Source organism: Trinickia camelliae (genome assembly GCF_053525655.1).
Genome location: NZ_JBCHAA010000008.1, coordinates 169979 through 227649 on the forward strand (window position 1 = coordinate 169979; position 57671 = coordinate 227649).

General features: G+C 64.3%; 46 protein-coding genes (2 of these 46 running past the window's edge). 25 read left to right on the top strand and 21 right to left on the bottom strand.

What is annotated here, in order from left to right:
• The 4 genes from AAHK20_RS15640 to hyi all read right to left on the bottom strand — a co-directional run.
• Nucleotides 1–65: the 5' portion of an NAD-dependent epimerase/dehydratase family protein gene (locus tag AAHK20_RS15640; protein WP_449182382.1), read on the bottom strand. 748 nt of this gene lie to the left of the window's left edge; only the first 65 of its 813 coding nucleotides appear in the window; the start codon lies at nucleotides 63–65; the stop codon falls past the left edge of the window.
• 35 nt (nucleotides 66–100) lie between these two features.
• Nucleotides 101–1357: an MFS transporter gene (locus AAHK20_RS15645; protein ID WP_449182488.1), complete on the bottom strand. Its 1257-nt coding sequence runs from the start codon at nucleotides 1355–1357 to the stop codon at nucleotides 101–103.
• Nucleotides 1358–1535: 178 nt separating this feature from the next.
• Nucleotides 1536–2429 (bottom strand): 2-hydroxy-3-oxopropionate reductase, encoded by an 894-nt coding sequence (glxR, locus tag AAHK20_RS15650; protein WP_449182383.1) that lies wholly within the window; start codon nucleotides 2427–2429, stop codon nucleotides 1536–1538.
• Nucleotides 2430–2470: 41 nt separating this feature from the next.
• Nucleotides 2471–3259, bottom strand: coding sequence for a hydroxypyruvate isomerase (gene hyi / locus AAHK20_RS15655; protein ID WP_449182384.1), 789 nt, complete (start codon nucleotides 3257–3259; stop codon nucleotides 2471–2473).
• A 256-nt stretch (nucleotides 3260–3515) separates the two neighbouring features.
• Between hyi and AAHK20_RS15660 the strand changes: the two genes are divergently transcribed.
• The 4 genes from AAHK20_RS15660 to araD all read left to right on the top strand — a co-directional run bounded on the left by AAHK20_RS15660 (nucleotide 3516) and on the right by araD (nucleotide 8948).
• Nucleotides 3516–4463 (top strand): SMP-30/gluconolactonase/LRE family protein, encoded by a 948-nt coding sequence (locus tag AAHK20_RS15660; RefSeq protein ID WP_449182385.1) that lies wholly within the window; start codon nucleotides 3516–3518, stop codon nucleotides 4461–4463.
• Nucleotides 4464–4627: 164 nt separating this feature from the next.
• Nucleotides 4628–5569: a dihydrodipicolinate synthase family protein gene (locus AAHK20_RS15665; protein ID WP_449182386.1), complete on the top strand. Its 942-nt coding sequence runs from the start codon at nucleotides 4628–4630 to the stop codon at nucleotides 5567–5569.
• A 24-nt stretch (nucleotides 5570–5593) separates the two neighbouring features.
• The gene (locus tag AAHK20_RS15670) at nucleotides 5594–7174 is read left to right on the top strand and encodes an aldehyde dehydrogenase (NADP(+)) (protein ID WP_449182387.1); all 1581 of its coding nucleotides are present in this window, start codon (nucleotides 5594–5596) and stop codon (nucleotides 7172–7174) included.
• A gap of 13 nt (nucleotides 7175–7187) precedes the next feature.
• Complete coding sequence (araD, locus tag AAHK20_RS15675; protein WP_449182489.1) at nucleotides 7188–8948, top strand: L-arabinonate dehydratase; 1761 nt, start codon at nucleotides 7188–7190, stop codon at nucleotides 8946–8948.
• Between the two features lie 120 nt (nucleotides 8949–9068).
• On the opposite strand, the gene AAHK20_RS15680 is transcribed toward araD, so the two are convergent.
• Nucleotides 9069–11651, bottom strand: coding sequence for a penicillin-binding protein 1A (locus AAHK20_RS15680; RefSeq protein ID WP_449182388.1), 2583 nt, complete (start codon nucleotides 11649–11651; stop codon nucleotides 9069–9071).
• A 343-nt stretch (nucleotides 11652–11994) separates the two neighbouring features.
• Between AAHK20_RS15680 and AAHK20_RS15685 the strand changes: the two genes are divergently transcribed.
• Complete coding sequence (locus AAHK20_RS15685; RefSeq protein ID WP_449182389.1) at nucleotides 11995–14082, top strand: YadA family autotransporter adhesin; 2088 nt, start codon at nucleotides 11995–11997, stop codon at nucleotides 14080–14082.
• A 134-nt stretch (nucleotides 14083–14216) separates the two neighbouring features.
• On the opposite strand, the gene AAHK20_RS15690 is transcribed toward AAHK20_RS15685, so the two are convergent.
• From AAHK20_RS15690 to AAHK20_RS15705, 4 genes are all read right to left on the bottom strand, one after another.
• Nucleotides 14217–14987 carry an SDR family oxidoreductase gene (locus AAHK20_RS15690; protein ID WP_449182390.1) on the bottom strand — a complete coding sequence of 257 codons (771 nt, stop codon included), beginning with the start codon at nucleotides 14985–14987 and terminating at the stop codon, nucleotides 14217–14219.
• 34 nt (nucleotides 14988–15021) lie between these two features.
• The gene (locus AAHK20_RS15695) at nucleotides 15022–15993 is read right to left on the bottom strand and encodes a zinc-binding alcohol dehydrogenase family protein (RefSeq protein ID WP_449182391.1); all 972 of its coding nucleotides are present in this window, start codon (nucleotides 15991–15993) and stop codon (nucleotides 15022–15024) included.
• A 57-nt stretch (nucleotides 15994–16050) separates the two neighbouring features.
• Nucleotides 16051–16905, bottom strand: coding sequence for an alpha/beta fold hydrolase (locus AAHK20_RS15700; RefSeq protein ID WP_449182392.1), 855 nt, complete (start codon nucleotides 16903–16905; stop codon nucleotides 16051–16053).
• Between the two features lie 99 nt (nucleotides 16906–17004).
• The gene (locus AAHK20_RS15705) at nucleotides 17005–17700 is read right to left on the bottom strand and encodes an alpha/beta fold hydrolase (protein ID WP_449182393.1); all 696 of its coding nucleotides are present in this window, start codon (nucleotides 17698–17700) and stop codon (nucleotides 17005–17007) included.
• Between the two features lie 171 nt (nucleotides 17701–17871).
• Between AAHK20_RS15705 and AAHK20_RS15710 the strand changes: the two genes are divergently transcribed.
• The 3 genes from AAHK20_RS15710 to AAHK20_RS15720 all read left to right on the top strand — a co-directional run bounded on the left by AAHK20_RS15710 (nucleotide 17872) and on the right by AAHK20_RS15720 (nucleotide 21981).
• Nucleotides 17872–18504 carry a CGNR zinc finger domain-containing protein gene (locus tag AAHK20_RS15710; RefSeq protein ID WP_449182490.1) on the top strand — a complete coding sequence of 211 codons (633 nt, stop codon included), beginning with the start codon at nucleotides 17872–17874 and terminating at the stop codon, nucleotides 18502–18504.
• Nucleotides 18505–18705: 201 nt separating this feature from the next.
• Nucleotides 18706–19458 (top strand): isochorismatase family protein, encoded by a 753-nt coding sequence (locus tag AAHK20_RS15715; RefSeq protein WP_449182394.1) that lies wholly within the window; start codon nucleotides 18706–18708, stop codon nucleotides 19456–19458.
• 585 nt (nucleotides 19459–20043) lie between these two features.
• Nucleotides 20044–21981, top strand: a complete 1938-nt coding sequence (locus AAHK20_RS15720; protein ID WP_449182395.1) for a S53 family peptidase — start codon at nucleotides 20044–20046, stop codon at nucleotides 21979–21981.
• 95 nt (nucleotides 21982–22076) lie between these two features.
• Here the strand turns inward: AAHK20_RS15720 and AAHK20_RS15725 are convergent, their stop codons facing one another.
• Nucleotides 22077–22991: a LysR substrate-binding domain-containing protein gene (locus AAHK20_RS15725; protein WP_449182396.1), complete on the bottom strand. Its 915-nt coding sequence runs from the start codon at nucleotides 22989–22991 to the stop codon at nucleotides 22077–22079.
• A 169-nt stretch (nucleotides 22992–23160) separates the two neighbouring features.
• On the opposite strand from AAHK20_RS15725, the gene AAHK20_RS15730 reads away from it, so the two are divergent.
• From AAHK20_RS15730 to AAHK20_RS15765, 8 genes are all read left to right on the top strand, one after another.
• Nucleotides 23161–24189 carry a DUF1338 domain-containing protein gene (locus tag AAHK20_RS15730; protein ID WP_449182397.1) on the top strand — a complete coding sequence of 343 codons (1029 nt, stop codon included), beginning with the start codon at nucleotides 23161–23163 and terminating at the stop codon, nucleotides 24187–24189.
• A 5-nt stretch (nucleotides 24190–24194) separates the two neighbouring features.
• Entirely contained in the window at nucleotides 24195–27188 is a 2994-nt protein-coding gene (locus AAHK20_RS15735; protein ID WP_449182398.1) for an FAD-linked oxidase C-terminal domain-containing protein, read from the top strand.
• Between the two features lie 94 nt (nucleotides 27189–27282).
• Nucleotides 27283–28446 carry a branched-chain amino acid ABC transporter substrate-binding protein gene (locus AAHK20_RS15740; protein WP_449182491.1) on the top strand — a complete coding sequence of 388 codons (1164 nt, stop codon included), beginning with the start codon at nucleotides 27283–27285 and terminating at the stop codon, nucleotides 28444–28446.
• Nucleotides 28447–28535: 89 nt separating this feature from the next.
• Nucleotides 28536–30035, top strand: a complete 1500-nt coding sequence (amaB, locus tag AAHK20_RS15745) for an L-piperidine-6-carboxylate dehydrogenase (RefSeq protein ID WP_449182399.1) — start codon at nucleotides 28536–28538, stop codon at nucleotides 30033–30035.
• Between the two features lie 30 nt (nucleotides 30036–30065).
• On the top strand, nucleotides 30066–31238 hold the full coding sequence (locus tag AAHK20_RS15750; protein WP_449182400.1) for an NAD(P)/FAD-dependent oxidoreductase: 1173 nt from the start codon (nucleotides 30066–30068) through the stop codon (nucleotides 31236–31238).
• An 18-nt stretch (nucleotides 31239–31256) separates the two neighbouring features.
• The gene (locus AAHK20_RS15755; RefSeq protein ID WP_449182401.1) at nucleotides 31257–32477 is read left to right on the top strand and encodes an aminotransferase-like domain-containing protein; all 1221 of its coding nucleotides are present in this window, start codon (nucleotides 31257–31259) and stop codon (nucleotides 32475–32477) included.
• A 110-nt stretch (nucleotides 32478–32587) separates the two neighbouring features.
• Entirely contained in the window at nucleotides 32588–33409 is an 822-nt protein-coding gene (locus AAHK20_RS15760) for a prohibitin family protein (protein WP_449182402.1), read from the top strand.
• A gap of 10 nt (nucleotides 33410–33419) precedes the next feature.
• A complete protein-coding gene (locus tag AAHK20_RS15765; protein WP_449182403.1) occupies nucleotides 33420–33755 on the top strand; it encodes a YbjQ family protein in 336 nt (111 codons plus the stop codon).
• Here the strand turns inward: AAHK20_RS15765 and AAHK20_RS15770 are convergent.
• Nucleotides 33752–34651 (bottom strand): LysR family transcriptional regulator, encoded by a 900-nt coding sequence (locus AAHK20_RS15770; RefSeq protein WP_449182404.1) that lies wholly within the window; start codon nucleotides 34649–34651, stop codon nucleotides 33752–33754. The genes AAHK20_RS15765 and AAHK20_RS15770 overlap by 4 nt on opposite strands.
• Before the next feature lie 88 nt (nucleotides 34652–34739).
• Nucleotides 34740–35444: a cysteine hydrolase family protein gene (locus tag AAHK20_RS15775; RefSeq protein ID WP_449182405.1), complete on the bottom strand. Its 705-nt coding sequence runs from the start codon at nucleotides 35442–35444 to the stop codon at nucleotides 34740–34742.
• Nucleotides 35445–35757: 313 nt separating this feature from the next.
• Between AAHK20_RS15775 and katG the strand changes: the two genes are divergently transcribed.
• Entirely contained in the window at nucleotides 35758–37959 is a 2202-nt protein-coding gene (gene katG, locus AAHK20_RS15780) for a catalase/peroxidase HPI (protein ID WP_449182406.1), read from the top strand.
• Between the two features lie 81 nt (nucleotides 37960–38040).
• On the opposite strand, the gene AAHK20_RS15785 is transcribed toward katG, so the two are convergent.
• From AAHK20_RS15785 to AAHK20_RS15820, 8 genes are all read right to left on the bottom strand, one after another.
• Entirely contained in the window at nucleotides 38041–39504 is a 1464-nt protein-coding gene (locus tag AAHK20_RS15785) for a mechanosensitive ion channel domain-containing protein (RefSeq protein ID WP_449182407.1), read from the bottom strand.
• Nucleotides 39505–39507: 3 nt separating this feature from the next.
• Nucleotides 39508–40965 (bottom strand): efflux transporter outer membrane subunit, encoded by a 1458-nt coding sequence (locus AAHK20_RS15790; protein WP_449182408.1) that lies wholly within the window; start codon nucleotides 40963–40965, stop codon nucleotides 39508–39510.
• A 35-nt stretch (nucleotides 40966–41000) separates the two neighbouring features.
• Complete coding sequence (locus AAHK20_RS15795) at nucleotides 41001–42071, bottom strand: HlyD family secretion protein (RefSeq protein ID WP_449182409.1); 1071 nt, start codon at nucleotides 42069–42071, stop codon at nucleotides 41001–41003.
• 3 nt (nucleotides 42072–42074) lie between these two features.
• A complete protein-coding gene (locus AAHK20_RS15800; RefSeq protein ID WP_449182410.1) occupies nucleotides 42075–43691 on the bottom strand; it encodes a DHA2 family efflux MFS transporter permease subunit in 1617 nt (538 codons plus the stop codon).
• Between the two features lie 87 nt (nucleotides 43692–43778).
• Entirely contained in the window at nucleotides 43779–44432 is a 654-nt protein-coding gene (locus AAHK20_RS15805) for a hydrolase (RefSeq protein WP_449182411.1), read from the bottom strand.
• 47 nt (nucleotides 44433–44479) lie between these two features.
• Nucleotides 44480–45130 carry an HD domain-containing protein gene (locus AAHK20_RS15810; RefSeq protein WP_449182412.1) on the bottom strand — a complete coding sequence of 217 codons (651 nt, stop codon included), beginning with the start codon at nucleotides 45128–45130 and terminating at the stop codon, nucleotides 44480–44482.
• Between the two features lie 11 nt (nucleotides 45131–45141).
• Nucleotides 45142–45549 (bottom strand): DoxX family protein, encoded by a 408-nt coding sequence (locus tag AAHK20_RS15815; RefSeq protein WP_449182492.1) that lies wholly within the window; start codon nucleotides 45547–45549, stop codon nucleotides 45142–45144.
• Nucleotides 45550–45571: 22 nt separating this feature from the next.
• Nucleotides 45572–47458: an amidohydrolase gene (locus AAHK20_RS15820; protein ID WP_449182413.1), complete on the bottom strand. Its 1887-nt coding sequence runs from the start codon at nucleotides 47456–47458 to the stop codon at nucleotides 45572–45574.
• A gap of 303 nt (nucleotides 47459–47761) precedes the next feature.
• Between AAHK20_RS15820 and AAHK20_RS15825 the strand changes: the two genes are divergently transcribed.
• The 4 genes from AAHK20_RS15825 (at nucleotide 47762) to AAHK20_RS15840 (ending at nucleotide 52063) form a co-directional block, all read left to right on the top strand.
• On the top strand, nucleotides 47762–48046 hold the full coding sequence (locus AAHK20_RS15825) for a DUF1427 family protein (RefSeq protein ID WP_449182414.1): 285 nt from the start codon (nucleotides 47762–47764) through the stop codon (nucleotides 48044–48046).
• A gap of 23 nt (nucleotides 48047–48069) precedes the next feature.
• A complete protein-coding gene (locus tag AAHK20_RS15830; protein ID WP_449182415.1) occupies nucleotides 48070–48804 on the top strand; it encodes a YoaK family protein in 735 nt (244 codons plus the stop codon).
• A 29-nt stretch (nucleotides 48805–48833) separates the two neighbouring features.
• Nucleotides 48834–49301 (top strand): DUF3331 domain-containing protein, encoded by a 468-nt coding sequence (locus AAHK20_RS15835; RefSeq protein ID WP_449182416.1) that lies wholly within the window; start codon nucleotides 48834–48836, stop codon nucleotides 49299–49301.
• A 206-nt stretch (nucleotides 49302–49507) separates the two neighbouring features.
• Nucleotides 49508–52063 carry an ATP-binding protein gene (locus tag AAHK20_RS15840; RefSeq protein WP_449182417.1) on the top strand — a complete coding sequence of 852 codons (2556 nt, stop codon included), beginning with the start codon at nucleotides 49508–49510 and terminating at the stop codon, nucleotides 52061–52063.
• A 49-nt stretch (nucleotides 52064–52112) separates the two neighbouring features.
• Here the strand turns inward: AAHK20_RS15840 and AAHK20_RS15845 are convergent, their stop codons facing one another.
• Nucleotides 52113–53021, bottom strand: coding sequence for a LysR family transcriptional regulator (locus AAHK20_RS15845; RefSeq protein ID WP_449182418.1), 909 nt, complete (start codon nucleotides 53019–53021; stop codon nucleotides 52113–52115).
• A 220-nt stretch (nucleotides 53022–53241) separates the two neighbouring features.
• Here AAHK20_RS15845 and AAHK20_RS15850 point away from each other — a divergent pair, with 220 nt between their 5' ends.
• From AAHK20_RS15850 to AAHK20_RS15865, 4 genes are all read left to right on the top strand, one after another.
• On the top strand, nucleotides 53242–54966 hold the full coding sequence (locus AAHK20_RS15850) for an FAD-dependent oxidoreductase (protein WP_449182419.1): 1725 nt from the start codon (nucleotides 53242–53244) through the stop codon (nucleotides 54964–54966).
• Nucleotides 54967–55069: 103 nt separating this feature from the next.
• Nucleotides 55070–56020, top strand: coding sequence for an MBL fold metallo-hydrolase (locus AAHK20_RS15855; protein ID WP_449182493.1), 951 nt, complete (start codon nucleotides 55070–55072; stop codon nucleotides 56018–56020).
• A gap of 170 nt (nucleotides 56021–56190) precedes the next feature.
• Entirely contained in the window at nucleotides 56191–57186 is a 996-nt protein-coding gene (locus AAHK20_RS15860; protein ID WP_449182420.1) for an alpha/beta fold hydrolase, read from the top strand.
• A 174-nt stretch (nucleotides 57187–57360) separates the two neighbouring features.
• On the top strand, nucleotides 57361–57671 hold the start of the coding sequence (locus tag AAHK20_RS15865) for a VOC family protein (protein ID WP_449182494.1). Its footprint extends 547 nt past the window's final position; only the first 311 of its 858 coding nucleotides appear in the window; it begins with the start codon at nucleotides 57361–57363; its stop codon lies off the right edge, out of view.

Sequence of the window (57671 nt, forward strand, 5' to 3'; positions counted from 1 at the left end):
AGCAGCGCTTGGCGCAACACGCGGCCAAGCTGGCCTGCCGCGCCGCTCAATGCAATTTTTTTCATGTGCGAATCCTTGACGGGGAGTCTGAGAGAGAGGGTCAATGGCTCGACGCGGGGAGGGCGTCGAGCACGTCGTGTGCACCCCGCGGCGGTTCGTCCAGCGCGATGAGCCGCCACGCGACGATGGCGCCGATCACGTCGAACAGCATCAGGCAGACGAACAGCGGGTTGTAGCCGATCGTGCTCGCAAGCGCGCCCACGATCAACGAGAAAATCGTCGCGCCGAGATAGCCCAGCATGCCGGAAAGCCCGGTGGCGGTGGCGACTTCGTGCTGGCCGAACACATCCGAGGCAAGCGTGAAGAGCGAACCGGAGATCGTCTGGTGCGCGAAGGTGCCGACGCAGAACAACGCGATCGCCGCATAGGGGCTCGCCGCGAGACCGACGCATGCCGGTCCGATCATCAAGACCGCACCGGTCGCGATCACGAGCTTGCGCGAGGCGATCAGCGAGACGTTGAAGCGGCGCATGAAGAACGGCGCGAGGTAGCCGCCGACGAGGCAGCCGAGGTCCGCCGCGAGGAACGGCATCCACGCGAACAGCGCGACTTCCTTCAGGTTCATGTGGCGGACCATGACCATGTACAGCGGAATCCACGCGCCGAAGGTCTGCCATGCCGGTTCGGCGAGCATGCGGGCGATGCCGATGCCCCAGAAGCGGCGCGTCTTGAGCACGGCCTTCCAAGAGGGGCGCTTACCGTGCGCGTTGCGCTTCGCGTTCTCCTGGCCGCTGAGGATGTAGTCGCGTTCCGTGCCGCTCAGCTTCGGGTGCTGGTCAGGCGAGCGGAAGAACACGAGCCACAGCACGACCCAAACGAGCGCGGTGCCGCCCGTCACGACGAACGCCATCTGCCAGTTGTACTTGAGGATGCAGAACACGACGAGCGGCGGGGCCAGCATTGCGCCGATCGACGTGCCCGTATTGAGCCAGCCCGTCGCCACCGAGCGCTCCTTGGCCGGGAACCATTGGCTGATCGTCTTCATGCCGGCCGGAAAAATCGCGGCTTCGCTCATGCCGAGCATGCCGCGAAACACGGCGAGCAGCGGCCAGCTCGTCGCGAGACCGTGCAGCATGTTCGACACGGCCCAGGCCAGCGCGAAGATCGCGAAACCAATCTTGAGGCCGAGGAAATCGAGGATGAAGCCGGCGACCGGTTGCGCGAGCGCATAGGCCGCTTGGAATGCGGTAACGACGTAGGCGTATTGCTGCGTCGACATATGGAGCTTGTCGATCAGCGTCGGCGCGGCGACGGAGAGCGAACTGCGGGCGAGATAGTTGAAGATGGTGCCGAGCATGAGCAGCCCGACTATCCACCACCGCAAACCTTTGATCGGACGGGGATTCACTGATTGTCTCCTGCGCATGGCGTGCAGGTTCCTTTGCGCGCCATGCGTTTGTGTCTTTGACTTTTAAGCGCGGCTCGGCCGGTTACTCCGGCTTCTTATGCCGCGCGCCGTGACGGCGTTCCGCTCGTCAAGCCTTGGGGGTGTCGGTCGTGTAATTCGCCATCAACTCGAGCGCGCGAACGATCGCCGAGTGATCCCACGCCTTGCCGCCCTGCGCCGCACACGCATTGAAAAGCTGCTGCGTGCCGGCGGTATTGGGCAAGGCCATGCCAAGGCTGCGCGCGCAATCGAGCGCGAGATTGAGGTCCTTCTGGTGCAGCTCGATGCGAAAGCCCGGATCGAAAGTGCGCTTGATCATGCGTTCGCCGTGCACCTCGAGCACGCGCGACGATGCAAAGCCGCCCATCAGCGCTTCGCGCACCTTGGCCGGATCGGCGCCCGCCTTGGCGGCGAACAGCAGCGCCTCGCCAACCGCCTCGATGTTGAGCGCGACGATGATCTGATTGGCGACCTTGGCGGTCTGACCGTCGCCGTTGCCGCCGACCAGCGTGATGTTCTTGCCCATCAGCTCGAAGAGCGGCTTGGCGCGCTCGAACGCGGCTTGCGGGCCGCCCACCATGATCGTGAGCGTCGCCGCCTTCGCGCCGACCTCGCCGCCCGACACCGGCGCGTCGAGATAGTCGCAGCCCAGCGCGTTGATCTTCTTCGCGAACGCTTGTGTCTCGATCGGCGAGATCGAGCTCATGTCGATCACGAGCTTGCCGGGCGTGAGGCCCGCGGCGACGCCGTTTTCGCCGAAAAGGGCGTCAGCGACGTTGGGCGTGTCGGGCACCATCGTGATGACGATGTCGGCGGCCTGGGCGACCGCCTTCGCGCTGTCGCAAGCGGTCGCGCCGGCCGCCACCAGCTCGGCGGGGACCGTGCGGCGCGTGTAGGCGAACAGCTGATGCCCGCCTTTTTGCAGGTTCAGTGCCATCGGGGTGCCCATGATCCCGAGCCCGATAAAGCCGATCTTGCTCATGCTAAGAATCCTTGTGACCTCCAGTCACCGTGAAGTGCCGCTCACGCGGCCGGTTGAAGATAGTCCGCAGCCCAGCCGAGGCCGGCGGCGGTCGTCGACGCAGGCTTGTACTCGCAACCCACCCAGCCGCCGTAGCCGATGCGGTCGAGGTGGGCAAACAGGAACGGATAGTTGATCTCGCCGGTTCCGGGTTCGTTGCGGCCTGGGTTGTCGGCAAGCTGGATGTGCGCGATGCGGGGCAGGTGCTTGGCGATGGTCGCGGCCAGCTCGCCCTCCATGCGCTGCATGTGATAGATGTCGTATTGCAGGTAGACGTTGTCGCTGCCGCTCGCGGCGATCAGATCGAGCGCCTGCTGTGTGCCGCAAACATAGAAGCCGGGGATGTCATAGGTGTTGATCGGCTCGATCAGCAGGCGGATGCCGGCGGCGGCCAGTTCGGACGCGGCGAACTTGACGTTGGCCACGAAGGTGTCGCGAATTGTGTCCGCCGCGACGCCGGCCGGAGCGATGCCCGCGAGCACGTTCAATTGCTTGCAGCCGAGCGCCCGAGCGTACTCGATTGCTTTTCCGACCCCGTCCTGGAATTCGCCCACCCGATCCGGCAGGCACGCAATGCCGCGCTCGCCGCCCGCCCAGTCGCCTGCGGGCAAGTTGTGAAGGACTTGTGTCAAGCCGTGCTGGCCCAGCAGATCGCCTAGCTGGGATTTGTCGTATGCGTAGGGAAAGAGGTATTCGACGCCTTTGAAGCCGGCACGGGCGGCCGCTGCGAAGCGGTCCGGAAAGTCGGCCTCGCCGAACAGCATCGTGAGGTTCGCGCAGAATTTCGTCATGGGATGTCTCGCTGCAAACGTGCCGCCAGCCGGGTAGGGCAGATGGGCTGCCGTCCCGCTCGCGATGTAAGGCATCATCGCTTTCTGTCGGGAAAGTTGTCAAGCAAGTGTGATAAAAATTGGGGCTTTCCCTGATGTGAGCACAACCCGCTCGCTTGACCTGACCAATGTTGTATAGCAACAATGAAAACGGTCGGCGCGATCTGACATCGCGTCGATCGTTTTTGTCTTAAGGACCCGTTGGGAGGAGAACTGGATGGCAATGGAAGCAGCGGCAAGCGCGGGCCCGAGCCTGCGCGCCGAGCGTGTGGAAGCCGCGGGCGCGACGCCCGCGCTGGTCGGCGAGAGCCCCGTGTGGCATGCGCAGCAGCAAGCGCTTTACTGGGTCGACATCCCGCGGCAAAAGATCATCCGCATGCAACCGGATGCGGGCACGCGGACCGAATGGGTGTTGCCGGAACGCGTCGCGTGTTTTGCGTTCGGCGCCGCCGGCGGATTGATCGCGGGTCTGGAAACGGGGCTCTTTTCGGTGACGCTTCCGGAAGGCGGCGCGGCTGATGGCAGCCAAGCGGCTGAGGTGAGAAAGCTGGCCGCGCCCGAGTTCGCGCTGCCCAACATGCGCTTCAACGATGGGCGCTGCGATCGCGAGGGGCGCTTCTGGGCCGGCACGATGTTTCAGGACACCACGGCGGCGCGGCCCGTCGGCGGTCTGTTCCGGTTCGACACGTCGGGCAGGCTGTCCGCGCCGGTCGTCGATGCGCTGATCGTCCAGAACGGGCTCGCGTGGTCGCCTGACGGCCGCACGATGTATCTATCGGACTCGCACACCTCGAAGCGCGTGATCTGGGCATTCGACTACGACGGCGAAACGGGCGAGCCGAGCCGCCGCCGTGTGTTCGCCGATTTGCACGACTACGTGGGCCGCCCCGACGGCGCGGCGATCGACGTGCACGGCTGCTACTGGATCTGCGCCAACGACGCCGGCCGCGTGCTGCGCTTCACGCCGCAGGGCAAGCTCGACCGGCAGATCGAATTGCCGGCCATGAAACCCGCGATGTGCGCGTTCGGCGGCCGCGATCTCGACACGTTGTTCATCACGTCGATCCGGCCGGATCAAGGCGCAACTGAGCACGACGGGCATGTGTTCGCGGTCCGTCCTGGCGTGTCGGGGTGTGCGGAGACGGCATACGGCGGGGTGCTTTGAAGGCGGGCGAAGCGTCGGCATGACTTGCGCACCACGGCGCGCTTCGCCTTGAACGGATGTATCGAATGGATTTGTTCGGCAAGTCGACCAATGTTGTTTGACAACATTTCAAGGGCGGTGCTACCTTTGAGCCTGTCCGAAAACACAATCCGGTACGAGACCTCATGAATGTGTCCCCAATCGTCGAGAGCGAGTTCGCCTCGACCGTCATGGCGGTGCCGCCTCTTGCGCGCCGCGCTGACCTGTCGCTCGACGTCGCCGAGAATCAAAAGCTGATCCGCCATATCGAGCGCGGCGGCGTGCGTACGCTGCTCTACGGCGGCAACGCGAACTTCTACCACGTCGCGGTGAGCGAGTATCGCGAGTTGCTTGACATGCTGGCGGAGAGCGCCGGGCCCGAAACCCGGGTGATTCCGTCGATCGGCCCCGACTTCGGCAAGATGCTCGATCAAGCGCGCATCCTCTCCCAAACCGCGTATCGCACGGCCATGGTGCTGCCGCTCGCGGGCTTCACGACGCCCGAAGGCGTCGAGGCGGGGCTCAAGCGAATCGCGGACACCGCGGGCATTCCGCTCACGCTTTACGTCAAGAGCGAGAGCTACGTCGACATCGATACGCTCGCGCGCCTCGTCGATGGCGGCACGCTGGCCGCCGTGAAGTACGCGATCGTGCGCGAGAACCCGGCGGACGATCCTTATCTGCGCCGTCTGCTGCAGAGCGTGAACCCGGCGCGCGTCGTGTCGGGGATGGGCGAGCGTCCGGCGCTGACTCACCTGCGCGACTTCGGCCTCGCGGCGTGGACGACGGGTTCCGGCTGCATTGCGCCGCGCTCGGTCGCCGAGTTGCTGCGCGCGGCGCGCGAAGGGCGCGACGCCGACGCCCAGCGCCTCTACGACGCCTTCATGCCGCTCGAAACGCTGCGCGACGAGATTTCGCTGATCCGCGTCCTGCACGACGCCGTGACGTTCTCGGGCCTCGCCGACATGGGCGCGATGCTGCCGCTGCTCAGCACGACGCCGCAAGAGCATCACGCGGCGGTCCGCGCGGCGGCGCAGGCGTTGTTAGACTTCGAGCGGAGCGTCGTGGCGGAAAGTTGCGACGCCTGACATCGACTAAAAGAAGGGGACGCGATGCAAATTACAGGTGAAATGTTGTTAGGCGCTTCGGCGGTACGAGGCGCGCAAGGGACGCTGCGCGCGTTCGATCCGGCGCGCAATCAGGAGATCGAGCCCGTGTTCGGCGCGGGCGGCGCAGCGGATGTCGCGCGTGCCTGTGAGCTGGCGGCGCACGCGTTCGATGCGTTTCGCGCGGCCCCGCTCGAAGCGCGCGCGCGTCTGCTCGAATCGATTGCCGACAATATCCTGGCGTTGGGCGATGCGCTGATCGAGCGCGCCCATATCGAATCGGCCTTGCCGAAGGCGCGTCTCGAAGGCGAGCGCGGCCGCACGGTCGGACAGTTGAAGCTCTTTGGGTCGCTCGTGCGCGACGGCCGCTGGTGCGGCGCGGTGCTCGATTCGGCGTTGCCGGAGCGCAAGCCTCTGCCGCGCTCCGATCTGCGTGCGCAGAAGATCGGTTTCGGCCCGGTTGCGGTGTTCGGCGCGAGCAATTTCCCGCTCGCGTTTTCTGTCGCGGGCGGCGATACGGCCTCGGCGCTCGCGGCGGGGTGTCCGGTGGTCGTGAAGGCGCATCCGGCTCACTTGGGCACATCGGAGCTGGTCGGCCGGGCCATCCAGAAGGCCGTCGCCGACAGCGGTTTGCCCGAGGGCGTGTTCTCGCTCTTGATCGGCGCGGGTAACGAAGTGGGCGAGGCGCTCGTCGCGCATCCGGCGATCAAGGCAGTCGGCTTCACGGGTTCGCGCCGCGGCGGTCTTGCCTTGGTCGGCATCGCCGCACGCCGCAAGGAGCCGATTCCGGTCTATGCGGAGATGAGCAGCGTCAATCCGGTGTTCCTGCTCCCGGCCGCATTGGCCGCGCGAGGCGAGGCGATCGCTCAAGGGTTCGTCGATTCGCTCACGCTCGGCGTCGGCCAGTTCTGCACCAATCCCGGCTTGTTGATCGCACTCGAAAGCGCCGAGCTCGACCGCTTCGTCGACGCGGCGGCACGCGGCCTCACGCAGAAAACCGCACAGACGATGTTGACCGCGGGCATCGCTGCCGCCTACCAGGACGGGATCGACGCGCGCGCGGAAACGGCCGACGTGACGCGCGTAGCCGACGGCGCGTCAAGCGACGCGCACTGCGCAGCACGCGCCGCGCTCTTTCGCACGACTGCCGCGCAATTCCTCGCGAACGAGCATTTGCAGGACGAGATTTTCGGGCCCTCGTCGTTGATCGTCGCGTGCCGCGACGTGGACGAGTTGTCGCGCGTCGCCGAGCATCTGGAAGGGCAGTTGACCGCCACGCTCCAGATCGATCGCGAGGACTACGCGCTCGCGCAGCGCCTCTTGCCGACGCTCGAACGCAAGGCGGGGCGCATCCTCGCGAATGGTTTTCCGACCGGCGTCGAGGTGTCGTACGCGATGGTCCACGGCGGCCCGTTCCCCGCGACCTCCGACGCCCGCACGACTTCGGTCGGCTCGATGGCGATCGAGCGATTTTTGCGGCCTGTCTGCTATCAGGACTTGCCGGCGGAGCTGCTGCCCGAAGCGCTGCGCGACGACAACCCGCTGGGCCTCTGGCGTCTGCGCGACGGGGAACTCGAGCGCCGCTGAATTTTCTGGAGCAATCGAAGTGAGCACGAAGAGAAAGACACCCGAGGAACTGCGCAGCCATCGCTGGTATGGCGTCAACGACCTGCGCTCGTTCGGCCATCGTTCGCGCACCGCGCAGATGGGCTACAGCCGCGAGGAGTTTGCGGGCAAGCCGGTGATCGCGATCCTCAATACGTGGAGCGAGATCAATCCGTGCCACACGCACTTCAAGCAGCGCGTGGAAGAGGTCAAGCGCGGCATCTGGCAGGCGGGCGGCTTCCCGATCGAGCTGCCGGTGCAGACGCTCTCCGAACCGTTCCAGAAACCGACCACGATGCTCTATCGCAACTTCCTCGCGATGGAAGTCGAGGAGACGCTGCGCTCGTATCCGGCCGATGGCGTCGTGCTGATGGGCGGCTGCGACAAGACCACCCCGGCGCTGCTGATGGGCGCGATCTCGATGGACTTGCCGGCGATCTTCCTGCCGGCCGGCCCGATGCTCAACGGCAACTGGAACGGCCGCACGCTCGGCTCCGGTTCCGACACCTGGAAGTACTGGGCGGACCTGCGCGCGGGCAACATCACCGAGGACGACTGGAAGGGCGTGGAAGGCGGCATCGCGCGCTCGCCGGGCCACTGCATGACGATGGGCACCGCCTCGACGATGACGAGCGCCGCCGAAGCGCTCGGCTTCACCTTGCCGGGTTTCGCCTCGATTCCGGCCGCCGATTCGCGCCACGCGCAGATGTCCGCGAAAACGGGGATGCGCATCGTCGAGATGGTGTGGGAAGACTTGAAGCCATCCGACCTCATCACGGCAGGCTCAGTCGATAACGCGGTGACGACGTGCCTTGCTCTGTCGGGCTCGACCAACGCGATCGTGCACATGATCGCGCTCGCGCGCCGCGCGGGCATCGACCTCACGCTCGGCCGCTACGACAACATCTCGCGCCGCACGCCGGTGCTCGCGAATATCCGTCCGACCGGCAAATACCTGATGGAAGACTTCTACTACGCGGGCGGCTTGCGCGCGATGTTGAAGGAGCTGGGCGATCTGATCGACGGTACGCAGCGCACGGTGAACGGCAAGACGCTCGCCGAAAACATCGCCGATGCGGAAATCTTCAACGACGAAGTGATCCTGCGCCGCAACGCGCCGCTGATGCCGGATACGGGGCTGGCCGTCCTGCGCGGCAATCTCGCGCCGGATGGCGCGGTGATCAAGCCGGGCGCGGCCGAGGCTCGGCTGCATGTGCACACCGGTCGCGCCGTGGTGTTCAAGGACTACAACGATATGTCGGCGCGCATCGACGACGAAGCGCTCGACGTCGACGAAAACAGCGTGATCGTGCTGCAGCACGCGGGGCCGATCGGCGCGCCGGGCATGCCGGAGTGGGGGCAGTTGCCGATTCCGAAGAAGCTGCTGCAAAAGGGCGTGCGCGACATGCTGCGCATTTCAGACGCGCGCATGAGCGGTACGAGCTACGGCGCGTGCGTGCTGCACGTGGCGCCCGAATCGTTCATCGGCGGGCCGCTGGCGCTCGTCAAGGACGGCGATCTGATCGAGCTCGACGTGCCGGCCCGCAAGCTGAACGTGCTGATCTCCGACGAGGAACTCGCGCGCCGCAAGGCCGCGTGGGTGGCCCCGGCGCCGCGCTTCACGCGCGGCTACGGCGCGATGCACCAGATCCACGTGATGCAGGCCGACAAGGGCTGCGACTTCGATTTCCTGCAGCGCGAAGGAGCGGGCCAATGCGGCGCCGGCGGTCAAGCCGGGGAGCCGGAAATTCATTGATTCGGAAGTGTGTCCGCTTGGGCGAGGGAATCCCAAGCGGACGCGATAGCGCAGTAACCGGCTGCAGCGACGGACAGGCCCACGGGCAGGTCGAGCGTCAGATCAGGGTCGTTCCGGAATCTAGTGGTCTTGCGGATTGGCCTGGACGGGTGTCTGTGCAGGTTCACCCGGCGTCGCGTGTGATGTGTCCTCGGGCGTATCGGGTGTCGGCGTAGGCGTCGACCCCGGCTCTTCAACGGGGAGCGCGCCAGGAGCCTGAGCGGCAGCGCTGGCCGCCTCGGACGGAGACGGAAGAATCGGCGGCAGCGCGGCGGGCCCGCCCGAAGCCGCGACGCCTGAAGCCGGAACCGATGCAGGCTCGGCGGTTTCGGCTACGACGGGCGCCGGATTCGTCCGCTGCGGCGAACGCCGGACGGGCGGCGCTTCCGGCTTCGGCTTCGCGCCGAACAGGGCGTCGATCCAGGCACGCAGCTTGTCGCGGAACTGATCGAATGCGCTTGGCTGCGGTTCCGTCATGAACTTCGCGCGCGGATCGACGATCCGTGCGCGCAACGCCCGCTGGAAGAAATCGCCGACGATCGGCAACGCGCTGTGCGCGCCTTGCCCCCAGTAGTCGCTGCCGAGCGTCACGCGGCCGTCGTCGAAGCCGACCCAGGCGCCGGCGACCAGTTGCGGGTCCATCAGGATGAACCACCCGTCCGCATTGTCTTGGGTCGTTCCGGTCTTGCCCGCGACGTCCGCGCGGATGCCGAACCGCGTGCGGATGGCCGAGCCGGTGCCGCGATCGACGACGCTTCGCATGACGTCGATGAGCGTTTGCGTGGCGGCAACCGGCAACGCCCGTTCCGGCGACGCAGGCTCGAACTCGGCCAGCACGTTGCCGTTGTGATCTTCGATGCGGGTGACCATGCGCGGCTCGAGATAGGCGCCATCGTTCGCGATGGTGGCGTAGCCCGAGACCATTTCCTTGAGCGTGACCGGGCTCGTGCCCAGCGCCAGCGACGGCACCGGATTGAGCTCGCTGTCGCGCACCCCCATGGCGCGCGCCACGCGCACGACCTTGGACGGTCCGACGCTTTCCATCAATTGCGCGGTGATGCGGTTGCGCGAGAACGCGAGCGCATCGCGCAGTGTCATCGGGCGGCCGCTCGGCGGCACGTCGTCGTTCGGACGCCAGATTTCGCCACCCGTCAGCGTGATCGCCACCGGTTGATCGATGAAGGTGTCGTCCGGTTTGGCGCCGTCCGCGAAGGCGGCGCCGTAGACGAACGGCTTGAAGGTCGAGCCGGGCTGGCGGCGCGCCTGCTGCACGTGGTCGTAGGGCTCGTCGCCGAAATCGCGGCTGCCGACCCACGCCTTGATTTGTCCATTGCGCGGGTCGATCGCGATGAAGCCCGCCTGCACGTCGTTCTTGTCCTTGCACAGCTTGCGCATGAAGCCGCTGTCGGCGCTCAGCTGCTTGAGCGCCGCCTCGTCGCCTTGTCCCGCGTCTTTCGCCGCGCGATATTCGGGCGTTTCGCGCATGAACGTCTTGAACAGATCGTTGCCCGGCGCACAGCCGGTGCGCGAATTCCACGCCCCGTTCGCGATCGATTGCAGCTGGTTGCCTTGCGAGCTGACCGCCTGGGTCGCCATCGCCTGCAGGCGCGAGTCGATCGTGGTGCGGACCACGAGACCGTCGGAGTAGATGTTGTAGTCGTTGCGATCGGCCCAGGCGATCAGCCACTTGCGCAATTGCTGCGCGAAGTGAGGCGCGGGGCCCGGCGGCTCGACCTGCCGTTCGAAATCGAGGCGCAGCGGCTTCTTTTGCAGCACCGCATACGCGGCGGGCGTGAGCTTGCCGTACTTGACCATTTGCGCGAGCACGGTATTGCGCCGCTGCAACGCGCGCTCGGGGTTCAGCACCGGGTTGTAGTAGCTGTTGCCCTTGAGCATGCCGGTGAGCGTCGCGCTTTCGAGGATGTCGAGCTGGTCGGCCGATTTGCCGAAATAGGTGCGCGCGGCCATCTCGACGCCGTATGCGTTGTAGAGAAACGGCACCGTGTTCAGGTACGTTTCGAGAATCTGTTGCTTGCTGTACACCGCTTCGATCTTGAACGCGGTGATCGCTTCCTTGAGCTTGCGGGTGAGGGTCGGGGCGCGGCCGATCTCGTCGGGATAGAGATTGCGGGCAAGCTGTTGCGTGACGGTCGAGCCGCCCTGGCGATCGCCCGAGAACGTATGCAGCGCCGCCGACGCCGTGCGGCGAAAGTCGATGCCGTGATGCTCGTAGAAACGGTGGTCCTCGGTCGAGATCAGCGCATCCACCATATGCGGCGAGATTTGCGCGAGCGTCACCCAGTCGCGGTTGCTCGGCTTGAATTCGGCGAGCAGCTTGCCGTCTGCCGACATGATCTGCGCGGGCTCATCGACGCGCGCCTTGCGGATGTCCCCGATGCTCGGCGTGAACGGGATCAAGAGCAGCACGTATAGGACGAAGGCCGCGGGGACGGCGGCGATGGCGAGCGCCACGCCGCGCCGCGTGGGGTGGCGCAGGTGGAACAGCGCCGCGGCCAGCGCGCGTTTGAGGAGCGCGCAGCCGGTTGCGGCAAGCGGCTGCAGCCGTGCCGATCCGCTTACGACAGCGGTTGCGATAACGGGTTTGATGCGGGCGAGCCAGGTCGATATATGGCTGCGAACAAGTGAAACGAATCGGCGGCTCACGCGGGCACGGGGTCGGCTGGGAAAGCGTGCATCGTACCAAAACGCGGCGCTGGCGCCGTCCGCCATTCGGGATTCGGCTAAGCAGCGCCGCCACGGCGTTCGCCCAGCGCCTCGCGATCATTTCTTATCGCGCGATATCACGATGGCTGTCTGATTTGTACTATCCGCCAATAGGATTGTTCCTAGTTCCCAGAAAATATATCGTCGCTTTCTGATGTTGAGAGCAGGTCACCACGCCGCCTTCTTAGTTAGCCGCATGTAAGGTGAGATCTCTAGAGAGCGACAATCAATCGCCAAATTCAACGATAAGGATGCCGAATGGATAGAAAAACGAGGAACGGATATGAACAAGGTCTATGGAGTCGTCCGGCATGCCGTGGTCCAAGCTTGGCATGCACTCGCCAATACGGCGCAAGCGCACGGCAAGCGCACTAGAAAATCCGCCGGATTCGCGGCGGTGCTGATCTCGGCGGCAACGGCCGGATCGTCGTTCGCCGGTGAAGCCTGCCAGCCGGAGGACGACAACGAAAACGGCATTTGCGCAGCCGCAGCTTCGCCCGACACGGCCGTGCGTTCAGCGAGCTTGGGCGCCACGCTCGACGACACCTACGTCAAGGTCAACCATGGCGGGCCCGCCGCGACGGCATCCGGAACCAACGCCATCGCCATCGGCAACAACGCGCGGGCGAGTACGGGCGCGGGCAACGTGGCTATCGGCGACAGCGCCTGGGTCAACAACACCGGCGAAGGCGTCATCGTGATCGGACGGAACGCCGTCGTCGGCAGCTCCAAATCCAATCCTGGCGTTACCGGCGAAGGCACGGTTTTGATCGGCGACGGCGCTTATAGCTTCGGCGACGCCAACCTCGTCGCGGGCTACGGCGCTTTCGCGCACAGCGGCGACAGCATCGTGCTTGGCGGCAATGCGATGGCATCGGGAGAGGGCGCGACGGTCGTGGGTTACGACACAACCGTCAGCGCCGCATCGGCCGTCGCGGTTGGCGCGTACGTCTCCCTGTCGTCGCCGAATACCGTGGCAATCGGTACCGGTGCGGCGATCGGCATCAATTCGGCCAACTCGACTGCGATCGGCAACGGGGCCACGGTCAGCGGCGGCACAAATGCGGTTGCGCTCGGCAGCGGCTCCCTCGCGACGCAGAGCAATACGGTATCGGTCGGCAAGGTGGGCGGTGAACGCCGTATCGTCAACGTCAACGACGGCGTGAACGCAACCGATGCGGTCAACGTCCGTCAATTGAAGCTGACCAACGATGCCGTGACCCAGAACACAGTCAACATCGCCGCGAATTCCGCGTCCATCGATGCGCTGGGCAATCGCGTGACGGTGAACGAAGGCGACATCAGCAACCTCCAGTCGATCATGGCCGGACTCGAGAGCGGCTCACTGGGGCTCGTTCAGCAAGACCCGGTAAGCGGCAGCATCACGGTGGCTCAGGGAACGGGCGGGAGCACGGTCAGCTTCGCCGGGACCGGCGGCGCACGCAGGCTGACCAACGTCGCGAACGGCACCGACGATTCGGACGCCGTGACGCTCGCGCAATTGAAGGCGACGGGGCTCGTCGACCCCACGGGCAAAGCGCTGGGCGCGGTCGTGTACGACGATCTGACGCTCGCGAGCGTGACGCTCGGGGGCGTCGGCGGCACGGTGCTCGACAACGTTGCGCCGGGTCTCATTGCGGCAAACAGCATGCAGGCCGTCAACGGCGGGCAGTTCTACACGTTGCAACAGAACGTCGACGGGTGGATGGCGGCGGTGGGCGACCAGATGAGCCACATGGACAGTCGCGTCACCCTCCTCGAACAAAACCCGGCGGCGACCGGCGGCTCCGACGCGACGAACAACGCCGCCGTGACGCCTGCCGACGATTGGGGCAATGCGTCGGGCGCCAACAGCATGGCGGCGGGGCAAACCTCGTCGGCAACGGGCAGCAACAGCACCGCGGCCGGGCAGGGCGCATCCGCGTCGGGCAGCAACGCGACGGCAATCGGACAGGGCTCGTCGGCAACGGGCGCCAATTCGGTTGCGCTGGGCGCGGGGTCGGTGGCCGATCGGGCGCAAGCCGTCTCGGTGGGCTCGGCGGGCAACGAGCGTCAGATCACCAACGTGGCGCCCGGCACGGCGGCAACCGACGCAGTCAACCTGCAGCAGATGAACAACAGCATCAGCAGCGCCCGCAAAGATGCCTTCGGCGGCACCGCGGCCGCAATGGCCGTCGCAGGCCTGCCGCAACCGACGGCTCCCGGCAAGAGCATGGTCTCGGTCGCGGGCTCGGGATACGGCGGGCAGGCGGGCATGGCAATCGGGGTGTCGCACGTGACGCGAGATAACAAGTGGGTGATCAAAGCCTCCGGCAACACCAGCAGCCGAGGCGAATATGGCGTGGTCGCCGGCGGGGGATATCAGTGGTAGGGATAGGCGTTCGCCGGGCGCTGCAGCCGCGTTGAAGCGGATGCAGTGCTTCAATCCGACGCTGCGGCGGTAGCGTCAAACGATTCGCCGGTGTCGCAGCACGCCGCCAATGCATGCATGCGCCGGCCTGCCAGTCAGATCGATTTGACTTCCCCGCCGTCCATTCTCAACGTCGAGCCCGTCATCCAGCGCGCCGCCGGCGACACGACGAACGCCATCAGCTCGGCAATCTCCTCCGGCGTGCCGTAGCGCGCGATACCCGCCTCAGCCGGAAACTTGGCCGTCGCTTCCTCGACGCTCATGTTGTGCAGCGGCGCCCAATGCTCGAGATACGAGCGACGCCGCCCGGTCATCACTGGACCCGGCAGCACGCTGTTGACCTGCACGCCGTCGGCGATGCCGCGATCCGAGAAGGCTTTCGCAAGCGCCACGATCGCCGCGTTGATCGTCCCGACCGCGGCATACGGCGCCTTGGGGAAGAGCGCCGAATTGCCCGACATCAGCACGACCGATCCCGAGCTCGCTTTCAACGACGGCCACGCCGCGATGGTCAGCCGCCGCGCGCCGTGCAGCTTCAGCGCGAGGCCGCGGTCCCATTGCTCGTCGGTCATTTCGAGCACGTCGATCTGCGGCACCGCGCCCGCGATGTTGAGCAAGGCATCGATCCGTCCGAATGCGGCGAGCGTCTGAGCGACGACCTGCTGAGCCGCTGCGGGCTCGGCAAGATCGAGATCGATGACGAGCGTTGCCGCGCCCGCTTTTTCGACTTCGGCGGCGGTCTCTTCCAGGTTCTCGCGGTTGCGCGCGACGAGCACGATCGAATCGAAATCGCGCGCGAGCCGGATGGCGGTCGAGCGGCCGATGCCTTGGCTCGCGCCCGTCACGATGGCGACTTTGGTGGACATATTTCGTCTCCTGATTGCGACAGTAAATGCGGTGTCAGTGCACCACGACCATCTTGCCGCCGGCCTCGTTCGCTTCCATCACACGATGCGCTTCGTGAATTTCATCGAAGCGGAACACGCGCGACGGCTTAGCGTCGAGCCGGCCGGCGGCGACGTCCTCGGCGATTTTTTGCAGCGGCACATCCGACAGCGCAAAACCGGGGGTGCCGAACACGAAGCTGGCGAAGAACGTCAGATGCACCCCGCTCGGCATTTGCGCCAGCGGGTTGAAATCGGCGATCGGCGCGAGGCCGCCGAGCCAGCCCGCCAGACAAGCCCGGCCGCCACGCCGCAACATCGCCAGCGAGTCGAGAACCGTGCTATTGCCGACAAGATCGAGCACCGCGTCGATCTGTTTCGCCTCGGCGATGCGCTTCGAAAGATCCGGCCCTTCGAGCTCGACGCGCGACGCGCCTATCTCTTTGAGCTTCGCAAAGCGCGCTGAAGTGCGCGTCGTTGCGATCACCTTGGCGCCCGCATTCACGGCGAGTTTCACGGCGGCCTGTCCAAACGACGACGTCGCGCCGCGGATGACCACCGTTTGCCCCGCTTTGATCTCGAGATTGCGGAACAGGCACGTCCACGCTGTGGCGTAGGTTTCCGGAATCGCCGCAAGCTCCGCCCACGGCAAATCGGACTCGATCAGCGCCACATTCTCGACGCGCGCCCTGGTGTATTCCGCGTAACTGCCGTTGACGGTCCGCCCGAGGCCGCCCATCAAAGCCGCCACTTTCGCGCCCACCGGAAACTCTCCGCCGGGGCACGATTTCACGATGCCCACGCATTCGATGCCGCTGACGCGGGCCGCTTCGGCCCACTCGCCGCGCCGCATATGCAGCTCGGCATGGTTGAGGCCGAACGCCTTGATTTCGATGACCACGTGACCTTCCAGTGGCTCGGGTTCCGGCAGTTCCGTATAGACGAGGCTATCGATACCGCCGAACTTGTCGAGCACGATTGCACGCATGACTACTCTCCTGCTAATTGATGACAGTGATTACGATGCTGATCGTCGATACGCCGGTCAGCGAATGAGGAAATCCGAAATGGCCGCAGCGATTTCCGCCGCGTGTGTTTCGAGCGCGAAATGGCCGGTATCGAAGAACCGCACGACGGCGTCCGGCATGTCGCGCTTGAATGCCTCCGCGCCTGGGGGCAGGAAGAACGGATCGTTCTTGCCCCATACGGCCAGGAACGGCGGCCGGTGCGTGCGGAAATAGTCCTGAAACGCGGGGTACAGCGCGACGTTGCTTCGATAGTCGCGGAACAGGTCTAGCTGAACTTCGTCCGCGCCTGGGCGGTTCAGATAGAACGCATCGAGCGAGTAGCCGTCGGGCGATACAGACGCCGTATCGGGCACGCCGTGCGTGTATTGCCACACGGTCGTTTCGAGCGTAAGCAGCGCGCGAAGCGCTTCACGATTGGCTGGGGTCGCGTCTTTCCAATACGCGCGGATGGGATTCCAGCCGTCGCTCAACCCCTCTTCATACGCGTTGCCGTTCTGCGAAATGATCGCGGTGATCCGTTCGGGATGCTTGAGCGCAAGGCGGAAACCGGTCGGCGCGCCGTAGTCGAAGACGTAGACCGCGAAGCGATCGAAACCGATCACTTCCGTGAAGCGGTCGATGACGTTGGCGAGGTTGTCGAACGTGTACGCAAAGGTGTCGCGGCTCGGCATGTCGGACTGGCCGAAGCCGGGCAGATCCGGCGCGACGATATGGAAGCGGTCGGCGAGCTTCGGGATCAGGTCGCGGAACATGTGGCTCGAGCTTGGAAACCCGTGCAGGAGCAGGAGCTTAGGTGCTCCGGTACGGCCGGCTTCACGATAGAACACCTTGAAACCGTCGACGTCGGCATGGCGATAAGCAGTGGCAGTCATGGCATCTCTCCAGAGGGAAAAGCGTTGGGAGCTAGATAAATGCGGCGCGCGATTCTCGGCATCGCGGGCCGCGTGTCATTCGCAAAAGGTCGCGAAAAATTAGCGAGAAGAAATCGACCGGATCGCTTCGACGATGACCCCGGTGACCGCGTCGGGAGCCGTGACCATCGGCGTGTGATCGGCTTGGTATGAGCGCACCTGCGCATGCATGCGCTGTGCCGTGAAGTGTTGAGTCGCGGGGTTGATCATGCGGTCCTGCTCCGCCACCAGGAACCAGCTCGGACGATCCCTCCACAGCGGACGTCCAACCGCTTCGCCGATGCACGCCGCCGCAATGGGGCGCTGCACAGCGGCCAGCACCGCCAGCTCTTGCGGCGTTGCGTTTTGAGCGAAGGCGGCTGGGAACGCTTCCTGCGGCAGCCATGCCCGTCCGTGGTGATCTGGCGCGAGTTGCGGTGCTTGGGGATGCGCCTCACCGCGATGGAACACGTCGGCCACCGTTTCTCCCTCGTCAGGCGCAAGCGCGGCGACATAAACCAGCGCCTCGACATTCGAAGCGCGCGTCGCTCCGATCACGGCGCCCGCATACGCATGGCCGACGAGCACCACCGGCCCGTCGATTCGCTCGAGCGTTCGATCAAGCGCCGTGACGTCGTCCCCCAACGACGTGAGCGGCAGCGGAGCCGCGACGGCACGGATGCCCTGTTCATCGAGACGCTCGATCACCTTGCTCCAGCTCGATCCGTCCGCCCATGCGCCATGCACAAGTACCGCGGTCACGTTGCCCAAAACCATGTCTCGCTCCTTTACAGAAAGTGGAGGTTGCGTGTGACGCGTCGTTGCTAGCGCTGCGTCGAGTAACCCGTTTGATGTTGTTTTAAAGGTTACTTATGTGGCGCGTAACTTGTCAAGTGCATTTTTAGGGGTTACAGTGATGTCATCGATATTTCACATTTGTCACCACCCATGGACTACCGCCAGATCCCCGCGATATTTGTGGCCGATGCGCCGGGCCTCGATTTCCTGAACTCGATTGCGACGCCCGTCGATGAAGAAGTCGACTGGATCAGCGATGGCGAAGGCTTGCTCGCCTGGTTGGAGCAGGCGGGGATGGTGCCGGTCGAAGCGCTCGCGGCAATGCGCGCGCAATCCGAGCCGGCCGAGCTCGACGCCGTCGCTGAGCAGGCGCGCGCGCTGCGCGAATGGTTCAGAGGATTTGTGCGGAAGAGAAAGGGCCAGCCGTTGGCGGCCGGTGATTTGCGTGAGCTGGCGCCGTTGAATCAGCTGCTCGAGCGGGACGAGCGATACGGAGAAATCGTCGCTGCAGACACGGACGCGGAATCGACCTTCGAACTCCGCGCGAATCGGCGCTGGAAGTCGCCAGAGTCATTGTTGATGCCGATCGCAGAGGCGCTCGCGAGACTCGTGTGCGACGAGGACTTCACCCACGTGAAAGCCTGCGAAGGTCCGCGCTGCACGTTGATGTTTGCCGATCACACGCGCGGCCACGCGCGCCGCTGGTGCAGCATGGCGATTTGCGGCAATCGCGCGAAGGTTGCGGCTCACCGCCAGCGTCTCAAGGAACGGGCGGCCAACTGAGTTCGACTTACGGCGCCGCAACCGGCACAAAGCAGTAGACCCCGTTCGGATCGAGCACGGGGATCCTCTTTCGCTCAAAGTCTCACAGACGAGACGATGAGTTCCATTTGGACGGATTGTTTATCCGTCGTCCCAAAAATATAGTGACTCCAAGCCCGAGACGTTGATCAACCGACAGCGTGGCCGGGCAGGGAGCCACTCATGGATCGCCGCCAGTTTCTAAACCATACGAATGCCACGCTCGCCGCGACCGTGTTGGCTGCCGCGAGCATCACCGGCGCCACGCGCGCCGCTGCCGCCACCCAATCCTCCCATGGAGACAACACCATGAACTCGATTTCGCCCCGCTTCCTTGAACGCCTGACTCGCGACAACGCCGTCCTGCTGCTCGTCGATCATCAGATCGGCCTCTACAGCGGTGTGCGCGACATCGATACGCTCCAGCTCAAGCACAACGTCGTCGGGCTCGCCAAGGCCGCCGTTGCGCTCAAGGTGCCGGTGATCGTGACCACCACGACGGAAAAAATGTGGGGGCCGTTGATCCCCGAACTGGCCGAAGCGCTGCCTGGCGTCCGGCACATCGAGCGAACCACGGTGAACGCCTGGGACGACAAACGTGTGGTCGAAGCGATCAAAGCCACCGGCCGCAAGAAGCTCATCGTCACCGGCATTTCCACGGACGTCTGTCTCGCGTTTCCGGCCATCTCGGCGATCGCGGACGGCTATTCGAGCTACGCGGTCATCGACGCCTCGGGCGGATTCAGCCAGACACAGGTCGATATGGGCGTGCTCCGTATGCAGCAGGCGGGGGTGATTCCGGTCGGCTACTCGAACGTCGCCGTCGAGATGCTCGCCGACAATGCCGCGCCCGAGGCGCAAGCCGTCTACGCCGCATTGGGTATCCCGTTCGCAGGCCTGGTCTATGGCTTGAAGCAATACTTCTCGCACGGCTAATTTCTGTTTGGCCGCTTCAATGCGGCCAACATTCGACAGACCGATTTTTATCGTGAATTTTTAATGCATTTCGCGTATTCGGCAAATACTTATAACCAAAAAATACAAATCACTTTCTAATCGATAATAAATTTGACGCCCGGCTTTTGGTCTGCTACTTTCCTCAGCACAATTGATTCAGGGCTGGTTGTCGCATTAGTGGATTAATAAACCAATTGCCGGTTTTCATTGATCGACGCATCAATGAATCAAGCTTCGCGTCATCGAAGGCCGGCTTAAAAGGAGGCGGATCGGTCGTGATCGAAGCCTTGTCCCTACATTTGGCACCACTCTCTCCACCCAGACGAAGAGCGGGCGAGCAGGCATGCACGCGCGCCCATCGGCACAGCATTTTCGCTCAGAAAAGCTAAATCCGTATTCTAAATAATAAATAAGCAAATCAAAATCTTCACTGATGAGGAGGGAATCGTGTCGCCATAAATAATTTAAAATAAATCCAGATTTTGATTGTGCTTTTCTCCATCGATTTCCCACAAGGACTGTCTGATCGAATGGAGTTTCCTCAATAATAGTGGAGCCTCTCTAATGTCAAAGAACAAGTATGCCGGCCACCTGATTTCCAAGCGCTTTTCTCTGGCTGTGCTTCCCCTGGCGATCGCGGCAGAACAACTGCCGCTGACCGCTCAGGCGGCGTCCGCCTGGACGGTAACGCGCACCAACGCGTTCCTGCTGTCCGGCGCGCCGAGCACGGCCGCCGCGCAAACCGACGCCACAAGCGTCGCGGCGCCGACCGGCTATGCGCTCAACCTCAACGGCACGCCTGCGCTGACCAATACGGCGGTGACGCCGCTCGAGTTGAGTCAGCCGCTGCATATCACCGTCGTGCTGAAGGGACGCAATGACGAGCAGCTCGATGAGTTCCTGCGCGAGCTCAACGAGCCGGGTAGTGCGAACTTCCACCACTATCTGACCTCGGCGCAGTTCAAGCAGCGCTTCGCGCCGACCGATGCGCAGGTGCAAGCCGTCGTCTCCCACCTGCGTGCCAACGGCTTCAGCAACATTACGGTCTCGGCGAACAACAAGCTCGTGTCGGCCGACGGCAACGCCAACAACGTGCAGGGCGCGTTCAACGCGACGCTCAAGCGCTTCACTTACCGCGGCAAAGCCGTGTACGGCAACGACTCGCTCGCGCAGGTGCCGAGCGAACTCGGCGGCGTCGTGGATGCCGTGCTCGGCCTGCAAAACGCCGAACGGCCGCACCGCCTGATTCACCGCCTGTTGCCGGCCAACGCGCTGATCGATCACACGACAACGCAGGCCACCACCGGCCAACAGGTCGCTCACAAGCCGACCGACTTCGCGCAGATATACGGCGCGAGCAGCTTGCCGGCCGCGACCAACACGACGGTGGGCATCATCACCTGGGGGGACATGACGCAAACCATCTCGGACCTGAACCAGTTCACACAAAGCGCGGGGCTGGCCACGGTGAACACGGCGGTCGTGCCCGGCGGCAGCGGCACGCTAGCCAATGATGGCGATCCGGCCGAATGGGACCTCGACAGCCAGGACATCATCGGCGTATCGGGCGGCGTGAAGCAGCTGATCTTCTATGCGGCGATCAACGGCGACAGCAGCGACAGCGGCCTGACCGACGCCACCTTGACGCAGGCCTACAACACGGCGACGACCGACAACGTGGCGAAAGTCATCAACGTCTCGCTTGGCGAAGACGAAGGCTCGGCCAGCGCGGACGGCTCGCTCGCCGCCAACGACGCGGTGTTCAAGCAAGCCGCGGCGCAAGGCCAGATCTTCTCGATCGCGGCAGGCGATGCCGGTGTCTATCAGTGGTCGTACTCGCCGCAAGGCGCGCCGGGCTACATCGGCAATTACAACAGCACGGGCACGAGGATCACGACCAAGATCACCATGTCGAAATATGGCGTGTCCTCGCCGGCGAGTTCGCCGTATGTGGTGGCGGTCGGCGGCACGACGCTGGCGACGACGGGCACGACCGCCTGGGCGGGCGAGACGGTCTGGAACGAGGGGGCCGCTTACGCCGATCTCGACGCGAACGGCAACCCTGTCGACAACGCGGCGCGCATCTGGGCGACGGGCGGCGGCGTCAGCGCATACGAAACGGCGCCATCCTGGCAAACGGCCGCGCTGGGCTCGTCGATCACGAAGCGGGTCTTGCCGGACGTGGCGTTCGATGCGGCATCGTCGACGGGCGCACTGATCGTCATCGACGGCCAGGCGAACCAGCAGGTGGGCGGCACGAGCCTCGCGTCGCCGATCTTCGTCGGCGGCTTCGCACGTGTCGAATCGGCGCATAACAACAGCATCGGCCTGCCGACGTCCGGTTTCTATCAAACGTTCCCGGGCAATACGACGCTTCTGCACGACGTGACGTCCGGCAGCAACAACGGCTACAGCACCTATGGCTATAAGCCGGGGACTGGCTGGGACTACGACACGGGCTTCGGCAGCCTGCAATTCTCGAAGCTGAGCGGCACGTACTAAGCGAGTGGCCTTGGGCGTGGTTCACGGAATTTCGTCATGCCGCTTTGCGCGTGAGCCGAAAGTGAATCACGCCCTTTTTCACACCGTTTCAGCATTCAGTCTTTCATGGCGTTATAAGCGCTGGCCTGTTCCAGCAGCCACTCCCTGAAGCATTCCAGCGGCTTGCCGTGGCTCAGTTCCGTCGGGTAGACGAGGTAATAGGCGGAGTCCGCCTCCGTGGCGGCAGTGGCGGCGTCGAACGGGATGACGATGCCGAGCTGCTTCAACTGCCCCTCGACGAAGAACTTCGGCACCAGCGCAATGCCGAGTCCTGCAGCGGCAGCAGCAATGAGCATCGTATGCAACTCGTAGCGCACGCCTTGCATCGTCGCGTGATCTTCGACGCCAAGGTTGGCGAACCATTGGGGCCAGCCGTCGGGCCGCGTGGTGGAGTGCAGGAGCGGGTAGCTCAGCAAGTCGTGCGCCTTCTTGACGGGCTTGCTCAAGAGCGAGGGCGAGCAAATCGGCACCACCTCTTCGCCGAATAGATAGTCGGACGAGGTGCCGGGCCAGGTCGGCTTGCCGTAATGAATCGCGGCTTCGAAGTGCGATTCCTCGAACGAGAACATATCGGTGCGCACGCCCATGTTCACGCGCACATCGGGGTTGGTGTCGTTGAAATCCTTGAGCCTCGGAATCAGCCACTGCGAGGCAAAAGTCGGCAGCACCGCAAGCTCCAGATAGCCGCCGCCGCTGCCGTGGGCGATGATCGACAGCGTGTCACGATCGAGATTCTCCAAAGCCCGGCGCACTTGCGTCCCATACAGCCGGCCGGCTCGCGTGAGCACGACGCGCTGCTTGACGCGCACGAACAGCCGCACGCCAAGGTTCGCCTCGAGCGTCGCGATCTGCCGGGAAACGGCGCTCTCCGTGAGAAACAATTCCTTGGCGGCATGCGTGAAGCTCTCGTGCCGGGCCGCCGCCTCGAACGCCATCAGCGCGCCCATGTTCGGAATCTTGAACTTGCGCATGTCTGTTCCAAAAAGTCATCAAGTAACAATTTTATCTCGCTTTACACGGCCTGGAGCCGTTTGAATAATGCGTCTCACGAAAGGCTGACGGCTCTCCCGGGCGTCGGCCAATGACCGATTGACCGCCTTCGAGACGCCTTCGAAGCGATCAAGCCATGTGAGAAAAACGATGCGCAATTCGAACGTTGAACGCCTGTTGCAGAAACAGCTTGGCCCCGAAAAAACCGACTTTTTGTTTTCGACACTGAATTTCCCGCTCCTGCTGCAAGACTGGGAGGACGGCATCGTCACGCGCGCCGAACTCGCCCAAGCCATGAACATGGCGTTGTTCGAGGGGCTGCTCGAGCGCTCGCCGAACGGACGCACTTACACGAACGATGCGATCGCCAAGGGCGATTCGGTGTATTTCGACCACGGCGCGTTGCGCACCGTCCGGTGGGCCAGCAATGGCGCCTTGCCGCCCGGCGAAGCGGCGTTCACGCGCATCCTGCGCCCGCTCGGGTTCCGGCTGAACGGCCGCTATCCGCTGGACAAGTTGGGCATGACGGGCCGTGCCTACGCGCATGAAGACGCGCCTGACGAAATCGCACAGTTCTTCGTCAGCGAACTTCACCCCGAGCGATTCTCGAAAGAATTCCAGCAGGCCGTGACGAACGTGGTCAGCTCGTCGAAGGACCCGCTGACGCCCGCGGCCGTGTCTCACCTGTGGGAACTGGAGCGCGAAGGATCGCTGCCGATCGAGGCGGCCTACGAGTTGCTGCCGGTCATCGTGGGTGCGTTTGCGCGCCAGCACGACGTGCCGAGCGAAGCGGATTACGAAGCGCTGCTCGCAGAGTCCGCGGAAATGGCCTGGATTTCGACCGAAGGCAATGCGTTCAATCACGCGACCGATCGTGTCGAAGATGTCTTCAAGCTCTCGGACGAGGAAAAGGCCAAAGGGCGGCCGATGAAGCCCGAAGTCGAACGTTCGCGCTCGGGGCGTGTGTTTCAGACCGCTTACCGTGCCGACTCCGTTGCACGCGACTTCAAGTCTCATGACGGGAAGACCGTAACGCGCCAAGTGCCCGGTTCGTTCTACGAGTTCATTACGCGCAAGCGCACCTTTGACCAGGCCACACGCAGCTGGGTCCTCGATTTGCGCTTCGATGCGGGCAATGCCCAGGGCATCTTCAAGATGACTGCCAACGCAGCCAAGTAACCACAGTGAAAACCGCCGTACCGTTCGAAGCCAGCCAGAGCCTGCTGAGGGACGTCGAAGCCGAACTGCGCGCCGCCGTGCGCGGCGAAGTTCGCTTCGACGCCGGATCGAAAGCGTTGTACGCCTCCGACGCGTCGAACTATCGACAGATTCCGCTGGGCGTGGTCGTTCCCGCCGACGTGGACGACATCGTCGCCGCACTGGACGCCTGCCGGCGCAAGGACGTCCCGTTTCTGACGCGTGGCGGTGGCACCTCGCAAAACGGGCAGTGCGTGAATGTGGCGGTGGTGGCGGACGCAAGCAAGTACGTGAACCGGGTGATTCACGTCGACCCGGAAAACCGGACCGCCATCGTCGAGCCGGGCGTCATTTGCGACACGTTGCGCGACGCGGCGGAAGTCCACGGGCTGACCTTTGCGCCAGACCCGGCGACGCATAGCCGATGCACGCTCGGCGGCATGATCGCCAACAACTCATGCGGCGCGCACTCGGTGATGGCGGGAAAAACGGTCGAGAACGTCGAGGCGCTAGAGATCGCCACGTACGATGGCGCGCGCTTCTGGGTCGGGCCGACTACCGAGCAGGAACTCGAAGCGATCATCGCTGCAGGGGGACGGAAAGGGGAGATTTACGGCAAGCTACGTGACCTGCGCGATCGCTATGCCGAGCACATCCGCCAAGAGTTTCCGCAGATCAAACGACGGGTCTCGGGATTCAACCTGGACCAGCTTCTGCCTGAGAACGGCTTTAACGTAGCCCGCGCGCTCGTTGGCACTGAAGGAACCTGCGCCGTCACGCTGCACGCCAAGGTGCGGCTCGTGCATAGCCCGTCGTGCCGCGTGCTGCTCGTTCTCGGCTTCAAGGATATCTACACGGCCGCCGACGCCGTCCCGCACTTCAACCGCTTTTCGCCGATCGCCATCGAAGGGCTCGACCGCGGCATCATTCGCGGCTTGCAGGCGCGCGGTCTCAAGAGAGACGAGATCGCGTTGTTGCCTGACGGCGACGCATGGGTCGTGCTGGAGTTCGGCGCTGATTCTGTCGCCGAAGCGCTTGCGCAGGCGCATGAGGCTGACGCGCACTTCAAGTCCGGCGCAGGCGGCGCCGACATCGCCGGCTTCGTCGTCGAGGACAAGCTCAAGCAACAGAAGATCTGGTCGATCCGCGAGACGGGGGCCTCCGCCGTCGCGCTTTCCGTCGACCCGTCGAAGCCCGATCCGATCGTCGGATGGGAAGACGCGGCCGTGGACCCGCTGCGGCTCGGCGACTATCTGCGCGAGTTCCAGGCGCTCGTCGACCGCTTCGGCTACGAGACCTGCCTTTACGGCCATTTCGGCGACGGTTGCGTGCACGCGCGCATCACGTTCGACATTCGCACGGCGGAAGGCGTCCTGAAGTGGCGCGGCTTTTTGCGCGAGGCGGCGCAGCTCGTCGTCGATTTCGGCGGCTCGCTATCGGGTGAGCACGGCGACGGTCAGGCGAAAGCCGAATTTCTTCCAATCATGTACAGCGCCGAGATCATGCGCGCGATGGAAGAATTCAAAGCGATCTGGGACCCGGCGAATCGCTTGAATCCCGGCAAGGTCGTCCATGCCTACCGCGCTGACGAAAACTTGCGCATGGGGCCCGCGTACCAACCCGTGAAGCTCACGAGCAAGCTGACGTTTGCGAGCCCGGAAGGCGACGGGCTGCAGCGCGCGGTCGAGCGTTGCATCGGCATGGGCAAGTGCCGCTCGCTCGATGGCGGCACGATGTGTCCGAGCTTTCGGGCGACGCGCGAGGAAACGTTCTCCACGCGCGGCCGCGCGCATCTCTTCTGGGAGATGCTGCAAGGCGAAGTCATTAAGGATGGCTGGAACAGCACCGAGGTGAAGGACGCGCTCGACACGTGCCTGGCTTGCAAAGGCTGCAAGTCGGATTGCCCGACGCACACCGATATGGCGTCGTACAAGGCCGAGTTCCTGTCGCATTACTACGAAAACCATCGCCGGCCGCGGCAGGCGATGTTCATGGGGAGAATCGGGCAATGGGCGCCGATCGCGAGTCGTTTTCCATGGTTGATGAATTTTATGAATTCAGCCCGGCCGTTGGCGCATATCAGCAAGCGGATCGCGGGCGTCGCGCCGCAGCGGCACCTGCCGGTCTTTGCGCCGCGAACGTTCAAAGCCATAGCGAAGCAACGCGCGAGGGCGAAAGCGTTGCCGCTGACGTTGCCGACAAAGAAGCCAACTCGCAAGGTCATCCTTTGGGTTGATACGTTCAACGATCACTTCTCGCCGGAGATCGCGACCGCCGCGCTCGACGTGCTGACGCGGATCGGCTTCGACGTGGTCTTGCCGCGCAAGCGTCTGTGTTGCGGCAGACCGTTGTACGACTACGGCCTGCTCGACGAAGCGCGCGCATTGCTCGAGAGCATCGTGCACGAGCTGTCCGACGACATTCAAGCGGGCGTGCCCGTCGTTGGATTGGAGCCCGGGTGTTTGTCGGTCTTCAAGGATGAATTGCTCAAGCAGTTGCCCGATGACGAGATGGCGCGGAGGCTCTCCGAGCAGACGTTCCTCTTCTCCGATTTCGTCGCGCGTGCGGATTTCGAATGGCCCCAGCTCGATGCCGATGTCGTCGTACACGGGCACTGCCACCAGAAGTCGCTCTTCGGCATGAAAGGGGAGACGGCGCTGCTCGACAAGCTCGGTGTGCGCTGGAAGCTGCTCGATACGGGATGCTGCGGTATGGCCGGCTCGTTCGGATTCAACGCCGACCACTACGCGCTATCGATGAAGATCGCGGAAGACAAGCTGCTGCCGCTCGTGCGTAGCGCTTCGGCCGAAACGATCGTGGTCACCAACGGCTTCAGCTGCCGCGAGCAGATTCAGCAGGGCGCGGGCAGACAGCCGATTCACGTCGCGCAATTGGTGCTGCAGGCGCTTTCGCAGCAGATAGTCAATGAGGGCGATCAACACGCAGCCGCAATCGCCCGTGCCGTCGAGCTTGATGAATAAACCGCATCACCTCGTGCATAGATATCGTTTGATAGACCCAATTTGGCTATCAACAATCGACGCACCTCTCCTTCATCGTTCAAAGGAACTCGTCATGGTCTCGCGTCTTTGCACTTCTCCCCGCGCTGCTGCCGTTGCTGCCACTGTCGCTGCGTCGCTGATGCTGGCCACGGGGGTAGCGGGTGCGCAAGAAATCGTCGTCAAGGTCGGGGTGGCCGCGCCGTTGACCGGCGGCGGCGCCGCCTACGGCAAAGATTTGCAGAACGGCGTGCAGATGGCGGTGGACGAGGCGAACGCAGCGCATCCCACCGTCGGCGGCAAGCCCGTCAAATTCGTGGTGGAAGCGCAGGACGACCAGAGCGATCCGCGCGTCGGCGTTCAGGCCGCACAGCGCCTCGTCGACGACAAAGTCGCATTCGTGATCGGCCATTTCAATTCGGGCACGACGCTGCCCGCGTCGCAGATTTACGCCAAGGCCGGCATTGCGATGATCACGCCGTCGGCGACCAACCCCGCGATTACGCAGGCGGGGCTCAAGACGGTCTATCGCGTCATCGCCACGGATGCGCAGAACGCCGGCAATGCGGGCGCTTACGCGGCGACGGTCACGAAGGCGAAGCGCATCGCCATCATCGACGACCGCACGGCGTTCGGCCAAGGTGAAGCCGACGAATTCGAAAAGGCCGTCAAGGCCAACGGCGGCACGATCGTCGATCGTCAATTCACGAACGACAAGGCCGTGGACTTCAGCTCGCAGCTCACGGCGATCAAGAGCAACAACCCCGATCTGGTGTTCTTCGGCGGCCTTGACGCGCAAGCGGCCATGCTCGTCAAGCGGATGCGCCAACTCGGCATCAAGGCGCAGTTCCTCGCCGGCGGCGGCGTGATGGACGCCAACTTCATCAAGCTCGCGGGCGATGCGGCCAACGGCGCATCGGTGTGGGAATACGGTCAGCCGCTGGCTTCGCTGCCGAAGGGCAACGCGTTCGAAGCCAAGTTCAAGCAGAAGTTCGGCACCGACATTCTCGCGTACGCGCCGTTCGCCTATGACGCGGCGTGGATCGCCATCAAGGCGGTCGAGAGCGCGAACTCCGCGGCGCCGGCCGATATCAACGCCGCGCTCAAGACGACGTCTTATGACGGCATTACCGGCAAGATTGCGTTCACCCAGACGGGGGATCTCAAGAATCCGAGTTCCACCCTGTATCAAGTGAAGAACGACGCATGGGTGGCGGTGACGACGAAGAGCGGCGACTAACACTGCTAACCAACACAGCAAACTAAGCCACACGACTTCGCGACCGCAAGGCCCGCATTTCGAATTGGAAATATCGTAGAGGACTATCCGTGAAAGCATCGAACATACTCTCTGAACTCGGCATTTCTCATCTCGCCGAGACCGGTGACATCGCCGTTCATTCGCCCATCAACGGCGACCTCATCGGCCGCGTGGCGAGCCATTCGATTGCCGATGTCGATGCCGCGCTCGCGAAAGCGCAAGCCGCCTATAAGGCGTGGCGCAACGTGCCGGCGCCGCGCCGGGGAGAGCTGGTGCGCGTGCTGGGCAACAAGCTGCGCGAGAAGAAGCACGCGCTCGGCAGCATCATCACGCTCGAAACCGGCAAGATCCTTCAAGAGGGTCTGGGCGAAGTGCAGGAAATGATCGACATCTGCGACTTCGCGGTGGGCCTGTCTCGTCAGCTGTATGGTCTGACCATTGCATCGGAGCGCCCGGGTCACCGCATGGCGGAATCGTGGCATCCGATGGGTGTCTGCACCGTGATCTCCGCATTCAACTTTCCGGCAGCCGTGTGGTCGTGGAACGCGGCGCTCGCGCTCGTTTGCGGCAACGCGGTCGTGTGGAAGCCCTCGGAGAAGACGCCGCTGACGGCGTTGGCAGTCAACAAGATTCTGCAAGACGCTTTAAAGGAGTTCGGCGACGCGCCCGAAGGGCTCACGGCCCTCATCAACGGCGGACGCGATGTCGGCGCCAAGCTGGTCTCCGATCCGCGTTCGAATATCGTGAGCGCAACCGGCAGCACGGAAATGGGCCGGGCAGTGGGCATCGAAGTCGCGCGCCGCTTCGGCCGCTCGCTTCTCGAACTGGGCGGCAACAACGCAGGCATCGTGTCCAATACGGCGGACATGGAACTGGCGCTGCGCGGCATCCTGTTTTCCGCTGTCGGCACGGCGGGCCAGCGCTGCACGTCGCTGCGCCGCCTGTTCGTCCACGAAAGCGTCTACGATAAGACTGTCGAGCGCCTGAAAACGCTCTATGGCAAAGTCACCATCGGCAACCCGCTGGAACAGGGGACGCTGATGGGTCCGCTGATCGACGAGGCATCGTTTAACCGCATGCAGGCGGCGCTCGCGCAAGCCAAGAGCGAAGGCGGTACGGTGTTCGGCGGCGAGCGTCACACGGTGGCCGGCAACGAGAAGGGCTTCTACGTCCGTCCCGCGATCGTCGAAATGCCGTCGCAAACGGCGGTGGTGCTCAAGGAGACGTTTGCGCCGATTCTTTACGTCTTGAAGTACCAGGAACTCGGCGACGCCATCGACGCCAACAACGCCGCCGCGCATGGGCTCTCGTCGTGCATCTTCACGACCGACATGCGTGAGAGCGAGCGATTCCAGTCGGCGTCGGGCAGCGATTGCGGCATTGCCAACGTCAATATCGGCCCGAGCGGCGCCGAAATCGGCGGGGCATTCGGCGGCGAGAAGGAAACCGGCGGCGGCCGCGAGTCGGGTTCGGATGCGTGGAAAGTCTACATGCGCCGCGCGACGAACACGGTCAACTACTCGTCGGCATTGCCGCTCGCGCAAGGTATCGACTTCAACGTCGAGTAATCAACGTATCCAACGTATCTGGAGCCAGTCGTGAGTTCTCAAGTCGTTATCGTTGGCGGCGGGGTCATCGGCAGTTCGATCGCTTACTTTCTGCGCGCGTCGGACCCGACCGTGTCGGTGACGGTCATCGAGCGTGACCCGAGCTATGCGAAGTCGTCGTCGGCGCTATCGGCCGCTTCGATCCGGCAGCAGTTTTCCACGCCGCTGTCGATCCAGATGTCGCTTTACGGCATCGAATTTCTCCGCAATATCGGCGCGCTTCTCGAAGTCGACGGCAATCGGCCGTCGATCGAATTGCACGAGGGCGGCTATCTGTTTCTCGCGACGCCGGCAGGGGAGGCCACGCTGCGCGAGAACCACGCATTGCAGAGGAGCCTCGGCGCCGATATCGACCTGATGCCGCAGGACGCGTTGAAGCACAAGTTTCCGTGGCTGAACGTCGACGATCTCGTCTCCGGTGCGTACGGCGTGAGCGGCGAGGGCTGGTTCGACGGCTATGGTCTCGTGCAAGCGCTGCGCAAGAAGGCTCAGTCGCTCGGCGCGCGCTATGTGCCCGCGGAGGTGACGGGGCTCGCGCGTGATGGCCGCAAAGTCACGCACGTCATGGCGAGCAACGGCGAGCGGTATGCCTGCGATACGCTCGTAAATGCGGCCGGGGCTTGGGCGCGCAAGATTTCGGAGATGATGGGCATCGACATCCCTGTCTTTGCGCGACGCCGCAGCATCTTCAACGTGTCGTCGCCGGCGCGCCTGGCGGATTGCCCGCTGCTGATCGACCCCACGGGCGTCTATTTCCGCCCGGAGGGCAAGACCTACATCACGGGCACGTCGCCGAGCCCGGACAACGACCCGGACGACCTGCCGCTCGACGAAGTCGATCACGATCTCTTCGACGAGGTCATCTGGCCGACGCTCGCGCATCGCGTGCCCGAATTCGAAGCGCTGCGTGTCGAGAACTGCTGGTCCGGCTACTACGAGTACAACGTGTTCGACCAAAACGCGATCATCGGCTATCACCCGGACATCGAGAACTGCGTGTTTGCGAACGGCTATAGCGGCCACGGGCTCCAGCAGGGGCCGGCAACGGGGCGCGGCGTGAGCGAGTTGATTTTGCGTGGACGCTATACGTCGCTGGACCTCTCCGCATTGAACTGGGAACGGGTTCTCGAGAACCGGCCCATTGTCGAAAAGAACGTCGTGTAAATTCCCGTCGACGAAACTATGTACGCATTCACCGCCCCTTTTCAAAACCCTGCCGGTTCGCCGATTCGAGAGCTGTTCAAGTATCTGAGCGAACCGGGAATGATTTCCTTCGCGGGCGGCTATCCGGCCAGCGACCTGTTCGACGTCGAAGGCTTGCGGGCCGCCGAGGCGCGCGCGTATCAGGCGCCGAGCCGCTGCCTGCAATATGGACCGACCGACGGACTTGCCGAACTGAAGAACGAGCTCGTGAAGCTGATGGCGAGCCGCGGCGTGACGTGCGGCTTGAATGAGCTGCTGGCGACGACGGGCTCACAGCAAGGGCTGGATTTGCTGCTGCGCGTCCTGATCAATCCGGGCGACGTGGTGCTCACCGAGCAACCCGCGTATCCGGCAACGTTGCAGGCGCTGAGGCTGCAGCAGGCTGAAATCGTCACGGTGCCGGTGGACGGGGAAGGACTCGACGTCGATACCTTGGCTACGCTTCTGGCGTCGGGTGCGGTGGCTCGGCCGAAGTTGCTCTACACCGTGCCGACGTTCGCCAATCCGACCGGCGCAACGCTCACGCGTGAACGCCGCATTGCACTCCTCAAGCTGGCCACGAAGTACCAGTTCCTCATCGTCGAGGACGACCCCTATGGCGATCTTCGCTTTTCGGGCGAACCTGTCCCATCGATTCTTGCATTGACCGCCGAGGTCGAAGGTTCGCGCGACTGGGTCGTGCATTTTGCGAGCCTGTCGAAGATCGTTGCCCCTGGATTGCGAGTGGGCTGGACGATCGCGCCCGCTGAAATCGTGCGCCGTTGCGTGATTGCCAAGCAGACCGTCGACCTCTGCAGCGCGCCGTGGACGCAAGCGACCGCCGCGGAATATCTTGCCGACGGCGCACTTGAACGGCATTTGCCCACCATTACGGCGCGGTACCGGCTCAAGTGCGAGACGTTGTGCAGCGAACTTCGCTCGCAACTTGGCAACGCCATCGAGTTCCATCAGCCTGAGGGCGGCATGTTCGTGTGGGCGAGAATCGACGGCATCGACGCATCGGAGCTGCTCAAGCACGCAGTGGAAAGCAAGGTGGTGTTCGTTCCCGGGAAGGCGTTTTTTGCGGACAAGGTCGATGCGGCATCGCTGCGTCTTTCGTTTGCAGCGCCGGGTGTGGAGGAGATACGCGAAGGGGTGAAGCGGTTAAAGCGAGCGTATGACGCAGCGTTCGGCAGGCCTCTCATACAGCAGAAAATCTAAAATCAATTTGAGTTTCTGGCCGTTCTGCCGTTAATAATATTGGTTGACGGCGACTCCATGCGAGTCGCGTCTGTCTCATCGTTACGAAGACACCAATAGAGATAACGACAATGAGCGTCCAAGTGAACGTGTCCAACAAGCCTCGCGCGATTGGCATCGGCGTAGCCGGCTTTTTCGTTTTCATTCTTATTGCAGGCGGTTTCGTCACCGTCGGACCCGGTCAACGCGGCGTGCTGATGACTTGGGGTGCCGTTCAAGCGGGCGTACTCGACCCTGGCCTGCACCTCAAGATTCCATTTGCACAGTCGGTCGCCAAAATGGACGTTCAGGTACAGAACTCCCAAGCCGCCGAAACTGCCGCGAGCCTCGATCTGCAAGATGTGACGAGCACAGTCGCAACGAACTGGCACATCCTGCCTCCCGATGCGGAGTGGGTTTACCAACACATTGGCAACGAAGCCGCGCTGGTCGACAAGATCATCAAGCCCGCGATCAGTAACTCGGTGAAGGCCGTTACCGCGCGATACAACGCGGAAGATTTGATTACGCACCGCGATCAGGTGCGCGGCGAGATCGAAAAGCAGATCACGGGTGAACTCAAGCCTTACCGCCTCGTGGTCGATTCGGTCAACATCACCGACTTTCACTTCAGCACGCAATACGCGCAAGCCATCGAGCAGAAGCAGGTGGCCCAGCAACGCGCCCAACAGGCACAGTACGAACTTCAGCAGGCAAAGGTGGTGGCCGAGCAGAAGATTGTCGAGGCGCACGCACAAGCGGAATCGCAAAAGCTGCTGCAAGAGACGATTACGCCCGAGATCATTCAGCAGCAGGCTGTCGCCAAGTGGGATGGTCACTTGCCGGAGGTCGTGGGGACGGGGGGAGTCCTCCCGATGATCGGAAATCTTGGGATAGGGAAGGGCAGTCAATAGGACCGGAGAAATGATTGAACACCACCTTGTGACAACCACCTTTGATATCCCCGGCTACCGGATAGAACGCTCGCTCGGGCTCGTGCGAGGAATCATCGTAAGGTCACGATCCGTCGTTGGAGCGATCGGCGCGTCGGTCCAAACGCTGTTTGGCGGCAATATCACGCTGTACACGTCACTGTGCGAACGGGCACGGCAGGACGCCTATGACCTCATGTTGGCTCACGCGGAAGCGATGGGAGCCAACGCGATCATTGGCGCTCGCTACGACGCAACCGAAATCAACCGGGGGATTACCGAGGTCCTCTGTTACGGAACGGCTGTGCGAGTCGTAAAGCTGGCTTAAACATCAGCCTTGCCATAAAGCTCAGCCACGAAATCGATGAACGCCCGCACCTTCGGCGACACGTGGCGTGATTTCGGATAGAGCGCGTAGTACGTGCGTTTCGCCAGCGTGTATCCGGGCAGCACCTGAACGAGACGTCCCCGCTCGATGTCGCCGCGCACGGTAAGACGTGTGAACGCACCGATGCCGATGCCGGCGACTGCCGACGCGTGAATCGCGGTGACCGTGTCGAGCCTGAGGTGGCCGTCCGGCTTGATGGAGACGGCCGCGCCGCGTGACGGCGTGAGCCGCCAGATGCCGCCATCCTCGCGCCCGCTGTAGGGCAGCAGCTCGTGCGCCGCGAGTTGCGCGGGCGTTCTCGGTAGTCCGCGGCGCGCGATGTAGCCGGGAGCGGCGACGAGAATCTCGTCGGAGACGGCAAGCGTTCTCGCCATCAGGTCCGAGTCGGGCAGAGCGCCGCTGATGCGCAAGGCCACGTCGAAGCCTTCGCCGACCAGATTGGAGAAGCGGTCGCTGCACGACACGTTCAGACGAAGGTCGGGAAAGCTGCGGCGGAAGGAGGGCAGCCACTCGGGCATCTCCAGCGTGCCGATCGACAGCGGCACGCTGACGCGCAACGTGCCCGACGGCTTGCGCGGGCTCTCGGCGACGTCCTCCGCCGCCGCTTCGACCCGCTCGAGGATCTCAACGCATGCCGCGTAGTAACGCTCGCCCGCCGCCGTCAACGTGAAGTTCCGCGTGTTGCGATTGACCAATTGCGCGCCGAGCGACGCTTCGAGCAGCTTCAACTGCCGCGACACCGTCGAATGGTTCGTGTCGAGACGTGCGGCCGCGGCGGAAAACCCTTTGGCTTCCACGAGCGACCGGAACATGCGCATTGCGAACAATTGATCCATGGCGAACGCAGCAGAGTGGCCGAACCGGCGAATGATCCGGCTGTGCCTGTGTCCGCGCACGGGCACAGACCCATGCGCTTACTGAAGTTTACTGAGCCGGCAGCGCGACGATTTCCGCGGTGGACTTGACGTCGCCGAAGGTGTCTTCGATTTCCGCGAGCGCTGCGCGCTGCAGCGCGTCCTTGTCGACCGTCTCGCCGTTTGCCCGGACGATGCTCCGGGTGGCTGAGGCGTCGGATGCTACCACGACCTGATAGCCGAGCGGCACCGCGTCCCGCGCGGCTCCCGCGACACAGGCATGCGTCATCAGGCCTGCGATCACGATCGTCTTGACGCCGTCGGCCTTCAGGCGGCGATCGAGGTCCGTGCTGGCGAACACGCTGACCGTCTCCTTTTGCAGCACGGTATCGCGGGCACGCGGCGCCATCCGCGGGATGAACTGGACCGTCTCGCCGTCGAGCGCGAACAGCGGCGATCCGGCAGGCGCGACGTGCTGAACCTGGAACACGCGGATACCGTGCACATCGGCGAATTCGATCAGCCGAAGGGTATTGGCCATCGCCCGCTGAACGTCGGGGATGGGCATCTTGCCGTTCAAATACTCGTTCTGAAAATCGATGACGACGAGCGCCGTCGACTTCGGATCGATGTGATCGATCGGCTGAGCGCCCGCCATCGCGCGGATCGTCGGCGTCGCCGGGAGATTCGACGCGGCTTCGCTCGCCGGCGCAATGGCGGCCGCCGAGGCGAGAACAAAGGTACGCGTAAGGGTGCGAAGGGAAAGGGAAGGCATGGGGGATTTCTCCGGTCGTGAACGATGTGTGCAGCGAATATAGGTTCACTCGCGCCACGCCACGATGGCTTCCGGACCACATCTCCTGTGCACTCGCTGCACAAATGCGCTCGTCGACCGATGGAATCCGCGGTGGACAAGCGCCTGTCACATCGCCTGTGAATGCTTGCCGAAATCACGTGGACGTTCTAAGCCCTTCCGCCAGCCCGACTTCAGAACGTTTCAAGTCGTATTAATGCACGTCTTCGTGAAAGGTGACACGATGCTAGCCGCTGCGTCGTTGACGTGCGGGAACTCATCAAGGAGAAAGTTCATGGCAAGCGAAGCGAAGTGCCCGTTCAACCCTACCGCCGGCGGCGGCACGACGAACCGCGACTGGTGGCCGAATCAGCTGCCGCTGGACCTGCTCAGCCAGCACTCGCGCAAGTCCAATCCGCTGGACTCGGAGTTCAACTACGCCAAGGCGTTCAAGAGCCTCGATCTGGCCGCGGTGAAGCAGGACCTCGCCGCGCTGATGACCGACTCGCAGGACTGGTGGCCCGCGGACTTCGGCCATTACGGGCCGCTCTTTATCCGCATGGCCTGGCACAGCGCCGGCACGTACCGCATCGGTGACGGCCGCGGCGGCGCCGGGCGCGGCCAGCAGCGTTTCGCGCCGCTCAACAGCTGGCCGGACAACGTGAGCCTCGACAAGGCGCGGCGCTTGCTCTGGCCGATCAAGCAGAAGTACGGCCAGAAGATTTCCTGGGCGGATCTGTTGATCCTCACGGGCAACGTCGCGCTCGAGACCATGGGCTTCAAGACCTTCGGCTTCGCCGGCGGTCGCGAGGATACCTGGGAGCCGGACCGCGACGTCTACTGGGGCAACGAGAAGACTTGGCTTGCCGGCGATCTCCGCTATGGCAAGGGCGCCGGCGGCGGCGCGGACGCTGGCCGCAACCTCGAGAATCCGCTCGGCGCCGTGCAAATGGGCCTGATCTACGTGAATCCGGAAGGCCCCGACGGCAATCCAGACGCGCTCGCCGCGGCGCATGACATCCGCGAAACGTTCGGGCGCATGGCGATGAACGACGAGGAGACCGTCGCGCTGATCGCCGGCGGCCACACGTTCGGCAAGACGCACGGCGCCGGCCCGGCGAGCAACGTGGGCGCCGAACCCGAGGCGGCCGAACTCGAAACCCAGGGCCTCGGCTGGAAGAACAGCTTCGGCACGGGCAACGGCGCGGACACGATCACGAGCGGCCTGGAAGTCACCTGGACGACCACGCCAACGAAGTGGGGCATGGGCTTCTTCGAGAACCTGTTCGGCTATGAATGGGAATTGACGAAGAGCCCGGCGGGTGCGCATCAGTGGGTGGCCAAGAACGCCGGCGCGACGATCCCGCACGCTCACGACGCCTCGCAGAAGTTGCTGCCGACGATGCTCACGACCGACCTGTCGCTGCGCTTCGATCCCGTCTACGAGACGATCTCGCGACGCTTCATGGCGGACCCCGTCCAGTTTGCGGACGCCTTCGCGCGGGCCTGGTTCAAGCTGACCCACCGCGATATGGGGCCGCGTGCACGCTACCTCGGCGCGGACGTGCCGGCCGAAGAACTGATCTGGCAGGACCCGATTCCGGCAGTCGATCATCCGCTCATCGATGCGCGCGACGTGGCGGCGCTCAAGGACACGATCCTGGCATCGGGGCTCACCGTTTCGGAACTCGTGTCGACGGCCTGGGCCTCGGCTTCGACTTTCCGCGGCTCCGACAAGCGCGGCGGCGCCAATGGCGCGCGCATTCGCCTCGCGCCGCAAAAGGACTGGGCCGTCAACCAGCCCGAGCAATTGGCGAAGGTGTTGAAGGTTCTTGAAGGCATCCAGAAAGCGTTCAACGGCGCGCAGCCGGGCGGCAAGAAGGTGTCGCTTGCCGACCTGATCGTATTGGCCGGCGGCGCCGGCATCGAACGCGCGGCGAAGCAGGGCGGGCACAAGGTGAGCGTGCCGTTCGCGCCGGGCCGCATGGACGCTTCGCAGGAGCAGACTGACGTGGTGTCCGTCGCCGCGCTCGAACCGCTCGCCGATGGGTTCCGCAACTACGTCTTGGGCCAGCACGGCGTGCCGGCCGAGGCGCTCTTGATCGACAAGACGCAATTGCTGACGCTGACCGCCCCCGAGATGACGGCGCTCGTCGGCGGCTTGCGCGTGCTGAACGTTCATGCTGGCGAGAAAGCGCATGGCGTCTTCACCGACCGGCCCGAAACGCTGACCAACGATTTCTTCCGCAACCTGCTCGACATGGGCACGGAATGGACGCCGGTCGCGGCGGACAGGGAAGTGTTCGAGGGACGCGACCGCAAGACTGGGGCAGTGAAGTGGACCGGCACCCGCGTCGATCTCGTGTTCGGATCGCATTCGCAATTGCGGGCGCTGTCCGAAGTCTACGCAAGCGCCGACGCCCAGGAGAAGTTCCTCCGTGACTTCGTCGCCGCGTGGGTCAAGGTCATGAACCTCGATCGATTCGATCTCGCCTGAGCGGTCTAAGTTGCCGCATGGCCCCGCAAGCGTTGTCGGCTTGACGGGGCCTTGCCTTCTCGCGCGAGCCTCAACCCTGCGTCACGACATGGCGGCATGAAGCTGCTTCATGCCCCTTTCGAGCCAAGCGAGCAGGCTGAACGAGGCGCTTGCGTTCTCATCCGGCGACATCATCAGCTTCTCCTCCACCGCGCGATGTTTCGTGAGCGCCAGGCACATGGATTGCCCAAGCTCCGGCTTGCGGCTGATCAGCGGCGAGAGGTCTTCGCTTTTCAACTGATAGGCCGTGACCGGCGTGAGGGCTCGCACCGTGGCGTGCAGCTTCGCTCCGGCCAGGACCACGGATTGACCGATGGCGTCGCCAGGCGCCATCCGCCGGACCTCCGCGTCGCCTGACGCGCCCGGCACGCTCACCGATGCGACGCCGGACTCCACAATGGTCAACACGCGCAGATCGGAATCGGACGCGTAGATCACTTCGCCCTTGTCGAAATGACGTTGAGTCAACGCCGCTTCGAGCGGCGCGAGGTCCTCGTCGTCGAGGTGGCGGAAAAGTTCGACCGAGCTCAGCAAACGCCGCCGATGCGAGACGTGTGTCTGCGCAACGTGCGGCACGGTGAGCGAGCGCAGCCCGACTTTCGCGGCCGACAGATGCCGATGGACAAACTCGTAGAGCTGATTTCGAACGGCAGTCTTCTTTTGCAGAGAATCGACGTAGCAGACGAGCTCGTACTCGATCGAGTTCGTTTTGAACGTCTTGACGGCGACGATCGGCGCGGGACTGGCGAGCACCTCACCCGAACTTGCGGCGGCTCGCTCCAGCGCCTCCAGCACGATGGCCGGCCGCACTTCGGGGTCGATGTTCAGGACGAGGGTAATGCCGTGCGTGTTGGGCGGCTCGCTGAGATTGACGATGTTGGCCTTGGCGGCCGCGCTGTTCGGCACCACGACGAGATTGCCGAGACTGTTGATCAGCTTCGTTGCGCGCCAGTTGCTCTCGACGACGCGTCCCTCCAGATCGCCGATGCTGACCCAATCGTTCAACTGGAACGGCTGCGTGGTATTCAGAACGAGGCCCGAAAACATGTCGTTGAGCGTGTTCTGGATGGCCAGGCCGAAAACCACGGCCATGGCGCCGGACGTTGCCACGAGGCCGCTGACGGGAAGACCGAGGACGTAGCCTGCGGCGGCCACCGTGGCCGCGCCGAAAATCGCGCCCGCCGCGACGTCGTGAAAGAGTCGCTGCGTGTGCCACGATTTCGGCAGCAACACACGGTCGAGGAGCAGGGTGACGAAGCCCGCGCACTGGAACCACCACGCCACGCCGACCGCCTGAGTGGCGAAGCGTTCGAGCCGGCCGGACACCGCCGGAACGCTCAGCGGGCTGACGTCGTTGGCGAACAGCAGCCACGTCAGGGCTGCAAATGCCGCGCATCGCCAGGCCGCTCGAAAAGCACAATCGCGGCGGCCGGACAGACGCCATACCGCGAAGTCGGCGAGCAGGATCGGCACGCCCCATATCACTGCGTTGGAGAAGTTCGGCATGACTTATGGTCCCGGTATCTGCCAGCCTCCGCCGAGCGACTTGTAGAGCGTAACGAGCGCGAGCGCCTCGTCGCGATCGGTCTGCGCGAGCTTGTCGTCGGCGGCATAGAGCGAGCGCTCGGCGTCGAGCACGGACAGAAAATCGGCGAGCCCCTGCCGATAGAGCCGTGTCGCGACGTTCACCGCATCGCGATCGCTCGCGGTTTCGGCGGCGAGCCGGTCGCGGCGCACGCGCGACTGGCCGTATGAAACGAGTGAGCTCTCCACGTCGCGCAGCGCACCGAGCACCGTGCGCTGGTACGCAGCCGCAGCCTGATCGGTGCGGGCCTCTTCGACGCGCACGGCGAAGCGGACCCGGCCCGCATCGAAGATCAGCCAGTCCACGCCAGGGCCAATCGAGAGATATCGGCTCGGCGCGGTGAGAAACGTGGACGCACGCAGGCTCTCGAGGCCCGCCGCGCCGGTGAGCGAAAAATGCGGGTAAAGATCGGCCGTGGCGACGCCGATGCGCGCGTTGGCCGCCGCAAGCTGCCGCTCGGCGGCGCGTATGTCGGGGCGGCGCTGAAGCAGGTCGGAAGGAAGGCCGATCGGCACGTCGGCAACCGGTGCGGGAATGGCTTGGGGCCGATCGAGCTGGGCGAGCAGGTCTTCCGGCGGGCGGCCCACCAGTGCCCCGATCCGGTAAATCGACGCGCGCGCCTCAGCGGTGAGCGTCGGCAGTTCGGCTTCGGTATCCGAGACCTGCGCCTGCGCCCGCAGCACGTCGAGGCGCGATGCGAGGCCGGCATCGAACTGCGAGCGCGTGAGCGCGAGCGCATCCTGCTGGATGGCGAGGTTGTCGCGCGCGACGTCGAGCCGGCGCTGCGCGCCGCGCAGCTCGATGTAGTTGCGCGCGATCTCGGCAACGAGCGTCAACGTGACGTCGCCGCGCCCGGCTATCGCGGCCTGATACGAAGCCTCGGCCGATTCGATGCTGCGCCGCGTGCCGCCGAACACATCGATCTCCCACGATGCGTCGAAGCCCGCCTGCCAGAGATTGCCGTTGGCGCCGGGCCCGAGTCCGCCGGGCGGAACGCCCACCGGCACGTTGGCGCTGCCATGCGTGCGCTTGTATTCGGCGCCGGCGTCGACTTCAGGGTATTCAGCCGCGCCGGCAATGCCGCGCAATGCGCGTGCTTCGCGCACGCGCGCCTCGGCTTGAATGAGATCCGGCGCGGATTGCAGCGCTTCGTCGATCAACTGGTCGAGCGTCGCATCGCCGAGGTTCTTCCACCAGGTGTCGAGGTCAGCCGCTTGGGTGGACGACACGGCGCCCGTGCGTGCGTTGGCCTGCTCCGAATAGCCCGCGGGCATGGCCGTTTTCGGCGCTACATAGTCGGGACCGACGGTGCATCCCGTCAACATAAGGCCGGTCCACGCGATCACGGCGGGCGCGAGAAAGTTGCGGCGCTTTCGCTGCATCGTTCCTGGCGGCGTGATGGACCTGCGGCGTGCTACTAGTTCAGGAACCCAAGCCATCGAGGCTGCTCCCTGACGAAGATCCGCGTTTCGACCGACATGCCCGGCGAGATCCATTTCAGCGCTTCGCCCGGATCGTCGAATTCGATCTTGACCGGCACGCGCTGCACGATCTTGACGAAGTTGCCGGTCGCGTTTTCCGGCGGCAGCAGCGCGAAGCGCGAGCCGGTGCCGCGCTGGATGCTGTCGACGTGGCCGCGCAGCGGCTGGTCCGCGAACGCATCGACCGCGATCGTCACGCTCTGGCCCGGCCTCACATGCGTGAGCTGCGTTTCCTTGTAGTTCGCGATGACGTAGAGATGCTGTGGAACAACCGACAACAGCAGTTGCCCCGGTTGAACGAAATTGCCCGGCTCGACGCTCTTGCGCGTCACGCTGCCCGCTTCGGTCGCGTAGATCTTCGTGTACGACAAGTTCAGCTCGGCCTGATCCAGCGCCGCGCGTGCCTGCCCGACAGCGGCCTCGGCGGTCGCGGCCTGCGAGCGCGCCAGCTTTGCCTGCGCCTCGGCCGCGGTGATGCGCACTTGCGCCGCCACCGTTGCCGCGCGTGTGCTCGTGGCGGCGGCTTTACCTTCGTCGACGCGCTGGGAAGAGACGGCGCGCACGTCGGAGACGGACTGCAAGCGGCTCAGATTGATCTCCGCGAGCTTCGCGTTGGCCTGGGCGACATCGAGCTCGGCGCGCTGCCGCGCGACTTCCGCATCGGCGACGGGAATCTGGTCGCGCGCTTCTTGCAGCTTGCCCTCGGCGTCAGCGAGGCTCGCCTTGGCCTGCGCGAGCTGCACCGCGTAGTCGCGCGGATCGAGTTCGATCAGCAGCTGACCGGCTTGCACCTTGCTGTTGTCGTCGACGTAGAGCTTGCGCACGTACGCGGGGACCTTGGGGATCACCGAGACGACATGGGCATCGACATAGGCGTCGTTCGTTTCCTTCGCGTAGAAGCCGGGCGCGATGAAGTAGAGCGCGAGCAGCAGCAGGACCGCAAAGCCCAGGATGGTAAAGATCAACGGCCGCCGGTTCGGCTGCGCCGCTGCGGTTTCTAAGGTCATGCTCTATTTGCCCTGAACGGGTGTGGGTGGAACGAGCGGCAGCAGACACAGCGTAAGCACGCCTATGGCCGCCATGAATGCGAACGCATCGGCGTAGGCGAGCGTCGCCGCCTGGCGCGCGGTTGCTTCGGCGAGCATCCGCACAGCCGCCTGCGCTCCCTCAAAAGGCGTTTGGCCGCCATGACTTGTGAGCGTCCCGCTCATCGACGCAAGCCATTCGCGCGTCACCGCGTTATCGAGGCGAACGTGATCGAGGAGGCGCGACGAATGCAGCGTCTCGCGATGGGCGATCAGAATCGTGAGCAATGCAATGCCGAGCGACGCGCCGAACTGGCGGAACGTCATGTAAAGCGAGACGCCGTCGAGCAGTTTGTTCTGCTCGATCCTCGCCACGGTCCCGCTGCCTACGGCGGGCAGCAGCGGCGCGAGACAGCAGGCGTAGAGAATCAGTGGCAGCGCGAAGTAGGGGCCCGGCGTGCCCGTCGTGAGCAGCTGGTGGAACACGACCATCGAGGCGATCAACATGACGAGCGCGATGGCGATGGCCTTGCGCTGGCCGACGCGCGCGATGAGCGCCACCACCGCCGGACGGATCGCCGCAGCGGTGAGTGCGTAGATGCACATGATCTGGCCCGTCTGCGTGGCGCTGTACGTGTGCTCGGCCAAGTTGCGCAGGAATTCGGGCAGCACGAACACGCTGCCGGACAGGATCATGCCGGTAAATACGCCGATCACCGCGGATGACAGCACGTTGCGGTCGCGCAGCAAGTCGAGGCACAGGAGGGGCGCGCGATTCGCGGCGCTCGCTTGCCACGCGACGAACAGCATTAGCGCAGCGGCGCCGACGAGCGCCAGCACGCGCAGATGCGTCGAGCCGAACCAGTCGTCGATCTCGCCGCGATTGAGGATCACCTGCAGCGAAATGAGCGCAATGGCGATGAGCGCAATGCCGGGCCAGTCGGTCTCGATCACGCGCCCGGATGCCGGCGGCGGCAGTGTCGGGAAGTGGCGCGCAATCAGCCACAGCGCACCCGCCGCGTACAGCAGGTTCGGCAGAAAGATCAGACGCCAGTGGTAGTGATCGGTGATGTAGCCGCTCGCCAGCAGACCGGCGGCGCTGGAAAGATAGAGCACTGTCGACACGCGCATCAGCGCCGGGCTGCGTTGCGGCTTCGGCATCAGCACATAGATGCTCGCGCGCCACCAGACCACGAGACCGGCGCCGGCAAATCCCTGGAGCACCCGGCAGAACAGCATCGAATCGAGGCCGGGGGACAGTGCACAGCCCACCGACGCGGCGGCGAATACGACGATCGTCGCGAGCAGGAAGCGCTTGTAGCCGACGTGGCCGGCCAGCCAGATCGACACGGGCACGCCGAGAAAGAGCGCGCAGCTATAGACCGTGAGCAGCCAACTCGCCTCGTCGGCGGAAACGCCGAGCGAACCGGTCAGGTCCGGCAGCACGAGATTCATGCTGTCGAACGTATAGAACTCCATGCCGGTCGCGAGGCCGAGCCCCGTCAGCAGCAGCGCGGAATTCATCGGCGCCGGCGTGGCGGCTGCAGGCGACTCGCCTGGCAGCGGTGGTGCGACAGGTTTGGACAGTATGGATTCGTTCATTGCGGATAGCCGGAAACCCACGCGCGCGAACCAAGGCGAGCCGGCGCGCCAGCCCGCCCCTTCGTCAACCGATGCGTGCGTGCGAGATCAATGACCTTCGCTTGCGCCGAACATCGTCTTCGCGTAGATCAGGCCGAGGCCGTACGCGCCGCCGTGAGCGATCGACGTGGCAACCGTCTGGTTGTACGTTTCCGCACGCGCCCAGTCGCGTTGCAGCTCGAGCAGGTACTGGAGCGAGGTCATCGGGCGTGCACCCAGCTGGACCATGCGCTCCATCGCGCGCTCGTGCGCTTCGTCGGAAACGTCGCCGCACGCATCAGCGATCACATAGACCTCGAACCCCTGGTCGATCGCCGACGCGGCCGGACCGACGATGCAGACCGAAGTCCACAGGCCCGCCAGGACGATCTTGTCCTTGCCGATGGCGTTCACGCGCTCGGCGATGCGCGGATCTTCCCACGTGTTCATCGAGGTGCGATCGATGAGCTTCTCTTCCGGGAACACCGACGTGATCTCCTGGTACATCGGGCCGGAGAAACTCTTTTCCGCGACGGTGGTGAGGATCGTCGGGACCTTGAATTCCTTGGCGGCCTTGGACACGAGCGACGTGTTGTTGCGCAGCACGTTCGCGTCGATCGACTTGGTCGCGAACGACATCTGCGACTGGAAGTCGATCATGATCAACGTGTGGTTGGTCGGATTGAGCAGGGTCTTGCCGGGTTGTGCTTTGGCGGTGGGCATCGTTGCCTCCATTGAATTGCCTGTTGGTGAAACGGGTACTGCGTTTGCTACTCCTTCCAGTTCGACCCGAGAATCAGGCCGCAGAAATTCCTGCGCCGATAGTTCGGATCGCACCGCTCGAGGATGTCCGCGTTGACCGTGCCGAACGTCGTCGCGGGACGCCACGCCATGCCCTGCGCGAACGTGTCGAGGATCTGTTCCTTGAAGCGCGGTCCGCGAGGGAACTCGAACAGCACCGCGTCGCGCTCGGCCACGGTCAACGCGTCCATATGCATGCAGAGCAGATCGGCCTCCACGCCCGCCGCGATCAGCGCCGCGAGCGCCGTGTGCGACGGCATGTCGGCGTGGATGCCGAAGGTCGTGTGAAGCGCCACGGCCCGCCATGCTTCGGCGATGTCCTCGGGCGGTACGCCATGGCTTGCGAGGAACGCCTCGAGCGCATTCGCGCTGTCCACTTCGAAACGCCGCAGCGATCCGTGATAGGCCGCCGTCAAGCCAATGCAGTGAAACAGCGCGACGACGTAGAGCAGCTCCATGTCGTATGCAAGCTGGCGGTGCCGGCCGATGAGCGCCGCGAACAGGAACGCCCGCACCGAATGGCGATAGAGAATCTCGGGTTCGCCGGCGAGGGCGACGGCGAGCGCGGCTCGTGCCATGGCGCTGTCCGGGATCGGGATGCCGGCGACGGTTCGGCTCATCGCGTGTCCTCTTAGGGTTTGAGCCGGGTCGCCAGCGAGTAACGGCCGGGGCCCGCGACGGCGATCGCGCCGAACAGGATCAACAGCATCCATGCGAACTGCGCCTGTTCGGCGGTCCACTCGGGGTGCACGAAGATGAGCGCGATCGCCGAGACGATCATCACCGGCAGCGCGGCGAGCCGTGTCGCAATGCCGGCCATCACGAAGAGCTGGCAGACGACTTCGGCGAAGATCGCGAAGGCGATGCTGAGCCCCTTGCCAAGGTGAAACGGATCCTCGATGACCGCCGCCTGGGCCGCGTAGTGCAGGACCTTCGGCAGGCCATGCACGATCAGCACGAGCACGCTCGCGCCGATACGCAGAAAGAGCAGGCCGAGATCGCCCGAGTTCGCGGCGAGGCGCGCCGGTGTGACGTTCATCATCGTTCGCTCTGCATGCGGCTCAGAACGCAAAGCAGCTGCAGCCGAGCGCACCCCAGAAGCTGTTGTCGTCGCGCACCGGCACGTTGCTGCGCCAAGCCCACATATGACCGTGAGCGTGGACGCCGCACAGGTTCACGCAGCCGTCGACGCAGGCGCGTGCGGATGCCGACGTGGATGCTAATGGCCGGTAGCGGCTGTAGCCGCCAAACTCCGCCACGGGCGACCACGAGGGGCTGACGGGCAGGTCGGCCGGTGCGAGCGGGCTGAACTCTTCGTCGGCATAGACGACCTTGCCGTTGACGACCGTCAGCACCGACGACAGATACTTGATCCGCTCTTCGTCGATCGTGAAGTAGTCGTCGGTCAGCGCCGCGAAGTCGGCGTACTGGCCGGGCAGCAGCGCGCCCTTGCGATCGTCCTCGCTGGAGAACCAGGCGCTGCCCACCGTGTAGCGGCGCAGCGCTTCCATGCGATCGAGCCGGTTGCGATCGGGGTAGAGCAGCGTGCCGCCCACCGTGCGGCCCGACACCATCCAATACAGCGAAACGAACGGATTGAAGCTCGCCACGCGCGTCGCGTCGGTGCCCGCGCCGACCGGTAGCCCCGCGGCCAGCATCTTTTGGATCGGCGGCGTGCGCTCGGCGGCTTCGGCGCCGTAGCGGTTGATGAAGTATTCGCCCTGGTAGGCCATCCGGTGCTGCACGGCGATGCCGCCGCCGAGCGCCGCGATGCGGGCGATGTTGGCTTCGGAAATGGTCTCGCAATGGTCGAAGAACCAGCGAAGTCCGTTGAATGGCACCTCGCGGTTTACGGCCTCGAATACGTTGAGAAAACGGCTGATCGACTCGTCGTAGGTCGCGTGCAGGCGGAACGGCCAGCGGTTCTGCACGAGCAGCTTCACGACCGCCGTGAGCTCCGTCTCGAGCGTATCGGGCAAGTCAGGACGCGGCTCCAGAAAGTCTTCGAAGTCCGCGGCGGAGAAGACGAGCATCTCGCCGGCGCCGTTCACGCGCAGGAATTCGTCGCCATCGCCGGGCTTCGTCATCTTCACCCACTTCGCGAAGTCCTCGATCTCCTTCTTCGCGTTCTGCGTGAAGAGGTTGTAGGCGATGCGCATGGTGAGCTCGCCGCGTTTCGCGAGATCCATGACGACCGCGTAGTCGTCCGGGTAGGCTTGATAACCGCCGCCCGCATCGATCGCGCTCGTCACGCCAAGGCGGTTCAGCTCGCGCATGAAGTGACGCGTGGAATTCACCTGGTCGTCGTAGGGCAGCTTCGGACCTTTGGCGAGCGTCGCGTAGAGCAGCCCGGCGTTGGGGCGCGCGATCAACATGCCCGTGGGGTTGCCGCGGCTGTCGCGCTGGATCTCGCCGCCGGGCGGGTTGGGCGTGTCCTTCGTGTAGCCGACCGCGCGCAGCGCGGCGCCGTTCAAGAGCGCGCTGTCATAGAGGTGAAGGATGAACACCGGCGTGTCCGGTGCGATCGCGTTGATTTCTTCGAGCGTCGGCCCGCGCCGCTCCGCGAACTGCAGTTCGTTCCAGCCGCCCACCACGCGAACCCATTGCGGCGCTGGCGTGCGCGCCACTTGGCGGCGCAGCATGTCGAGTGCATCGGCTAGCGACGGCACGCCGTCCCAGCGCAGCTCCATATTGAAGTTCAAGCCGCCGCGAATCACGTGCAAGTGCGAGTCGTTGAGACCCGGAATCACCGTGCGGCCTTGCAGGTCGATGCGCTTCGTATTCGCATCAGCGCGCTGCATAACGATGTGATCGCTGCCGGTTGCGAGGACCCGGCCGTCCTTGATTGCAATCGCCGTCACGAACGATCGCTTGTCGTCCTGGGTGGCAATCTTGCCGTTGAAGAAAACGGTGTCCGCTTTCGCCGCGTCGTTCAGTGGGGCAGTCATCGTTCGTTCCTCTCGTTTCCTGTGGGGGCTGGACACTGCTGTCCATGGATCGTGCGAAGGCCGTCCATCTGCTTGCGCCTTCCTCTTCTCCTAAGGTACTCAAGCCCCGCGCTTAAAGTCCTGAGCCGCGCCTTAAGCGTTCTTAAAGCGCGCATCTTTGAACGGTTGCCAGGAGATTTCAGAACGTTTAAATGCGCGCGTTGAAGGGGCGTTGATACGATGGGTTCGAACAGGCAGTGGCATCAGGAGCGCTCACGTCGACGACGCTCGAAAGCGCCACGCTCCACCGTGAGGATTGAAGTCATGTCGTATGTCTATTCGCTCTTATCAGGGCTGCTCTTCGGTATCGGCTACGGTCTGCTGGGGCTCAAGTCGCCAGCCCCGCCGCTGATTGCGCTGGCTGGATTGCTCGGGATGCTGGGCGGCGACCAGTTGGTCACGCAGTTGAAGGAGCATCTCGCCGCGCGCAGCGCGCCAGCGGTTGTGAGCGCACCCGTGAAGCCGGGTGCAAGCCCCGCCGGCAGCAGCTCGGACGGGGACGCGGTCGACACAGGATCGGGCTCGGGCTCCAGCGAGACGAAGCAATAACGGCGCGCCGGAGATCCACTGTCATGACTCTCATGCCACCCGCGACGCAAGCCGACAACACAGACGCAAGCTCGTCGCCGCAACGACTCGTCACCGTGCTCGCGTTCCTCGCCGGATACGTCGACACATTCGGGTTCGTCGGACTATTCGGTCTCTTCACGTCGCACGTGACAACCAACTTCGTGCTGATCGGCGCCAACATCGTCGGGCAAGGGCAGGGCGTGTTGCTCAAGCTGTCGGCGTTTCCCGCGTTCATCGTGGGTGTCGCGGTGGCGAAGTGCGTCGTGCAATTCAGATCGCGACGCGGCATGTCCTCGGAGCGGGCGATCTACGTGCTACAGGCCGTCTGCCTGTGCTTCATGATGTTCGCGGGTCTTGCCGCGTTGCCCGTGCGTTCGCCGGATAGCGCCGCGGTCATCGTGGCCGGGCTGTTCGGTGCGGTCGCCATGGGCATCCAGAACGCGCATAGCCAGCTTGTGCTGACCGGACAACCGCTCACGACGATGATGACGCAGAACATCACGCGCGGCGTGATCGACGCCATCGACGCAATGACGGGCCGTGCCGCCGAAACGAAGGGCGCCGCTCGCGCGCGCCTCGCCGATACGCTGCTGCCGGTCTGCGGCTTTGCCGTGGGTGCGATCGTTGCGGCTATCGCCTGCGTACAGGCTTCGTTCTGGGCATTGCTGTTTCCCGTGACGCTGCTGGCGATTCTCGCTTTGCGTGCAGGCACCGAGGCACGCGCGGTGGGCGAATGAAGCGAGTCAATTTGCGAGGATGAGCGCATATGAATGAGTTCAATCGCTGGAAGCAGATGCTCTCGTTGATTTGCCCGTCTGACGTAACGCAGCAGTTGTTGCAGCCTGCGCGCTTCGATCTGCCGAGAGCGCACAGTGGCGCGCGCACTGGCGCGAGCGGCACGGCGGGCGCCGGGCGGTACCGGACGTCGGTGATCGCCGTGGAGAAGCAGAGCGAACATTCGATGCTTGTTTCCTGGAGCGATTCGACGCGCTGCCGCTATATCGATCAGCGCTGGACCAGCGGGCGGTCGCGGCGCAGCGGCCATTGCGCGCTGAGCGGTCGAGCGATTCGCCGTGGCGACGTGATCTACAAGCCGCAATGGCGAGGCGAGCATCCTCCGGCCAACGGTGCAGAGATGATTCTCGCGGACGAGCTCGAACGTATGGTCGTGCACACCGAGCCTGTGCACATGGAACCGGTTCGCATGAAGCGGTTTCACTCATTGCCTAGCTAACGCACGCCATCAAGCACGGCAGGCATTCCGGCTTCAATCAAAAATATCGAACTGTAGATTCGGAATATTTAAAGCATCGAGTTATGCGAATACCGTAGCATGTGCATCCGGGCCGTGCCCGTCGGCCCAACGATTCAGCACATCAGCAAGACAGGCTCGCAATGATCCAGGTGGGGCAATTAAACGTCTTTCTCGAGAACCGCGAAGTGCGATCGAACGGCGAGGCGCTGAACATCGGCAGCCGCGCCTTCGATATTCTCGAAGTGTTGATCCGCGCCGAGGGCGCGCTGGTTTCGAAGGACGAGATCATGCGCGCGGTTTGGCCCAACGTTGTCGTCCAGGAAAACAACCTTCAGGTTCACATTGCAGCGCTGCGCAAGGCGCTGGCCGCCGACCGCGATCTGATCCGCACGGTGCCGGGCCGCGGTTATCGGCTTCTCGCCATCAAGCGCGAGCCGGCGGCGGCGCGAGAGCCGATGCGCGCTTCGCGCGCGGCGCCCGCGCACGGCATGCCCGTTTGCGCCTCGTCGCTCGTGGGCCGCGAGGCCACGATCGCCGACATCGTCGATGCGCTCGCTACGACGAAGGTCGTCACGCTCGTAGGGGCGGGCGGCATCGGCAAGACGCGGATCGCCATCGAAGTCGCGGCGCGGATCGGCAACCGGTTTTCCGATGGCGTGGTGTTCGTTCCGTTCGCGCCGGTATCGGACCCGCGCTTCGCACGCGATGCGCTGGCGGGCGCGCTCGGCCTCGCGATGCCCGCGGGGCGTCTCTCGCTCGACGATATCGCGGCGGATCTGGCGGGCCGGCACATGCTGCTCGTGCTCGACAACTGCGAGCACCTGATCGACGAGGTGGCGCAGATCGCGAGCACGCTCAGCGATGGCAACGATGGGCTCTATGTTCTCGCGACGAGCCGCGAAGCCTTGCGTGTCCCGGGCGAACTGCTGTATCGCGTCCAGCCGCTCGATGTGCCCGACGAAGGCGGCACCGCCGAAGACATCCTACGGGCCAGCGCCGTCCGCTTGTTCATCGATCGCGCGCAGGCGGCAGACCCGCGCTTTCCGCTCGACGAGCGCACGCTGCTGGTGACGGGGCTCATTTGCCGCCGGCTCGACGGCATACCGCTCGCAGTCGAATTGGCCGCGGCGCGTGCGGCGGTGCTTGGCGTGGAAGTGCTGGCCGAGCACCTCGACGATCACTTTCGCATTCTCGCCGGTGGCTTTCGCACGGCGTTGCCGCGCCATCAGACCTTGAAGGCCATGCTCGACTGGAGCTATCGCCTGCTCGACGATACCGAGCGCACGTTGCTGCGCTGGCTCGGCGTATTCATGCACGGCTTCTCGTTCGATGCCGCGTATCACGTGACCATGGGACTCGGTTTTTCGCGCACCGAGGTACTCGATGCGCTGAGCGGTCTCGTGGCGAAGTCGCTCGTCGTGCGAGAGAGCGAGGAAGCGCCCACGCGTTACCGGTTGCTCGAGATCACGCGAGCCTACGCGCTGCGGCAACTCGAGGATCACGGGGAGCGCAAAGCCGCCGCGCTCGCGCACGCCACCTATTTTCGGACGGTCCTCTCCCGAGCGCCGGCACGGCTTTCCGATGCGAAGCCGACCTCATGGTCCATCACGATCCGGCATGAGCTAGGCAATCTTCGCGCGGCGCTCGACTGGGCCTTCGCGCCCGAGGGCGACCGCGCCGTCGGCATCGCGCTGGCGGCGGTCGCGGTGCCGTGCCTCTTCGATCTTTCGCTGGTCGACGAATGCTGCGAGCGGGCCCGCGCCGCGCTCGACGCGATGCGCGCCCCCGAGGTTGCACCGGTGCCGGCCGATAGCCGCCTGTCGCTTCTCGCCGCCTATGGCGCGGCCCTGCTGTTTACGCAGGGCCCGGTGCAGGCGGTGCACGACGCGTGGTCCGAGGTGCTCTCGCTCGCGGTGGCGACGAACGACGCCGATTTCGAGTTGCGCGCCTTGTGGGGGTTGTGGAGCGTGTGCCAGTATGGCGGCGAAGCGCATGCCGCGTTGCAACTGGCGCGGCGCTTCGACGCGCTGGCGCAGAGGGCCGAGCGTCCGGCGTTCTGCATTGTGGCGGCGAGGCTCGAGGCCGTGGCGTTGCACTATGCCGGCGAGGCGCAAGCGTCACGCAAGCGGCTTGAACAGATGCTGCGCGCCTACGAGTACCCCGACGACCACTGGGGTATCCCGGGATTTCGCATCGAGCCTGGCATCGCTGCGCGCGCGATCCTGGCGCGCGTGTTGTGGACCGAGGCAGAGACGGACGAAGCGCTGCAGACCGCGCAATGCGCGCTGGAAGCGGCGCTGTGCTATGGGCACGACATCGTGACGTGCTACGTGCTCGTGGAAGGGCTGGTGCCGGTCGCGCTGCTGAGCGGAGCGTTCGAGCTCGCCCGCGAGGGCATCGCGCTATTGCGCACGCGTGCGAAGCAGGCGGGCTTCACGGTGTGGCTCGCGTGCAGCGACTGCTACGACCAATATCTGAAGTCCGCCACCGAGCCCGATCCGTCGCGGCTGCCGGCGTTTCGCGCCGCACTCGACGCCGTGCGGGAGACCGGCTATCTGACGCAGTGGACCATGCTGCTCGCGCAGTACGCGCGCGCGCTGAACGAATGGGAGCACCGGGACGAAGCCGAGGCGGTGCTCGATGAGGCGTTGCAACACTGCGCGGCGACCGGCGACCGCTGGTTCTACATGGACCTCTGCCGGCTGGGCGCCGAGCTTGCGAGCCGAAGCCAGTGTGACTGACGGCTTGTGATTTGAGGCATGTAACTCGCCGCGCGGTCCGCTTGCGCCGTCAGATCTGCGCGATGAAGCGGTCGATCAGATCGGGACGGTCCAGTTGCTCGACCCACCACGACAATGCGCGGCCGGCCTCGTCTTCACGCCACGCGAGGTAGCAATAGGTCACTTCGCGCATGCCGGTCACACGCCGCGCGACCAGCTTGCCGTCGTCGATTGCGCCCTGCGCGATGCACTCGGGCAGTGTGCCGACCGCGATGCCTTCGCATTGCGCGTCCAGCTTGGCGGCGAGCGTCGGCACGGCGACGAAGGGCTGACCGTCGTCGGTCGCGACCGAGCGCGGCCGTAGCTCGCGCGACGTGTCGCTGATGACGGCCCCTCGATAGCGGACGACGGCATCCATCGATAGCGGCTCAGGCAGGCTCGCGAGCGGATGATCGGGCGCGACGGCGAACACGTGCCGCAGCGAGCCCACGGGACGCGCGACGATGTTCGGTAACTGAGGCGGCTCGCCGGCGGCGCCCACCACCAGGTCTGCGCGGCGCGTGATCAACGCATCCCAGGTGCCGCCGAGCACTTCGGTCGACAGACGCAGCCGCGTATCCATTTCGAGCTTGTAGAACTCATGTACGTAGGGCCATAGGGCCCTAAACGGCAGGATCTCGTCGATGCACAAGCGCAGCTCCGCTTCCCAGCCTTCCTGGATGCGGCGCGCTTTGCACTCGAGCTGCTCCGCCGCATGCAGCAGCCGGCGTCCTTCCTCCACGACGACGCGCCCTGCGTGCGTGAGCTTCGCGCGCCGGCCGCTGCGGTCGAACAGCTCCACGCCGAGATCGCTTTCGAGCTTCTGCACGAGATAGGTCAGCGAGGACGGCACGCGGTGCAGCATTTCCGCCGCTTCGGCGAAGGTGCCGACACGGTCGATGACGTCGAGCGCTTCGAGCGCCTCGAATGACAGCTTCATGGGAAGAATCCGGTTGTTGTGTCGGGTTGTCGTGTCGTATGGGCGCGCAAAGCTTCGCGGCGCATCACCTGAATCGTATCTTGAGTTGCGGCCATGTGGCCACGTGGACGTGCTGAAGGGCAAATCGCTTCAGAAGTTTTAAGGTGCGTCCAAGGAGTTTTCGGCAGCACCTCGCTAAGCTTCGTTGCGTGAAGCATCACGCAACGATATCGAGGTACTCATGAGCAGCACGGATCCTTTCCCGCAGACCGAAGACGCAGTGCCGGAATTGGAGGTTCCCTATACGTCGCTCGAACATCGCCGGCATCAGATGTTCCCTCGCTTGTCGCCGGCGGAGATTCTCAGCCTGCAACGCTTCGCGAGGCCAATGTCGTTCAAGGCCGGCGAGAGGATTTTCGAAACCGGTCGTGTCGCACTTGGTCTTTTCGTGCTGCTGGAAGGACGCGTGCGGATCTCTACTCGCGATTCGCTGGGCCGCTCGACCCTCGTGACCGAACACGAGGCAGGGCACTTCATGGCGGAGATGGCCCAGCTGTCGGGCAAGCCCGCGCTCGTCGACGGCGTGGCGCTGACGGACTGCGAGACGCTCGCCGTCGAACCGGACCAGTTGAGGGCGTTGATCGTGGCCGACGCCCAGCTCGGCGAGCACATCATGCGCGCGCTGATCTTGAGGCGCCTGGGACTGATCGAGCAGGGGCTCGGGCCGATCATCGTCGGCGACGGATCGGACGGCCGGCTCATCGGCCTTCAGGGTTTCCTGCGCCGCAATGCCTATCCGGCATCGGTGCTCGACGTCCGTCATAACGAGGAAGCGGTCGCGCTGCTGTCGGGCATGACGACGGGGCCCGCGGATTTTCCGCTCGTGTTCTGCCCGGACGGCTCCGTGCTGCGCGCACCCGACGAGGTCGAGCTCGCCACGCGCCTCGGGCTCGTGCCGGCCTTTGAGCGCTCATGCACCTACGACGTCGCCATCGTCGGCGCGGGCCCGGCCGGGCTGGCGGCGGCCGTCTATGCGGCGACCGAAGGGCTGGCGGTAGCCGTGTTCGACCAGCGTGCGCCGGGCGGGCAGGCAGGCGCGAGCTCGCGGATCGAAAACTACCTCGGCTTTCCGACCGGGATCTCGGGGCAGGCGCTGGCGGCAAGGGCGTTCCAGCAGGCGCTGAAGTTCGGCGCCCATCTGGCGATTCCCGGCAAAGTCATCGATGTCGCGCGGCACGACACACACTTCGTTCTTGCGCTTGCCGACGATCAGCAAATCTGTTCGCGCACCGTGGTGATCGCAAGCGGCGCGGCTTACCGCAAGCCGCAGGTGCCGGATTTCGATCGCTTCGATGGACGCGGCATCTACTACTGGGCGTCGCCGATCGAGGCGAAGCTCGTGAAGGGGCAGGACATCGTGTTGATCGGCGGGGGCAACTCCGCGGGCCAGGCCGTCGTGTTCCTCGCCAATTTCGCGCGCAGCATTCGCGTGCTGATCCGGGGCGATGGGTTGGACGCAAGCATGTCGAGGTACCTGATCGATCGCATTGGCGCGTTGCCGAATGTATCGGTCTGCACACGCTGCACGCTCGAAGCCCTTGAGGCAGATGCCGCCGGGCTGGCTCGCGTTCACATCCGCAACGCCGGCGACGAAGAAGTGATCGCGTCGCGCCATCTCTTCCTCTTCATCGGCGCCGATCCCAAGACCGACTGGCTGGCGTCGAGCGGCGTCGAATTGGATCCGCGAGGGTTCGTGCTGACCGGCATCCAGGGAGCGCTTAGCGACGAGCCATACGAGCGCGAGACTTTTTCGCTTCAGACCAGCGTGAGCGGCATGTTCGCGATCGGCGACGTGCGTTCCGGCTCAGCCAAGCGCGTGGCCACGGCGGTCGGCGACGGCGCGGCGGTGATCGGCCAGATCCATGCGTACCTCGCGGAGTCGAACGCGGAAGTGCAGAACAATTAAGAACGATTAGTGCGCGCCCTCGCTATTCTTGCTCGCATGTTCAACGTGACGAAAAGGAATCCTGAGAATGAGCGATCGCAAATCGTTGGTGGAACGGTTGCGCATGGGCTTCGCGCTGTGCCTTGCGTGCGGCATGGCGCTGGTTTCGACTATGGCGCTTGCGTCGGCGCCGCGCGTCGGCACGCAGGCGCCGGGCTTTTACCGGATCATGCTGGGCGACTTCGAGGTCACGGCGCTGTCGGACGGCACGCACCCGTTTCCGATCGATTCGGTCATCGAGGGCGTATCGAAGGAAGAAATAAAGCGCGATCTGGACCGTGACTTTCTTCAACCGCCGGTCCAGGGTTCGATCAACGCATTCCTCGTCAATACCGGCTCCAAGCTGGTGCTGATCGACACGGGTGCAGGCGTGTTGTATGGCGACTGTTGCGGGCGCCTGATGCAAAACCTGCGCGCGGCAGGCTACCGGCCCGAGCAGATCGACGTGGTCGTGCTCACGCATCTGCATGAGGACCATGTGGGCGGCATCGTTTCGCGCGGCGCGATGACGTTCCCGAACGCCGTCGTGATGACGAGCCAGACGGAGGCCGATTACTGGCTCAACCCCGCGAACAAGAGCCGCGCGCCTGCATTCCTTGGGAAGTTCTTCGATGCCGCGATGGAGTCCGTAGCCCCTTACATCGCCGCTGGGCGCTTCAAGCCATTCAACGGCAACGATCCGGTGGTTCCGGGCATCACGCCGGTTCCGCTGCCGGGGCATACGCCCGGCCATACAGGGTATCGGGTGGAAAGCCGGGGCGAGAGTCTGCTCGTGTGGGGCGACATCATTCACGTCGCGGCCATCCAGTTTCAGCACCCCGAGGTGTCCGTGGAGTACGACAGCGATGCGGTCGCGGCGCGGCGCTCACGCCTCGATGCATTCAACCTGGCGGCACAGAAGGGTTGGATGGTCGGCGCGGCCCATATTGCCTTCCCGGGTCTCGGGCACATCCGGCAGAACGGCACGGCTTACGAGTGGGTGCCGGTCAATTACGACGCCGCACCGGGCCATTGAGGCGATCGATCCTTCAGAACGTTTAAGTCGCGAATCAGGACTTTATCGCAGCGCTCCCACTAAGCTGGGCACTCTCGACGCACTGGCTTCATTCGCTGTGTCTTGAACCATCCACGCGGCGTTGCAGCCACCGTGCAGCGCCGACAAGAACGTAACGACGGAGAACTGAAATGGACGCTCAAAACAAATTCGGCATACCTTCCGTGTCGCGACGCAGGCTGCTCTCGGCAAGCGCCGGCATGGCCGGCGCAGCCGCGGCCTTCTCCACGCTGTCGGCGTCCGCCGCAAGCACGGCCGGCACGGCTCACGCGAGCCACGCGGCCTCGGGCGGCCGGCACGAGGGCAACTACGTGAAGGCGAAGGACGGCACCGAGATCTTCTTCAAGGACTGGGGCACCGGCACGCCCGTGGTGTTCTCGCACGGCTGGCCGCTTTCCGCCGATGCTTGGGATCCGCAGATGCTGTTCCTCGTCAATCAGGGCTATCGCGTGATCGCGCACGACCGGCGCGGTCACGGCCGTTCGGGCCAGAGCTCGGGCGGCAACGACATGGATACCTATGCCGACGACCTCGCCGCCGTGCTCGATGCGCTCGACGTGCGTAACGCGATGCTGGTCGGTCATTCGACGGGCGGCGGCGAAGTCGCGCACTACATCGGGCGTCATGGCTCGAAGCGCGTGGCCAAGGCCGTGCTGATCGGCGCGGTTCCACCGCAGATGGTGAAGAGCGCGACCAACCCGGGCGGCCTCGACATGTCCGTGTTCGACGGTATCCGCGCACAAGTCGCGGCGAACCGCTCGCAGTTCTATCTGGATCTCGCGACGCCGTTCTACGGCTTCAACCGTCCGAACGCGAAGATCTCGCAGGGCCTGATTCAGGAGTTCTGGCGCGAAGGCATGCAAGGCTCGATCAAAGGCCAATACGAGTGCGTCAAGCAGTTCTCCGAAGTCGACTACACGGAAGACCTGAAGAAGATCGACGTGCCGACGCTGATCCTGCACGGCGACGACGATCAGATCGTGCCGATCGACGATTCGGCGAAGCTCTCGGCGAAGATCGTCAAGAACGCGACGCTGAAGATCTATGCGGGCGCACCGCATGGCATGTGCAGCACCCACGCGGACAAGGTCAACGAAGACCTGCTTGCGTTCCTGAAGCAGCAATAAGGCAAACCGCGTGAAACGCTTTTGCCGGCCCTTGTGCCGGCGAAAGCGCGAAACAGATAGGTGAACGGCATGGGCATCAAGGTTAGGGAGTATCCAGTGAACACTATCCATGTACGCCGCGCGTTGGGCGCGGCGATCGTCTCGATGATGACGCTCGGCGCGACGTTGGCCGCCATGCCGGCTTCGGCGCAACCGGTCTGCCGGGTGGCGTCGAAGAACATTCCCGCCGTGTCGGTCGGTGCGCAATACGACACGACGCACGTCTACGTCGCGACTGCGGACATCGACGCATTCGTCGACAGCTTCGTCTCGACGTTCGGCGGCAAGGCTTCCCCGCGCGCAGTGTTCACCGTCACGCCGACGCCGAGCAAGACCGCCTCGCAGTACGTGCAGACGCCTGTGGGCATGCTGTCCGTGTTCGCGTTTCAGACGCCGGTGCCGTACCCGTTCGGCGATGAGCGCTCGGGCTACCTGGTCACCAACAT

What these genes read in the sequence shown, in the direction of transcription:
- AAHK20_RS15710 (WP_449182490.1), top strand. Translation starts at nt 17,872, where the DNA reads ATGGACTACCGCCAGATCCCCGCGATATTTGTGGCCGATGCGCCGGGC.
- AAHK20_RS15835 (WP_449182416.1), top strand. Translation starts at nt 48,834, where the DNA reads ATGAATGAGTTCAATCGCTGGAAGCAGATGCTCTCGTTGATTTGCCCG.
- AAHK20_RS15695 (WP_449182391.1), bottom strand. Translation starts at nt 15,993, where the DNA reads ATGCGTGCAATCGTGCTCGACAAGTTCGGCGGTATCGATAGCCTCGTC.
- AAHK20_RS15755 (WP_449182401.1), top strand. Translation starts at nt 31,257, where the DNA reads ATGTACGCATTCACCGCCCCTTTTCAAAACCCTGCCGGTTCGCCGATT.
- hyi (WP_449182384.1), bottom strand. Translation starts at nt 3,259, where the DNA reads ATGACGAAATTCTGCGCGAACCTCACGATGCTGTTCGGCGAGGCCGAC.
- AAHK20_RS15685 (WP_449182389.1), top strand. Translation starts at nt 11,995, where the DNA reads ATGAACAAGGTCTATGGAGTCGTCCGGCATGCCGTGGTCCAAGCTTGG.
- AAHK20_RS15705 (WP_449182393.1), bottom strand. Translation starts at nt 17,700, where the DNA reads ATGGTTTTGGGCAACGTGACCGCGGTACTTGTGCATGGCGCATGGGCG.
- AAHK20_RS15665 (WP_449182386.1), top strand. Translation starts at nt 4,628, where the DNA reads ATGAATGTGTCCCCAATCGTCGAGAGCGAGTTCGCCTCGACCGTCATG.
- katG (WP_449182406.1), top strand. Translation starts at nt 35,758, where the DNA reads ATGGCAAGCGAAGCGAAGTGCCCGTTCAACCCTACCGCCGGCGGCGGC.
- AAHK20_RS15660 (WP_449182385.1), top strand. Translation starts at nt 3,516, where the DNA reads ATGGCAATGGAAGCAGCGGCAAGCGCGGGCCCGAGCCTGCGCGCCGAG.
- AAHK20_RS15770 (WP_449182404.1), bottom strand. Translation starts at nt 34,651, where the DNA reads ATGGATCAATTGTTCGCAATGCGCATGTTCCGGTCGCTCGTGGAAGCC.
- AAHK20_RS15820 (WP_449182413.1), bottom strand. Translation starts at nt 47,458, where the DNA reads ATGACTGCCCCACTGAACGACGCGGCGAAAGCGGACACCGTTTTCTTC.
- AAHK20_RS15825 (WP_449182414.1), top strand. Translation starts at nt 47,762, where the DNA reads ATGTCGTATGTCTATTCGCTCTTATCAGGGCTGCTCTTCGGTATCGGC.
- AAHK20_RS15810 (WP_449182412.1), bottom strand. Translation starts at nt 45,130, where the DNA reads ATGAGCCGAACCGTCGCCGGCATCCCGATCCCGGACAGCGCCATGGCA.
- AAHK20_RS15860 (WP_449182420.1), top strand. Translation starts at nt 56,191, where the DNA reads ATGGACGCTCAAAACAAATTCGGCATACCTTCCGTGTCGCGACGCAGG.
- glxR (WP_449182383.1), bottom strand. Translation starts at nt 2,429, where the DNA reads ATGAGCAAGATCGGCTTTATCGGGCTCGGGATCATGGGCACCCCGATG.
- AAHK20_RS15715 (WP_449182394.1), top strand. Translation starts at nt 18,706, where the DNA reads ATGGATCGCCGCCAGTTTCTAAACCATACGAATGCCACGCTCGCCGCG.
- AAHK20_RS15790 (WP_449182408.1), bottom strand. Translation starts at nt 40,965, where the DNA reads ATGCAGCGAAAGCGCCGCAACTTTCTCGCGCCCGCCGTGATCGCGTGG.
- AAHK20_RS15765 (WP_449182403.1), top strand. Translation starts at nt 33,420, where the DNA reads ATGATTGAACACCACCTTGTGACAACCACCTTTGATATCCCCGGCTAC.
- AAHK20_RS15690 (WP_449182390.1), bottom strand. Translation starts at nt 14,987, where the DNA reads ATGTCCACCAAAGTCGCCATCGTGACGGGCGCGAGCCAAGGCATCGGC.
- AAHK20_RS15805 (WP_449182411.1), bottom strand. Translation starts at nt 44,432, where the DNA reads ATGCCCACCGCCAAAGCACAACCCGGCAAGACCCTGCTCAATCCGACC.
- AAHK20_RS15760 (WP_449182402.1), top strand. Translation starts at nt 32,588, where the DNA reads ATGAGCGTCCAAGTGAACGTGTCCAACAAGCCTCGCGCGATTGGCATC.
- AAHK20_RS15845 (WP_449182418.1), bottom strand. Translation starts at nt 53,021, where the DNA reads ATGAAGCTGTCATTCGAGGCGCTCGAAGCGCTCGACGTCATCGACCGT.
- AAHK20_RS15775 (WP_449182405.1), bottom strand. Translation starts at nt 35,444, where the DNA reads ATGCCTTCCCTTTCCCTTCGCACCCTTACGCGTACCTTTGTTCTCGCC.
- AAHK20_RS15720 (WP_449182395.1), top strand. Translation starts at nt 20,044, where the DNA reads ATGTCAAAGAACAAGTATGCCGGCCACCTGATTTCCAAGCGCTTTTCT.
- AAHK20_RS15850 (WP_449182419.1), top strand. Translation starts at nt 53,242, where the DNA reads ATGAGCAGCACGGATCCTTTCCCGCAGACCGAAGACGCAGTGCCGGAA.
- AAHK20_RS15740 (WP_449182491.1), top strand. Translation starts at nt 27,283, where the DNA reads ATGGTCTCGCGTCTTTGCACTTCTCCCCGCGCTGCTGCCGTTGCTGCC.
- AAHK20_RS15700 (WP_449182392.1), bottom strand. Translation starts at nt 16,905, where the DNA reads ATGACTGCCACTGCTTATCGCCATGCCGACGTCGACGGTTTCAAGGTG.
- AAHK20_RS15645 (WP_449182488.1), bottom strand. Translation starts at nt 1,357, where the DNA reads ATGCTCGGCACCATCTTCAACTATCTCGCCCGCAGTTCGCTCTCCGTC.
- AAHK20_RS15800 (WP_449182410.1), bottom strand. Translation starts at nt 43,691, where the DNA reads ATGAACGAATCCATACTGTCCAAACCTGTCGCACCACCGCTGCCAGGC.
- AAHK20_RS15730 (WP_449182397.1), top strand. Translation starts at nt 23,161, where the DNA reads ATGCGCAATTCGAACGTTGAACGCCTGTTGCAGAAACAGCTTGGCCCC.
- AAHK20_RS15815 (WP_449182492.1), bottom strand. Translation starts at nt 45,549, where the DNA reads ATGAACGTCACACCGGCGCGCCTCGCCGCGAACTCGGGCGATCTCGGC.
- AAHK20_RS15830 (WP_449182415.1), top strand. Translation starts at nt 48,070, where the DNA reads ATGACTCTCATGCCACCCGCGACGCAAGCCGACAACACAGACGCAAGC.
- AAHK20_RS15795 (WP_449182409.1), bottom strand. Translation starts at nt 42,071, where the DNA reads ATGACCTTAGAAACCGCAGCGGCGCAGCCGAACCGGCGGCCGTTGATC.
- AAHK20_RS15855 (WP_449182493.1), top strand. Translation starts at nt 55,070, where the DNA reads ATGGGCTTCGCGCTGTGCCTTGCGTGCGGCATGGCGCTGGTTTCGACT.
- AAHK20_RS15725 (WP_449182396.1), bottom strand. Translation starts at nt 22,991, where the DNA reads ATGCGCAAGTTCAAGATTCCGAACATGGGCGCGCTGATGGCGTTCGAG.
- AAHK20_RS15670 (WP_449182387.1), top strand. Translation starts at nt 5,594, where the DNA reads ATGCAAATTACAGGTGAAATGTTGTTAGGCGCTTCGGCGGTACGAGGC.
- AAHK20_RS15785 (WP_449182407.1), bottom strand. Translation starts at nt 39,504, where the DNA reads ATGCCGAACTTCTCCAACGCAGTGATATGGGGCGTGCCGATCCTGCTC.